44 protein-coding genes, 1 tRNA gene, 6 pseudogenes and 1 riboswitch are annotated in these 57,671 nt (G+C 72.5%); of the genes and pseudogenes, 29 read left to right on the forward strand and 22 right to left on the reverse strand.

The window, feature by feature from the left end; all coding sequences use genetic code 11:
* A pseudogene (locus tag IF37_RS0103415) lies at positions 1–1,497 on the forward strand (response regulator); the annotation flags it as partial.
* 162 nt (positions 1,498–1,659) lie between these two features.
* Here the strand turns inward: IF37_RS0103415 and IF37_RS0103420 are convergent.
* Positions 1,660–2,241, reverse strand: coding sequence for a TetR family transcriptional regulator (locus tag IF37_RS0103420; RefSeq protein ID WP_030735833.1), 582 nt, complete (start codon positions 2,239–2,241; stop codon positions 1,660–1,662).
* Between the two features lie 135 nt (positions 2,242–2,376).
* Between IF37_RS0103420 and IF37_RS0103425 the strand changes: the two genes are divergently transcribed.
* Positions 2,377–3,591 (forward strand): MFS transporter, encoded by a 1,215-nt coding sequence (locus tag IF37_RS0103425; RefSeq protein WP_030735838.1) that lies wholly within the window; start codon positions 2,377–2,379, stop codon positions 3,589–3,591.
* 262 nt (positions 3,592–3,853) lie between these two features.
* On the opposite strand, the pseudogene IF37_RS41475 reads toward IF37_RS0103425, so the two are convergent.
* From IF37_RS41475 to IF37_RS45475, 4 genes and pseudogenes are all read right to left on the reverse strand, one after another.
* Positions 3,854–5,350 (reverse strand): annotated as a pseudogene (locus tag IF37_RS41475) (long-chain fatty acid--CoA ligase); the annotation flags it as partial.
* A gap of 141 nt (positions 5,351–5,491) precedes the next feature.
* Positions 5,492–6,055 carry a SigE family RNA polymerase sigma factor gene (locus tag IF37_RS0103445; protein ID WP_030735850.1) on the reverse strand — a complete coding sequence of 188 codons (564 nt, stop codon included), beginning with the start codon at positions 6,053–6,055 and terminating at the stop codon, positions 5,492–5,494.
* Between the two features lie 146 nt (positions 6,056–6,201).
* Positions 6,202–7,038 (reverse strand): annotated as a pseudogene (locus IF37_RS45470) (lipid-transfer protein); the annotation flags it as partial.
* A gap of 46 nt (positions 7,039–7,084) precedes the next feature.
* Positions 7,085–7,588 (reverse strand): annotated as a pseudogene (locus IF37_RS45475) (MaoC family dehydratase N-terminal domain-containing protein); the annotation flags it as partial.
* Between the two features lie 611 nt (positions 7,589–8,199).
* Between IF37_RS45475 and IF37_RS0103460 the strand changes: the two are divergent.
* The 3 genes from IF37_RS0103460 to IF37_RS0103470 all read left to right on the forward strand — a co-directional run bounded on the left by IF37_RS0103460 (position 8,200) and on the right by IF37_RS0103470 (position 10,364).
* Positions 8,200–9,084, forward strand: coding sequence for a bifunctional DNA primase/polymerase (locus tag IF37_RS0103460; protein ID WP_030735858.1), 885 nt, complete (start codon positions 8,200–8,202; stop codon positions 9,082–9,084).
* Positions 9,085–9,139: 55 nt separating this feature from the next.
* Positions 9,140–9,382 carry a hypothetical protein gene (locus tag IF37_RS0103465; protein ID WP_030735860.1) on the forward strand — a complete coding sequence of 81 codons (243 nt, stop codon included), beginning with the start codon at positions 9,140–9,142 and terminating at the stop codon, positions 9,380–9,382.
* A 136-nt stretch (positions 9,383–9,518) separates the two neighbouring features.
* Positions 9,519–10,364 (forward strand): RNA polymerase sigma factor SigF, encoded by an 846-nt coding sequence (locus tag IF37_RS0103470; protein WP_030735862.1) that lies wholly within the window; start codon positions 9,519–9,521, stop codon positions 10,362–10,364.
* Between the two features lie 202 nt (positions 10,365–10,566).
* Here the strand turns inward: IF37_RS0103470 and IF37_RS0103480 are convergent, their stop codons facing one another.
* The 3 genes from IF37_RS0103480 to IF37_RS0103490 form a co-directional block, all read right to left on the reverse strand.
* Positions 10,567–10,971: a RidA family protein gene (locus IF37_RS0103480; protein WP_030735864.1), complete on the reverse strand. Its 405-nt coding sequence runs from the start codon at positions 10,969–10,971 to the stop codon at positions 10,567–10,569.
* A gap of 405 nt (positions 10,972–11,376) precedes the next feature.
* A tRNA-Ser gene (locus tag IF37_RS0103485) sits at positions 11,377–11,463 on the reverse strand.
* Between the two features lie 69 nt (positions 11,464–11,532).
* The gene (locus tag IF37_RS0103490) at positions 11,533–13,002 is read right to left on the reverse strand and encodes a S1C family serine protease (protein WP_030735867.1); all 1,470 of its coding nucleotides are present in this window, start codon (positions 13,000–13,002) and stop codon (positions 11,533–11,535) included.
* 238 nt (positions 13,003–13,240) lie between these two features.
* Here IF37_RS0103490 and IF37_RS0103495 point away from each other — a divergent pair, with 238 nt between their 5' ends.
* The 4 genes and pseudogenes from IF37_RS0103495 (at position 13,241) to IF37_RS0103505 (ending at position 16,102) form a co-directional block, all read left to right on the forward strand.
* On the forward strand, positions 13,241–14,068 hold the full coding sequence (locus tag IF37_RS0103495; protein WP_030735871.1) for a glycerophosphodiester phosphodiesterase: 828 nt from the start codon (positions 13,241–13,243) through the stop codon (positions 14,066–14,068).
* A 65-nt stretch (positions 14,069–14,133) separates the two neighbouring features.
* A pseudogene (locus tag IF37_RS45480) lies at positions 14,134–14,757 on the forward strand (ATP-binding protein); the annotation flags it as partial.
* Between the two features lie 12 nt (positions 14,758–14,769).
* Positions 14,770–14,994, forward strand: a complete 225-nt coding sequence (locus IF37_RS45485; protein ID WP_253915635.1) for a pentapeptide repeat-containing protein — start codon at positions 14,770–14,772, stop codon at positions 14,992–14,994.
* A gap of 145 nt (positions 14,995–15,139) precedes the next feature.
* The gene (locus tag IF37_RS0103505; protein WP_030735883.1) at positions 15,140–16,102 is read left to right on the forward strand and encodes a DUF5926 family protein; all 963 of its coding nucleotides are present in this window, start codon (positions 15,140–15,142) and stop codon (positions 16,100–16,102) included.
* A 273-nt stretch (positions 16,103–16,375) separates the two neighbouring features.
* Here IF37_RS0103505 and IF37_RS0103510 read toward each other — a convergent pair whose 3' ends face one another.
* Together IF37_RS0103510 and IF37_RS0103515 are read right to left on the reverse strand one after the other, a co-directional pair.
* Complete coding sequence (locus IF37_RS0103510) at positions 16,376–16,951, reverse strand: hypothetical protein (RefSeq protein ID WP_253915632.1); 576 nt, start codon at positions 16,949–16,951, stop codon at positions 16,376–16,378.
* 55 nt (positions 16,952–17,006) lie between these two features.
* Positions 17,007–17,672: a bifunctional DNA primase/polymerase gene (locus tag IF37_RS0103515; RefSeq protein ID WP_030735890.1), complete on the reverse strand. Its 666-nt coding sequence runs from the start codon at positions 17,670–17,672 to the stop codon at positions 17,007–17,009.
* A gap of 494 nt (positions 17,673–18,166) precedes the next feature.
* Here IF37_RS0103515 and IF37_RS0103520 point away from each other — a divergent pair, with 494 nt between their 5' ends.
* The gene (locus tag IF37_RS0103520) at positions 18,167–19,720 is read left to right on the forward strand and encodes a PP2C family protein-serine/threonine phosphatase (protein WP_173456708.1); all 1,554 of its coding nucleotides are present in this window, start codon (positions 18,167–18,169) and stop codon (positions 19,718–19,720) included.
* 150 nt (positions 19,721–19,870) lie between these two features.
* Positions 19,871–21,355, forward strand: a complete 1,485-nt coding sequence (locus IF37_RS0103525) for an aminopeptidase P family protein (protein ID WP_030735896.1) — start codon at positions 19,871–19,873, stop codon at positions 21,353–21,355.
* Between the two features lie 138 nt (positions 21,356–21,493).
* On the opposite strand, the gene IF37_RS0103530 is transcribed toward IF37_RS0103525, so the two are convergent.
* Positions 21,494–21,949: an ATP-binding protein gene (locus IF37_RS0103530; protein WP_030735899.1), complete on the reverse strand. Its 456-nt coding sequence runs from the start codon at positions 21,947–21,949 to the stop codon at positions 21,494–21,496.
* Positions 21,950–22,138: 189 nt separating this feature from the next.
* Here IF37_RS0103530 and IF37_RS0103535 point away from each other — a divergent pair, with 189 nt between their 5' ends.
* The 9 genes from IF37_RS0103535 (at position 22,139) to IF37_RS0103575 (ending at position 31,996) form a co-directional block, all read left to right on the forward strand.
* Positions 22,139–22,987 carry a hypothetical protein gene (locus IF37_RS0103535; protein WP_030735902.1) on the forward strand — a complete coding sequence of 283 codons (849 nt, stop codon included), beginning with the start codon at positions 22,139–22,141 and terminating at the stop codon, positions 22,985–22,987.
* A gap of 175 nt (positions 22,988–23,162) precedes the next feature.
* Positions 23,163–23,894, forward strand: a complete 732-nt coding sequence (locus tag IF37_RS0103540) for a YcnI family protein (protein WP_030735904.1) — start codon at positions 23,163–23,165, stop codon at positions 23,892–23,894.
* Between the two features lie 105 nt (positions 23,895–23,999).
* Complete coding sequence (locus IF37_RS0103545) at positions 24,000–24,653, forward strand: SCO family protein (protein ID WP_030735907.1); 654 nt, start codon at positions 24,000–24,002, stop codon at positions 24,651–24,653.
* Positions 24,650–25,111 carry a copper chaperone PCu(A)C gene (locus IF37_RS0103550; RefSeq protein WP_030735910.1) on the forward strand — a complete coding sequence of 154 codons (462 nt, stop codon included), beginning with the start codon at positions 24,650–24,652 and terminating at the stop codon, positions 25,109–25,111. Before IF37_RS0103545 ends, IF37_RS0103550 begins: the two co-directional genes overlap by 4 nt.
* Before the next feature lie 13 nt (positions 25,112–25,124).
* The gene (locus tag IF37_RS0103555) at positions 25,125–27,080 is read left to right on the forward strand and encodes a copper resistance CopC/CopD family protein (RefSeq protein WP_030735913.1); all 1,956 of its coding nucleotides are present in this window, start codon (positions 25,125–25,127) and stop codon (positions 27,078–27,080) included.
* Positions 27,081–27,088: 8 nt separating this feature from the next.
* Positions 27,089–28,369, forward strand: coding sequence for an iron uptake transporter deferrochelatase/peroxidase subunit (efeB, locus tag IF37_RS0103560; RefSeq protein WP_030735916.1), 1,281 nt, complete (start codon positions 27,089–27,091; stop codon positions 28,367–28,369).
* A gap of 80 nt (positions 28,370–28,449) precedes the next feature.
* Positions 28,450–29,382 (forward strand): prephenate dehydratase, encoded by a 933-nt coding sequence (pheA, locus tag IF37_RS0103565; RefSeq protein WP_030735919.1) that lies wholly within the window; start codon positions 28,450–28,452, stop codon positions 29,380–29,382.
* 539 nt (positions 29,383–29,921) lie between these two features.
* On the forward strand, positions 29,922–31,199 hold the full coding sequence (serS, locus tag IF37_RS0103570) for a serine--tRNA ligase (RefSeq protein ID WP_037855564.1): 1,278 nt from the start codon (positions 29,922–29,924) through the stop codon (positions 31,197–31,199).
* On the forward strand, positions 31,196–31,996 hold the full coding sequence (locus tag IF37_RS0103575) for an HAD family hydrolase (protein WP_030735925.1): 801 nt from the start codon (positions 31,196–31,198) through the stop codon (positions 31,994–31,996). The genes serS and IF37_RS0103575 overlap by 4 nt, the downstream gene beginning before the upstream one ends.
* 98 nt (positions 31,997–32,094) lie before the next feature.
* Here IF37_RS0103575 and IF37_RS0103580 read toward each other — a convergent pair whose 3' ends face one another.
* Genes IF37_RS0103580 through IF37_RS0103595 form a run of 4 tightly spaced genes read right to left on the reverse strand, consistent with a single transcriptional unit; the run spans position 32,095 to position 35,596 of the window.
* On the reverse strand, positions 32,095–32,814 hold the full coding sequence (locus tag IF37_RS0103580; RefSeq protein WP_030735928.1) for an ABC transporter permease: 720 nt from the start codon (positions 32,812–32,814) through the stop codon (positions 32,095–32,097).
* Positions 32,815–32,824: 10 nt separating this feature from the next.
* Positions 32,825–33,736, reverse strand: coding sequence for an ABC transporter ATP-binding protein (locus IF37_RS0103585; protein ID WP_030735931.1), 912 nt, complete (start codon positions 33,734–33,736; stop codon positions 32,825–32,827).
* Positions 33,733–34,641 (reverse strand): ABC transporter permease, encoded by a 909-nt coding sequence (locus tag IF37_RS0103590; protein WP_030735934.1) that lies wholly within the window; start codon positions 34,639–34,641, stop codon positions 33,733–33,735. Before IF37_RS0103590 ends, IF37_RS0103585 begins: the two co-directional genes overlap by 4 nt.
* Positions 34,631–35,596 (reverse strand): ABC transporter ATP-binding protein, encoded by a 966-nt coding sequence (locus IF37_RS0103595; RefSeq protein ID WP_030735937.1) that lies wholly within the window; start codon positions 35,594–35,596, stop codon positions 34,631–34,633. Before IF37_RS0103595 ends, IF37_RS0103590 begins: the two co-directional genes overlap by 11 nt.
* Before the next feature lie 280 nt (positions 35,597–35,876).
* On the opposite strand from IF37_RS0103595, the gene IF37_RS0103600 reads away from it, so the two are divergent.
* The 4 genes from IF37_RS0103600 (at position 35,877) to IF37_RS0103615 (ending at position 40,634) form a co-directional block, all read left to right on the forward strand.
* Positions 35,877–36,722: a M24 family metallopeptidase gene (locus tag IF37_RS0103600; RefSeq protein WP_030735940.1), complete on the forward strand. Its 846-nt coding sequence runs from the start codon at positions 35,877–35,879 to the stop codon at positions 36,720–36,722.
* Positions 36,719–38,473 carry an SDR family oxidoreductase gene (locus IF37_RS0103605; protein ID WP_030735943.1) on the forward strand — a complete coding sequence of 585 codons (1,755 nt, stop codon included), beginning with the start codon at positions 36,719–36,721 and terminating at the stop codon, positions 38,471–38,473. The genes IF37_RS0103600 and IF37_RS0103605 overlap by 4 nt, the downstream gene beginning before the upstream one ends.
* A gap of 179 nt (positions 38,474–38,652) precedes the next feature.
* Positions 38,653–39,555 carry an LLM class flavin-dependent oxidoreductase gene (locus IF37_RS0103610; protein ID WP_030735946.1) on the forward strand — a complete coding sequence of 301 codons (903 nt, stop codon included), beginning with the start codon at positions 38,653–38,655 and terminating at the stop codon, positions 39,553–39,555.
* 206 nt (positions 39,556–39,761) lie between these two features.
* Positions 39,762–40,634, forward strand: a complete 873-nt coding sequence (locus tag IF37_RS0103615) for an HAD-IIB family hydrolase (RefSeq protein ID WP_030735949.1) — start codon at positions 39,762–39,764, stop codon at positions 40,632–40,634.
* A gap of 53 nt (positions 40,635–40,687) precedes the next feature.
* On the opposite strand, the gene cydD is transcribed toward IF37_RS0103615, so the two are convergent.
* Genes cydD through IF37_RS0103630 form a run of 3 tightly spaced genes read right to left on the reverse strand, consistent with a single transcriptional unit; the run spans position 40,688 to position 46,821 of the window.
* Entirely contained in the window at positions 40,688–44,218 is a 3,531-nt protein-coding gene (gene cydD / locus IF37_RS0103620; protein ID WP_030735951.1) for a thiol reductant ABC exporter subunit CydD, read from the reverse strand.
* A gap of 59 nt (positions 44,219–44,277) precedes the next feature.
* Positions 44,278–45,297 carry a cytochrome d ubiquinol oxidase subunit II gene (gene cydB / locus IF37_RS0103625; RefSeq protein WP_030735954.1) on the reverse strand — a complete coding sequence of 340 codons (1,020 nt, stop codon included), beginning with the start codon at positions 45,295–45,297 and terminating at the stop codon, positions 44,278–44,280.
* 15 nt (positions 45,298–45,312) lie between these two features.
* Positions 45,313–46,821 (reverse strand): cytochrome ubiquinol oxidase subunit I, encoded by a 1,509-nt coding sequence (locus IF37_RS0103630; RefSeq protein ID WP_030735956.1) that lies wholly within the window; start codon positions 46,819–46,821, stop codon positions 45,313–45,315.
* Between the two features lie 200 nt (positions 46,822–47,021).
* Between IF37_RS0103630 and IF37_RS41490 the strand changes: the two are divergent.
* Positions 47,022–47,402: pseudogene (locus tag IF37_RS41490) on the forward strand (cyclophilin-like family protein); the annotation flags it as partial.
* A gap of 40 nt (positions 47,403–47,442) precedes the next feature.
* Here the strand turns inward: IF37_RS41490 and hisC are convergent.
* The gene (hisC, locus tag IF37_RS0103635) at positions 47,443–48,522 is read right to left on the reverse strand and encodes a histidinol-phosphate transaminase (protein WP_030735959.1); all 1,080 of its coding nucleotides are present in this window, start codon (positions 48,520–48,522) and stop codon (positions 47,443–47,445) included.
* A gap of 455 nt (positions 48,523–48,977) precedes the next feature.
* Here hisC and IF37_RS0103640 point away from each other — a divergent pair, with 455 nt between their 5' ends.
* The 3 genes from IF37_RS0103640 (at position 48,978) to IF37_RS0103650 (ending at position 52,505) form a co-directional block, all read left to right on the forward strand.
* The gene (locus tag IF37_RS0103640; protein WP_030735963.1) at positions 48,978–50,090 is read left to right on the forward strand and encodes a LacI family DNA-binding transcriptional regulator; all 1,113 of its coding nucleotides are present in this window, start codon (positions 48,978–48,980) and stop codon (positions 50,088–50,090) included.
* A 267-nt stretch (positions 50,091–50,357) separates the two neighbouring features.
* Entirely contained in the window at positions 50,358–51,449 is a 1,092-nt protein-coding gene (locus IF37_RS0103645; protein WP_030735966.1) for a metallophosphoesterase, read from the forward strand.
* 180 nt (positions 51,450–51,629) lie between these two features.
* Complete coding sequence (locus tag IF37_RS0103650) at positions 51,630–52,505, forward strand: hypothetical protein (protein WP_030735969.1); 876 nt, start codon at positions 51,630–51,632, stop codon at positions 52,503–52,505.
* A 41-nt stretch (positions 52,506–52,546) separates the two neighbouring features.
* Here the strand turns inward: IF37_RS0103650 and thiC are convergent, their stop codons facing one another.
* Positions 52,547–54,331, reverse strand: a complete 1,785-nt coding sequence (thiC, locus tag IF37_RS0103655) for a phosphomethylpyrimidine synthase ThiC (RefSeq protein WP_030735972.1) — start codon at positions 54,329–54,331, stop codon at positions 52,547–52,549.
* Positions 54,324–54,501: riboswitch (TPP riboswitch) on the reverse strand. Its footprint overlaps the gene before it by 8 nt.
* A gap of 71 nt (positions 54,502–54,572) precedes the next feature.
* On the opposite strand from thiC, the gene IF37_RS0103660 reads away from it, so the two are divergent.
* The gene (locus IF37_RS0103660; protein WP_030735974.1) at positions 54,573–56,027 is read left to right on the forward strand and encodes a YibE/F family protein; all 1,455 of its coding nucleotides are present in this window, start codon (positions 54,573–54,575) and stop codon (positions 56,025–56,027) included.
* 90 nt (positions 56,028–56,117) lie between these two features.
* On the opposite strand, the gene IF37_RS0103665 is transcribed toward IF37_RS0103660, so the two are convergent.
* Positions 56,118–56,555, reverse strand: coding sequence for an SsgA family sporulation/cell division regulator (locus IF37_RS0103665; protein WP_030735976.1), 438 nt, complete (start codon positions 56,553–56,555; stop codon positions 56,118–56,120).
* Between the two features lie 99 nt (positions 56,556–56,654).
* Positions 56,655–57,389: an IclR family transcriptional regulator gene (locus tag IF37_RS0103670; protein ID WP_301540305.1), complete on the reverse strand. Its 735-nt coding sequence runs from the start codon at positions 57,387–57,389 to the stop codon at positions 56,655–56,657.
* Positions 57,390–57,671 lie beyond the last annotated feature (282 nt).

Genomic DNA, 57,671 nt, shown 5'->3' on the forward strand with positions numbered 1-57,671 from the left:
CCGGTACCACCCGCCCCCGCCATGCCCGCCGCTCCGGCCCAGCAGCCCCCGGCGGGGCCCGGGCAGGCGCAGCCGGGCACCCCGCCCGCCGGTACTCCGGTGACGGGTCCGGGCGCGCTGCCGTTGCCCGCCGAGGCCGGTACCGCGCAGGTGCCGCCCGCCGGCGGTCCCGCAGCCGTGGTCCCGCAGCAGTGGCCGGGCACCGGCGACACCGCCGGGGCGGGCGTCCCGGTCCCCGCCCCCGGCACCCCGGCTCCGGGCGCCCCGCGTCCCGAGGGGGCCCAGCGGGCCGCGCAGCCGTTGCCCGCCGAGGCGGCGGGCGACGGGCCGGTCGATCCGGACTTCACGCAGGGGCGGGCGATCTCCGTCCGTACGCTCGGGCAGGGTGTGCCGTTCGCCCGGCAGGTCGCCCAGGTCCAGCAGCCGACGACGACCCCGCCTCCGCACGCGCCCGGCGGTTCGGGCCGCCGGCGCAAGCTGGGCACGCCTCCGGACCCGGGCGCCCGCCCGCACCCGGCGACCGAGCCCGCGCACCCCTCGCTCGGCGCCCACCCGCCGCTCGGCGCGCAGCCCCCGGTGGCACAGCCCGCGCCGGCCGCCGGTCAGGCACCCGTACCGCAGCCCCGGCCGGTGCCGGGCACCGAGGGCGCCGGGCGGTCGTACGCCATAGGCGCCCCGGGGCCCGACGCCGCCGAGGGTCCGGAGCCGCTGGACGGCCCCGGCGGGGCGGTCGAGGTGGCGGACACCCCGCGCCCGCAGCCGCTGGACGACGAGCTGCCCCCGGAGCCGCTGGACAACCCGCGCCGGCTGCTGGTGTGGCCGGCGCCGGACGTGACGACCCAGCAGGCGCTCAGCGACCGTGGCTACCGGCCGGTCATCGTGCACTCGCGCGAGGAGGTCGACGCGCAGATCGCGGCCTTCCCCGCCGCGCTGTTCGTGGACCCGCTGACCGGTCCGATCACGCGGACGGCGTTGCAGTCGCTGCGCCAGGCCGCCGGGGCCGCCGAGGTCCCGGTGCTGGTCACGGCCGGGCTGGGGCAGGCGACGCGGGAGGCGGCGTACGGCGCCGACCCCGCCGTGCTGCTGAAGGCGCTGGCCCCCCGGGACAGCGAGCAGCACCCGCCGCGGGTGCTGCTCATCGAGGAGCACGCGGAGATCGCGCTGGCGCTGACCTCGACGCTGGAGCGGCGCGGGATGCAGGTGGCACGAGCCGCGAGCGACATCGACGCGGTGACGCTGGCGGCACAGTTCCGGCCGAACCTGGTGGTGATGGACCTGATGCAGGTGCACCGCCGACGGGCCGGGATCGTGGACTGGCTGCGGGCGAACGGGCAGCTCACCCGGACCCCGCTGGTCGTCTACACCGCCGCCGTCGACCAGGCCGACCTGCCCCGGCTGGCCTCGGGCGAGACCGTGCTGTTCCTCGCCGAGCGGTCCACCAGCACCGAGGTGCAGAGCAGGATCGTGGACCTGCTGGCCCGGATCGGCACCAACTAGGCGACCGCCCCGGGTGGCGTCCGGACCGGGGCGGCATCCGGACCGGGGCGGCCCACTCCGGCCCGCCTCGGTCCACCCCCGGCCCGCCTCGGTCCACCCTCGGCCCGCCTCGGCCCACCCCGGTCCACCCCCGGTCCGTTCCGGTCCACCCCGGTCCGGACCCTAGGGCGTGACGATTCTGCGGGCCGCCTCCTTGACGGAGGCCCGCAGGCGGTCGTGACCGGTGTCCTGGGCGCCGGTGATGACGCGCCGCAGCTGCGGGACCACGGCCAGCCAGTTCGTCAGCGCGTTCAGCAGGATCAGCAGGTCGCCGGCCGGGATGACGTCCGTGATGACGCCCCGTTCCTGGCCGTCCCGGATCACCTCGGCCTTACGGGCGTAGTGGTCCCGGCGGGACTCCTCGTCGGGCAGTTCGGCGCTGCCGTACTCCAGGCCCTCCCAGAGCAGCAGGCGCAGCAGTTCGGGGTGGGCGGCGTGGTAGTCGAGGAGGCCGTCCACCCAGCCGTCGATGTCGTCGGGGACGACGGGCACGGTCGAGGCCAGGTCGACCATGCACCGGCCGAGGATCTGCGTGAACAGCTCCGACTTGTTGCCGAAGTAGGCGTAGATGAGCTGCTTGTTGGCCTTGGCCTCGGCGGCGATGCGGTCGATGCGGGCGCCCGCGATGCCGTACCGGGAGAACTCGGCGACCGCCGCCGCGAAGATGCGGGCCTTGGTGGCCTCGGGGTCCCTCACTGCTGCCATGGGGACAGGGTAGGGCCGCGCGAGCCGGACAACCAACCGTTTGGTTGTCGGGAATGCACGGCGGGGCACCGGTGTTGGGAGTTTTCAACCAACCAGTTAGTTGAGTGAGCCGGCTCTAAAGGAGTACTTCCGCTCATGCCGTCAGCCACCACCAGCCGCCAGGCAGCACAGACCGGGACCACCACCCGCGGGCGTTCGTCCTCCGGCACGCTCTTCCTCCTGCTGATCGCCGTCTGCACCGCCGTCACGGCCTCGAACGTCTACCTCCCGGCTCCGCTGCTCCCGCTGATCGCCCACGACTTCGGCACCACGCCCTCGGCTGTGGCCTGGATCGCCTCGGTCGCCCAGCTCGGCTTCGCGGTCGGCCTGCTGTTCTTCGCGCCGCTCGGCGGTCGCGTCGACCGTCGCCGGCTCGTCGCCTGGCTCTCCGTGGCCACCACGGCGGCGATGCTGCTCGCGGCCGTCGCCCCGGGCACCGCGTCCCTCGCCGCCGCCGTGTTCGTCGCCGCCGCGGCGACTGTCATCCCGCAGCTGCTGATCCCGCTGGTGGCCGCGCTCGCCCCGGCCGACCGGCGTGCCCGGCATGTCGCGGTCGTCATCGCCGGGCTGTTCACCGGCATCGTCGCGGCCCGTGTGCTCGGCGGTCTGGCCGGGCAGGCCTTCGGCTGGCGCTGGGTGTTCGGCGGCTCCGCCGTGCTGACCCTCGTCCTGGGGCTGACCACCGCGCTGGCGCTGCCGGCCGAGCAGCGGGTACGGGAGGGCGGGCTGTTCTCCGGCATGGCCGAGCTGCCCGGACTGCTGCGCCGCTCCCCCGACCTGTGGCGGGCGTGCCTCCGGCAGGCGGGGATGTTCGGCGCCTGGAGCGCCCTGTGGACCTCGCTTGCCCTGCTGCTGACCGGCCCGGAGTACGGCCTGTCCACCGCGACCGCCGGGCTCTTCGGCCTCTTCGGCCTGACCGCCACCGCGGTGGGCCCGCTGGCCGGCGGTCTGGTGGACCGGTTCGGTGCCGCGCGCGTCGTCGGCACCGCCTATGTGCTGGCCGCCGTCGCCGTCCCGCTGTTCTGGCTCGGCGGGTATGTGCTGCCGGCGCTGTTCGCCGCCGCGGTCGTCGTCCACGCGGCCCTGGTCGCCTCCCACGTGGCCAACCAGACCCTGGCCCTGACCACGACGTCCTCGCCGGCCACCGCCAACACGGCCTACGTCGTGGCCGCCTTCGCCGGCGGCGCCCTCGCCTCGGCCGCGGCCGGCCCCGCCTTCGGCCACTGGGGCTGGACCGGGGTGTGCGTGGTGGCGGGCGTGTGGCTGCTGCTGGGCTGGGCGTCGACGGCGATCCGCTCCGGCCGCCGCTGACCCCGGGAGCCCGGCCGGCGGTGGCCTCGCGGCCACCGCTGCCCCCGACCCCGACCCGGACCGGGCGGTGGCCCCACGGCCGCCGCCCGGTCCGGCGTACACCTCCCGCAGACGCCACCCGGCCGGGCGTACGCCTCCCACGCCGCCGCCCTGCCCGGCGCACGCCTCCCACGACCGGGCCTCCCCGCTCCCCGCTCCCCGCTCCCCGCTCCCCGCTCCCCGCTCCCCGCTCCCCGCCGAAGGAGGGTGACGCCGGAGGCGGGAGGGTCTCGAAGTCGGCGGTGGCCCCCGGCCGGAGGACCACGGTGGCCAGCGGGCGCTCGCCCCACTTGTCGTCGGGTACGGCGACCACGGCCGCCTCGGCGACGTCCGGGTGGGACATCAGCGCGTTCTCCAGCTCGACCGAGGAGATCCATTCGCCGCCGGACTTGATGACGTCCTTGGCGCGGTCGGTGAGGGTGAGGAAGCCGTCGGGGGAGATCGTGCCGACGTCCCCCGTCTTCAGCCAGCCGTCCTCGCTGAACTTGTCGGCCGGTCGCAGCGGTTCGGCGTCGGGGCCGTTGTAGTAGGCGCCCGCGATCCAGGGTCCGCGCACCTCCAGCTCGCCCGCCGACTCGCCGTCCCAGGGCAGGCGGGCGCCGCCGGGGCCGGTGAGGCGGGCCTCGACGCCGGCCGGGAAGCGGCCCTGGGTGAGGCGGTAGCCGAACTCCTGCCCGGTGCCGACCGCGTGGGCCGGCGGCCGGGCCACCGTGCCGAGGGGGGAGGTCTCCGTCATGCCCCAGGCGTGGCAGACCCGCATGCCGAGGCGGTCGAACGCCTCCATCAGGGAGGGCGGACAGGCCGAGCCGCCGATCGTGACCTGGCCGAGGAAGGACACGTCCCGGGGGCGGGCGGTGAGTTCGCCGAGCAGGCCCTGCCAGATGGTCGGGACGGCCGCCGCGTGGCTGGGCCGCTCGCGCTCGATCATCTCGGCGAGCGGCGCCGGCTGGAGGAAGCGGTCCGGCATCAGCAGGTTGACGCCGGTCATGAAGGTGGCGTGCGGCAGGCCCCAGGCGTTGACGTGGAACTGCGGGACGACGACCAGCGAGGTGTCCTGGTCGGTCAGGCCCATCGACTGGGTCATGTTGACCTGCATGGAGTGCAGGTAGACGGAACGGTGGCTGTAGACCACGCCCTTGGGGTCGCCGGTGGTGCCGGAGGTGTAGCACATGGCGGCGGCCCGGCGTTCGTCCAGCTCGGGCCAGTCGTAGTGGGTGGGCCGGCCGGCGATCAGCTCCTCGTACTCGTGCACCCGGGCGCCGCTGTCCGCGAGCGGGGCGCGGTCGCCGGGGCCGGAGACGACGACGTGCTCGACCGTCGGCAGCTTCGGCAGCAGCGGCGCGAGCAGCGGGATCAGCGAGCCGTTGACGACGACGACCTTGTCGGCCGCGTGGTTGACGATCCACACCAGTTGCTCGGCGGGCAGCCGCAGGTTGAGCGTGTGCAGCACCGCGCCCATGGACGGGATGGCGAAGTACGCCTCGACGTGCTCGGCGTTGTTCCACATGAGCGTGGCCACCCGGTCGTCTCCGGTCACCCCCAGCCCGTCGCGCAGGGCGTGCGCCAGCTGGGCGGCGCGGGCCCCGACCTCGGCGAAGGTGCGCCGGTGCGGCTCGGGCTCGCCGGTCCAGGTGGTCACCCGCGACGATCCGTGGACCGTGGACCCGTGGGTCAGGATCCTGGAGATCAGCAGCGGTACGTCCTGCATGGTGCTCAGCACGGAGTCCTCCCGGGCGACATTGCCTACGCGGTGGTAGAGGTTCCGCTGATTCTGCGCACATACCACGCGGTATGTCACTAGGGGATGGGTCACCGACCTCCGGGAAACCGCGAGTCGGCGGGCCGCGCCGGTCCGCCCGGGTCAGACCTGGCGGACCGGCGCCAGCTCCGGGTCCTCGCGCAGCTTGCCCAGTGCCCGGGAGACCGCCGACTTCACCGTGCCCACCGACACGCCGAGCACCTCGGCGGTCTGCGCCTCGCTGAGGTCCTCGTAGTACCGCAGGACGACCATCGCCCGCTGGCGGGCCGGCAGCCCCAGCACCGCCCGCCACATCGCGTCGCGCAGCGCCTGCCGCTCGGCCGGGTCCCCGGCGCCGGGCACGGGCTCCGGCTCGGGCAGCTCGTCGCAGGCGAACTCGTCCACCCTGCGCTTGCGCCACTGCGAGGTGCGGGTGTTCACCAGCGCCCGGCGCACATAGCCGTCCAGCGCCCGCTTGTCCTCGATCCGCTCCCAGGCGACGTACGTCTTGGCGAGGGCGGTCTGCAAGAGGTCCTCGGCATCGACCGGGTTCGCGGTCAGCGAGCGCGCGGTGCGCAGCAGGAACGGCTGGCGGGCCCGCACGTACGCCGCGAACGAGGAGTGGACTGGGGTCTGCCGCCCGGGTGCGGCGACGGCCGAGGCGCTGGTGCAGACGGGTGTGGTCATGCCTCAACGCTAGGAGCGGCCCCGACGCGGCGGATCGGCCGCAGGTCCCGGAGCGGAGTCCCCCTCAGGTTGTAGGGGTGGGGCTGGCCGCACCTCCTGAAGGTGGACGGCGGGTCCGGGCCGTCTGCGGGTACGACCCCGACGCCTCAGCCGTCCGCCGTCAGGACCAGCCCCGATGTCGGCACCCCGGTCCCGGCCGTGACCAGGGCCCGGGCCGCCCCCGGTATCCGGTTCACGGCCGTGCCCCGCAGCTGGCGGACGGCCTCCGCGATGCCGTTCATCCCGTGCAGGTACGCCTCTCCCAGCTGACCGCCGTGCGTGTTGAGCGGCAGCCGCCGCTCCGCCACGAAGTCCGCCGCCTCCCCCCTGCCGCAGAACCCGAACTCCTCCAGCTGCATCAGCACGAACGGTGTGAAGTGGTCGTACAGGATGCCGACGTCGATGTCGCCGGGGCCGAGCCCGCAGGTGCGCCAGAGCTGGCGGGCCACCGCGCCCATCTCCGGCAGGCCGGTCAGGTCGCCGCGGTGGAAGCCGGTCATCTGTTCCTGCGCCCGGCCGGCGCCCTGGGCCGCCGCCGCGATCACGGCGGGCCGCTGCGGCAGGTCCCGGGCCCGCTCCAGGGAGGTGACGACGAGCGCCTGTCCGCCGTCGGTCTCCTGGCAGCAGTCCAGCAGCCGCAGCGGTTCGGCGATCCAGCGGGAGGCCGCGTGGTCGGCGAGCGTGATCGGCCGGCCGTGGAAGTACGCGGCCGGGTTGGTCGCCGCGTAGCCGCGGTCCACCACGGCCACGTGCCCGAACGCCTGAGGTGTCAGCCCGTACGCGTACAGGTACCGCTGGGCGGCCATCGCCACCCAGGAGGCCGGGGTGAGCAGCCCGAAGGGCAGCGCCCAGCCGAGCGCCGCGCCCTCCGCCGGCGACTCCCGGTGCGCCACCCCCGCGCCGAACCGGCGGCCCGACCGCTCGTTGAACGCGCGGTAGCAGACTCTGGGGCGCCTGGGGTCTCTGGGGCGCCTGGGGTGCTCGCGCGGCGCGGGGCGCGGGGGCGTACTTGAGGATGCGGAAGCGGTGGGTGCCCACCGGCTCGCCGTCCACCCGTACGACCGTGCGGGTGGTGATGAAGTAGCCCGTGCCCAGCCTGGTCGTCTTGCGGCCGGAGACCTCCTCGACGACCGTGTCGAAGGTGATCTCGTCGCCCGGCCTGAGGGGCCGCCGGTACTCCTGCTCGCAGTCGGTGGCCACCACGGCGGTGCAGCCCGCCGCGTCCAGCAGGCCGAGGAGTTGGTCGTACGCCCCGGTGCGGCCCCCGTGCCCGGACAGGCCGCCCATCGTCCAGACCTGGAGCATGGTGGGCGGGGCGATGGCGTCCGGGCCCGTGTAGTCGGGGTGGGTGTCGCCCAGCGCCTCGCACCAGTGCCGGATCATCGGCGCGTTCACCGGGTCCTTGCCGACCCCGGCGACGGCGGCCGGCCGTCCCTCGAACTCCTTGAGCCGCGCGCCCAGCTCGTCGTGCGTGTGCTCCTCGCTCACCGCCACCTCCTGGCCTCGGAAGGTTTCTGACTGCCCGTCAGATAACGTGGGGTGTCAAGGTCGCCGTCGTTCGCGACCGCCTTGGGACACGCCTGCGCGGCAGCACCGAAGGCACCGCCGCGCGGACGTGTCACGACCCCGGAGCACACCTCGCCGAGGCCCTCCCCGCGAGGGACCTCAGCCGGCGCTCACCACCACAGGGGGGTGAAGCCGACGGCCACGTTGCCGTTGCCCTGCTGGAGCGCGGTCGCCGCCGACCCCTCGAGAAATGTCAGCGGCCCCAGGGCCGGAAGTAGCCGAGCCACGGCCCTCACCCGGGCGGCTGGCCGACCGCCCCGGCCGTGGTGAACGACGTCGCGCTTCCAGAGCTGCCCCCAGGAGCGGCGGCGAACCACCCCGAAGCACCGATTCGCCCGCAAGCGTGATGACAAGTCGATAAACCCTCATCGTCACCCTTATTCACTTCTCGCCCCGGCACGCATCAGTACGGAACTTCCACTCCTTAAGCGACGCAAGGGATGAATCGTTCCCGCACGGATCCGGCCGGTCCGCCCCGCACCGGCACGGCTCCGCGACTCACCCTTCCCTTTTTCGAACGTGAGTACGAACATGGAGCCATGGCCACCACCGACCGGCAGGCCACGACGCTGGCCCTCGCGCACGCCCTGTCCGCCGCCGAACGCGGCCTGGCCGTCCTCCCGCTGTCCCGGACGAAGCTCCCGGCCCTGCGCTCCCCCCACCACGACGACCCGGAGCCGGCGGCGCCCTGCCACGGCGAGTGCGGCCGCCCCGGCCACGGCGTGTACGACGCCTCCACCGACCCCGCGCGCATCCGGGAACTGTTCGCCGCCGCCCCCTGGGCCACCGGCTACGGCATCGCCTGCGGGCTGCCGCCGCACCACCTGATCGGCGTCGACCTGGACACCAAGCCCGGTACGGACGCCTCCGCCGCCCTGCGCGAAACCGCCCTGCGCCGGCTGTTCGCGATCCCCGATACGGTCGTCGTGCTCACCCCGAGCGGCGGCCGTCACCTGTGGCTGACCGGCCCGCCGGACACCGTCGTGCCCAACTCCGCCGGCCGGCTCGCCCCCGGCATCGACATCCGCGGCGCCGGCGGCTACCTGGTGGGCCCCGGCTCCCGCACCGGGCACGGCGTCTACATGACCGCGCCCGGCACCGCCCACCTGCCCCCGGCCCCCTGCCCGCCGTCCCTGCTCCGTCTGCTCCTGCTCCCGCCCCCGGCCCGCCACCCGGCGCCGCCCGCCCCCGGCACCCACGGCCGCGGCCTGGTCCGGTTCGTCCGCTCGGCGCACGAGGGCCAGCGCAACACCCGGCTGTTCTGGGCGGCCTGCCGGGCCTACGAGAACGGCATCGGCCCCGCCCTGGCGGCACCCCTGGCCGAGGCGGCCCGGCGGACCGGCCTGTCGGAGCGCGAGGCCCGCGCCACGATCGCGTCGGCGGCACGGATGACCGGGCACCGACCCCCCGGCGCCCGACCGTGACGGCCCGCCGGGCGCTGGACGCGCGAGACGGCCCGATGCCTCTTACGATCCGAACGTGACGGACATACCGGATGAACTGATCAGGCTGGAGCACACCGCCGAGAAGGAGCGCGCCCGGCTGGCGGGCCTCACCGGCACGGCCTACGACGAGCAGCGGCGCCGTTTCTGCGCCGCCTCGGACGCGATCCGGGCGGCGATCACGGCACGCGCCACGGCGACGGGCACCGACCCCCGGGAGGTCGAACAGGCGGTACGGCAGGCCGTACGGCAGGCGCAGGAGGACCCGGCCGTCGAGTAGGCACGGCTCCCCGGCCGGGCCCTCGGACACCTGTGCGCAAAAAACAGGCATGGGCGGGTGACGCGGGGGTAGACGAGCGGCGGTCGGCGGTCATCAGGGGCCGCTCCGGAGGGATCGGTCACGGGAGGGGAAGATCATGGTGCTCATGAGCTCGACGGCGACACACACGCAGGCAAGCGAGCTGCCCGAAGTCGTCGACCCCTCGCGGGTCGCCCCGAAGGACGCCCGGGAGCTGTCGCGGCTCTTCTTCGACCAGCTGGCGGTGCTGGAGGAGGGCACTCCCGAGTACAGCTACGCCCGCAACACGCTGATCGAGATGAACATGTCCCTGGTCCGCTTCGCGGCCGGCCGGTTCCGCAGCCGCGGCCCGGAGGAGATGGAGGACATCGTCCAGGTCGGCATGATCGGCCTGATCAAGGCCATCGACCGGTTCGACCTCTCCCGGGAGGCGGAGTTCACCTCCTTCGCCATCCCCTACATCGTCGGCGAGATCAAGCGCTTCTTCCGCGACACCACCTGGGCCGTCCATGTGCCGCGCCGGTTGCAGGAGGCCCGGGTCCAGCTCGCCCGGGCGACGGAGGAGCTGCGCAGCCGCCTGGGCCGCGCCCCGACGGTCAAGGAGCTGTCGGAGCTGATGAGCCTGCCCGAGGACGAGGTCCGCGAGGCCCGCCTCGCCGCCAACGGGTACAACTCCTCGTCCCTCGACGCCGCGATCGGCACCAGTGAGGACGGCGAGAGCGCCCTCCAGGACTTCATCGGCGCCGAGGACACGGCGCTGGAGCTGGTGGAGGACTTCCACGCACTGGCCCCGCTGATCGCCGAGCTGGACGAGCGCGACCGGCGGATCATCCACATGCGGTTCGTGGAGGAGCTGACCCAGGCCCAGATCGGCGAACACCTGGGCGTCTCCCAGATGCACGTCTCCCGCCTGCTGTCGCGCACCCTCGCCCGGCTGCGCGAGGGCATGCTCAGCACGAGCTGACGACCGGCCGCGTGCTGGTGCTCCTCATCGAGGGGCGCCCTTGAAACACCGTGGACTCGTATGACCGCCGGAAGACGAAGGGGTGCCTCTCCATGAGAGACACCCCTTCTCCTTAACCCACCCCGAAACTAACCCACCCCGAAACTCACGCCGACAGCCCGCGCGTCCCGCCGTCGCCGTGGGGGTTGCCGCCTTCTCCCGCCTATGGCTTCACGTCGAGACGTACGAGCGCGCCGATCTCCACGAGTTGGTCCGGCAATGCCAGGTCGGAAATACCCATGACCGTGCTGGTGGGCCGGTGTTCTCCGAAGTACTCGGCGTGAAGGCGTGCCGTCGTGTCGAAGTTCTCCCGCAGGTTCCTCACCAGCACCGTGGTTTCCACTACCTGGCTGCGCTCGGCCCCGAACTGCTTCAGCACCAGGTCCAGATTGTCCAGTGTGGTCCGCACCTGCGCTTCGTAGTCGCCTACGCCCACGAAATTGCCATCTCGGTCATGGGACAACTGTCCGGACACATAAACCGTGTCACCGACCTGAATGGCCTGGCTGTACCCGTAAGACGACTCCCACGGCATACCGAAACCGAACGCCTTCATTTGAGAACCCATTTCTCACTCCCTTTGAACAGCGCGCGAGACCTTCAATTGAAGACAGGCCCCCTTGACCGAAAATTTACTTGTTCGTTCAACTTCCATGCAAGTAAACGCTTGTTCCACAGCGAAGCAGGACTGTCCTCTGCGCGCACAGATTGGTCGCAATGCGCTTGGCCATCCAGGTAAAGGTGCCCGCCTAGGGTCCGCACGCGGAACGGCGGTCAGTTACAGGGGGGCGCCCGACGCCGCCGCACATCGAGCTGCTGCCGCGGTAAGCCCGCCACACGGCTCGTTTCCCGAGGGGACACCGCGGCTCCTCGGCGCCCTTCGCTCGCCGTCCGCGCTCCCAGCGGCGGGCGTGCCGAAGGGGTGCCCCTCACCGAGGGACACCCCTTCTGACCAGCACGTCTACGACCCTTGCGGAGGCGGTGGGATTTGAACCCACGGTGACATCGCTGCCACGACGGTTTTCAAGACCGTTCCCTTCGGCCGCTCGGGCACGCCTCCCCGCGCCGACGGAGAACGGCGGCGCGCGTACAGATTACCGGGCCGCCGGGGGACGGCGGGGCGACCGGGTCAGCTGTCGCCGTCGCGCGAGCCCAGCGTCAGGTCCACCGTGTGCTCCTGGCCGCCCCGCTTGTAGGTGACCGCGACCTTGTCGCCGGGCTTGTGCGTCCAGATCTCGCCGATCAGGGTGGGGCCGCTGTCGATCACGTGGTCGTCGAGCTTGACGATGACGTCACCGGGCTTGAGGCCGGCCTTGGCCGCCGGTCCGCCCGACTCGACCGCGGCGGCGCCGCCCGTGCCCTGGTCGGTGATCTTGGCGCCGTCGCTGGAGTCCTCCAGCGAGACCGAGGCGCCGATCCTCGCGTACACCGGCTTGCCCGTCTTGATCAGCTGCTGGGCGACGTACTTCGCCTGGTTGATCGGGATGGCGAAGCCCAGGCCGATCGAGCCGGACTGGCCGGAGCCGAAGCCGCCGCTGCCGGTGGACTGGATCGCGGAGTTGATGCCGATGACCGCGCCGGAGGCGTCCAGCAGCGGACCGCCGGAATTGCCCGGGTTGATGGAGGCGTCGGTCTGGAGGGCGCTCATGTACGACGCCTTGCTGGAGGAGCTGCCGTCGCTGGAGGCCACCGGTCGGTTCTTGGCGCTGATGATGCCCGTCGTCACCGTGTTGGACAGGCCGAAGGGGGCGCCGATGGCGATGGTCTCGTCGCCCACGGCCACCTTGTCGGAGTCGCCGAGGGCGAGCGGCTTGAGGTCGGAGGGGGCGTTCTTGAGCTTGATGACCGCCACGTCGTAGCCCTGCGCGTGGCCGACGATCTCGGCGTTGTACTTCCGCCCGTTCGGGAAGGTGGCGGTGAGCCTGCCGCCGTCGACCGCGTCCGCGACCACGTGGTTGTTGGTGACGATGTGGCCCTGGGTGTCGAAGACGAACCCGGTGCCCGTGCCGCCCTCGCCGTTGCCGCTCTCGGCCTCGATCGTCACCGTGCTGGGCAGCGCCCTGGACGCCACGTTGGCGATGGTCCCCGGGGCGCGCTTGACCTGCGTGGCGCCGTCGGAGGCGGAGACCGTGGTGGAGCCGCGGTCGTCCCGGTCCTTGGCCAGGGTGTAGCCGAGGCCGCCGCCCAGGCCGCCCGCGACCAGCGCGGCCACCAGGACCGCCGCGACCAGTCCGCCGCGACCGCCGCGCGGCTTGGGGGCGGGCTGCTGGTACGAGGCCCCCCAGCCGGCGCCCGGGCCGCCGTCGCCGTAGGCCGGGGTGACCGGCGGCGGGGGCGGCCAGGAGCCGTCCGGGGCCGGACCGGCCGGGCCGGGCTGGTGGCGGTAGGGGTCCTGACCGGACGGGTGCTGGTGCTGGTACGGGTCCTGGCCGGGCGCGGTGGCGGCGGCCGGGGCCGCCGGGCTCTCCTGGGGCACCGGCGGGAGCGGGGCGCTTCCCTCGGGCTCGGGGCCTTGCGGCCGAGTGGTCGGAGAGGCGGCCGGCACGGGAGGTACGGACGGCGCCGGGGGTACCGCGTTGCCCTCGTTCTCGGTGCTCAAAGCTCTTCTCCTCGGTCCACGCCTGTTGTCGTCGGTCTCACTGGTACGCAGTCAGCTTTTCCCACGGGCCGTCAGAGCACCATAAGCCGTGGCTGTGGGTCCGGCAGTCCTCTTTATATAGGATCTTTTACGACCACTAACGCAAAAGTTACATAAATGATCAGGGGGTGTGCCCCCGTCCGTCGCAGGACGCGTCCGCGCCGCCCCGTGTACCCGGCGACGGTGGCACCATGACGCGGTGACCCACGCACCACAGCACGCCATCCAGGTCGTCGCCCACCGGGGCGCCTCCGAAGACGCTCCCGAGCACACCCTCGCCGCCTACCGGAAGGCGATCGAGGACGGCGCCGACGGCCTGGAGTGCGACGTACGGCTGACCGCGGACGGCCACCTGGTCTGCGTCCACGACCGGCGGGTGAACCGTACCTCCAACGGCCGCGGCGCGGTCTCCGCGCTGGAGCTGGCCGACCTCGCCGCCCTCGACTTCGGCTCCCGCAGGACGCGCGAGATCTGGCACGGGCGGGACGAGGAGCCCGACTGGGAGCACCGGCCGGAGGACCGCGAGGAGACCTCCGTGCTCACCCTGGAGCGGCTGCTGGAGCTGGTCGCGGACGCCGGGCGGCGGGTGGAGCTGGCCATCGAGACCAAGCACCCCACCCGCTGGGCCGGACAGGTCGAGGAGCGGCTGCTGACGCTGCTGAAGCGGTTCGGCCTGGACGCGCCGCCCGCCGCCGCCGAGTCGCCGGTGCGGGTCATGAGCTTCTCGGCCCGTTCGCTGCACCGCGTGCGTGCCGCGGCGCCCACGCTGCCGACGGTCTACCTGGTGCAGTTCCTCTCGCCCCGGCTGCGCGAGGGGCGGCTGCCCGGGGACGTGCGGATCGCCGGCCCGTCCATCCGCATCGTGCGCAACCACCCCGGCTACGTGGAGCGGCTCAAGCGGGCCGGCCACCAGGTCCACGTGTGGACCGTGAACGAGCCCGAGGACGTCGGCCTCTGCGTCGAGCTGGGCGTCGACGCCATCATCACCAACCGCCCGCGCGCGGTGCTGCGGCAGCTGGGGCGCTGACCTCCCGCGGCCCGGCCGTCCCGGGGAGTGCTCCGGCGCGTTCGCCGTGAAAGGGGCCGCGGCGAATGCGTCCGCGGAAGAGGACTGGCCGGTTTCCGGTACAGGCCAAGGGGGCATCCACTCCGTGGCGTGGGGCGAAGGAGGTCTCGGGGGTGGCGTTGGTGGTGGCACAGGAGGTGCCCACGTCGTCGAGCATGGCCGTACCCCATGGCCCTGCGGGCGTGGGCGAGGCGCGGCACCGGATGAGGGCGCAGCTGCGCGGCGGCGGTGTGGCCGAGTCGGTCATCGACGATGCCGTACTGATCCTTTCCGAACTTTTGAGCAACGCCTGCAAACACGGACGCCCGCTGGGGGACGCGTCGGCCGGGGACGGGGACGTCCGTGCCGCGTGGCGGGTCGACGCGCGCGGGCGGCTCATCGTGGAGGTGACGGACGGCGGCGGCCCGACCCGCCCGGCGCCGGCCACGCCGTCGGTGACCGCGCACGGTGGCCGCGGGCTGAACATCATCACGGCTCTCGCCGACGACTGGGGCGTCCGGGACGACGTCCGGGGCGAGGTGACGGTGTGGGTGCTGGTCCACGAGGACGTGTACGACCCCGACGCCGGGTGCCGCCACGACGCCTTCCCCCCGCGCGCCACCCGCGCCGCGAGCCCGCGGCCGGTCCCGGACCTCGCACGCCCGGGCCTGCCGGCGCCGGACGTGTCGCTGCCCGACCTGTCCCGTCCCGACCTCTCCCGAGCCGACCTGGCCCGCACCGACCTGGCCCGCACCGATCTCTCGCGCACCGACCTGTCCCATCCGGGCGTGCCGCGGCCCGGCGTGTCCCGGCCGGGGGTGTCCCGGCCGGGCGTGTCCCGGCCGGGCGTGTCCCTGCCGGAGCTGTCCGGCCTCGGCTTTTCGGACACCTTCGAGGATCTGGACTGACCGCGCAGGGCCGGCGGGCGCCGTCCCCCGGTTCACACCGCCGGCGTCGAGCACGCGTGCGTTGTCCACAGGTTCCCGTCGGCCATGGCGCGAACGGCTAGGCTCCCGACCGTACGAGAAGAGCCGTAACCGGGAGACACCCATCATGGCCAAGAAACGACCCCAGACGAAGGCCAAGCCGCAGCCGACCGACGGGGAGATCCCGGTCGTCGGCGCTCGCGAACCCTGCCCCTGCGGCAGCGGCCGGCGCTACAAGGCATGTCACGGCCGGGCCGCCGCGCACGCCGCGACCGAACTGGTGCAGCGCCCGTTCGAGGGCCTGTCCGGCGAGTGCGACTGGGTCGCGCTGCGCGAGCTGGTCCCGGCGGCGACGGCCGCGCTGACCCTGAAGGACGGCCTGCCCGAGGGCGTCCCGTCGGTCACCCTGGCCACGGTGCTGCCGATGGCCTGGCCCGCGCTGCGCCGGGACGACGGCTCGGTCCTGTTGGGCCTCCAGAACGACACGGCCTCCGGTGACATCAGCCGCGACCTGGCCGACACGCTGCTGCGCGCGCTGGAGGCCGAGCCGGGCACTCCGGTGCAGGGCCGCCGTGCCCCCGCCGACGCGCCGCGGCTCCAGGACCTGCTCGACGCGGAGGCCGCCTTCGAGCCGGTCGTGCACAGCGGTTTCGAATTCTGGGTGCCGGACGCGGAGAACGCCGCCCCGGAGGTGGCCGCCTCCCTGGAGCGGGCCAACGCCGCCGCCATCCCGACCGTGAAGCTGGCCGGCGTGGACGCCGCCTACTGGTGCGAGACCGCGGAGAAGAACCACCTGCGCTGGGTCATGCCGCATCCGGAGGAGCAGCTTCTGGACGCTCTCGCGCGGCTGCACGCGGTGGGCCGCTCCGGCCTCGGCGAGGGCACCCGGCTCGTGGGCTCCTTCCGTGCTCACGGCCTCACCGTGCCGGTCTGGGACCTGCCGAGCGGGGTCACGGCGGCGGACGTGGAGAAGCCGGCCGCCGAGTTCGCCGAGCGTCTCTCCGCCGCCCTCGCCGTCCGCGAGCCGCTCACGCCGGAGGAGCGCCGGGCCCGCGGCGGACTGACCAACCGGCAGGTCACGCTCAGCTGACGTCCCGCGCGCGGCTGACCGGCCGGTCAGTCGTACCACCGGGCCCCACGGCAGGTGACTCCTGTCACAACTCGCCGTTTTGACAGGGAAATCGGTGTCCGAATCGCCCAGACGGAATTTGCGAACCGCCGATCTCTTGTTACCGTTCCAGTAGCCCGGTTGCTGGTGCATCCCCCGTCGCCAGCAACCGGGTCTTTCCATGTCCGCACCGTGCCGGAGCCGTGTCCACACCGGCGTCCGTCCCGGCACGGAGCGTCAACTCCTCCGCAAAGCTCAGGAGTTGCTGCCCGAGCGGAGCAGCAGTGCCCCGTCCGCGCCGCGCCCGGCGAACTCCGTGACGGCCGTGTAGGCGTCCGGTCCGCCCCGGCTGCGTCCGCGCGGCGTCTCACAGGTGGCGGGCTCGTCGTCGGCCCCGGTGACACAGTGCGTCCGCACGGTCCGCCCGCCCGGCCCCAGCAGACTCAGCAGGGTGTCCAGGGACGTGCCGGTGGCGTTGCGGTAGTAGGTGCGCGCCCAGGTGTCCTCGCCCTGCATCAGCACACACGTCTGGGCCTCGATGCCGTCGGGCGAGGTCAGCTCGGGACCGCAGCGGGCGGCGGTGGCGAGCCCGATGCCGAGCAGGAAGGGCGTGCGGCGAGGGTGTTCCGCGCCGGTCCGGGCGTCGCCCCGGACGGCGGCCGGTACGCCGGCCCGGCCGGCGTCGCCCACCTGTCCCGCGGACGCCACGGTCAGCGGCAGCGCGACCGCGGCCGCCACGACGCCCGCGAGGGCGAACAGACGGAGCCTTCGCGGGTGCCGCCCGCGGCGGCGCGGCTGTGGGGTCCCGGGGCCGCCGGAGTGACGCAGCATGTCCGGACGATAACGAGCGAGCGGCGCCCGTCCGCCCCGGCCGCGCCCGACACCCCTACAACTCGGGGGCGCTCACACCCGTACGAGTGAGGGCGTCGACCACGGCGTCCACCACGGCCTCCACGTCGGGCACCCAGGGCGCGGCCGAGCCGGGCAGCGGGGCACGCTCCCAGCGGACGGCGCCCTGGCCGGTCTCGGAGGGGGGCAGGGCGAGGTAGCCGCCCGTGCCGTGGAAACGCAGGGAGCCGGGGACGAAGTCCTTGGCGTAGAGCAGTTCACCGAGCTGCTCCATGGAGTACGGCTTGACGAGCAGCGCCCAGCGGGTGGGCGAGGCGACCACCGGGCCGAGCCGCATGCCTCGCCGGTCGAGCAGGGCGAGGGCGCGCGAGGCGGCGAGCGCGGGCAGGCTGACCGCGCAGGGCGCCGTGTCGCCGGTCGCCAGGATGATCGGAGCGCTCGGCCGGTTGCTCCACCACCAGCGCACCATGCGCGCGTCGGTGGTGGCGGCGAGCAGCCCGGGGTCGAAGGGGTGCGCACCGGGCACCGTGCACTCCGGGTCGGGGCAGGCGCAGCGGACCCGTCCCTGCGGGTCCGGCGCCACGCCGGGGAGGACCGGCCACTGCCATTCCGCAGCGTAGGTCACGGCCGCGTCGATCAGTTCAGGCCTCCCGCCGTTCCGCCTGGACAGAAGCCTGCGTCGCCTTCCGAGGATCTCGCGCATGAGCGCTCGTTCCTTTCCGTTGCACCGCTGGCAACACCGAGGACCACATCACACCATGTGTCGATCACTTCACTGTGCGTACCTATTGGCGCATCACACCCACGCCCACGGCGTGGGGAACCCCAGGGGGTCGAACTCCGGCCGCGTCCGCGTCCATAGTGCGTCCATCGGGAGCACGGCCGCGGTGCGGGGGTGGCGAAGTCTGGCGTTTTGCCGTCGCGCGTGGATCTCTCCGCCTCCGCCACGGGAGGATGGGGCTCGGCCGTCGGTGGTTATGACGCCCGGGTCCGTCGCCAGGTTCCGGGTGGTTCCCAACCACCCCTGGCCTTCTCCGAGTACGTACCCATCACGACCGCTGTGACGCTCTGTGGAGCAGGGCCAGTCGACCGCAATGGACCGTTACCTAAGGCAGTTTTCAGCCAACTTGGCGGTAAGGCAAGGGGTTCGGGAAAAACCTCGTCCGCCTCATGGACACCAGGAATCCTCGCAGGACAATGCTGGACATCCCCTCTCGAGTGCGTGTACATGTGGAGACACTGCTAGCGGCGCAGAATGACATGGGGGTTCGCGATGCTTTTGAGCACTACGCACCGGTCTGGAAGCCGGACGCCATGAGCGCCCCGCACCCTCCGAAAGTGGCTGGAATCGATCCTACAGTTCCCACGCCCGCACACACTGTCGCGTCCGCCGCACCCCTCTCGGGCGCCCCTGCCGTCCCGGGCGCCGCCGCCGTTCCCGCGCCCCACCCGCCCGGCCCCGGGGCCCTGCTCCAGGACCGGCTGGCCGGCTGGGTCTCCGACCTCACGACCCTGCACGAGCTCACCGAGCGCCTCTCCCGCACCAACGCGCTCGACCCCGCCCTGCACGAACTGCTGCGCGCCGGAGCCGCCCTGGTCGGCGCCCGCCGCGGCCTGGTCGTGCTGGAGCCCGCCGACGGCCTCGGCCCCCGCAGCACCGTCGGCCTCGGGCTCGGCCGCGCCGACCTCGGCCATCTGGAGACCGTGCCGCGCGGCGCGCTGCCCTACGACACCGGCGGCACCGCCGAGGCCGTCCGCCCCGACCTGTTCGCCGAGGACGGCCTCGACCCCCGCCACCGCGAGGTGGCCGCCCGCCTCGGCTACGCCGCCAGCTACGCCCGCCCCCTCGCCACCGACTCCGCCGGCCGCCTCGGCGCCGTCGTCTGGCTCTACGACGAGCCCGCCGAGCCGGACGAGCGCCGCCGACACCTCGCCGGACTGTACGTCCGGCACGCCACCGAACACCTCGCCCGGCTGCTGGAGGTGGAACGCACGCGCGCGTGCGTGGCGACCCTCACCGGGGAACTGCTGCCCTCCCGGCTGCCCCGGGTGGCCGGGGTCCAGCTCGCCGCCCGGCACCGCACGGGCCCGCGCGGCGGCGGCGACTGGTACGACGCCCTGCCGCTGCCGGACGCCGCCCTCGGCCTCTCCGTCGGCTCGGTCACCGGCTCCGGACCGGGCGCGGTCGCCGCCATGGGCCGGCTGCGCGCCTCGCTGCGCGCGTACGCCGTGATGGAGGGCGAGGACCCGGTCGCCGTCCTGTCCGACCTGGAGCTGCTGCTGCGGCTGACCGAGCCCGCCCGTTCGGCGACCGCCCTGTTCGCCTACTGCGAGCCCGCCCTGCGCAAGATCACCCTGGCCGGCGCCGGACACAGCCCGCCGCTGCTGATCGGCGAGCGGCGCACCGAGTTCGCCGAGACCTCGGTCTCCGCGCCGCTCGGCATGCTCGCCTGCTGGGAGGCGCCCAGCGTGGAGATCCAGGCGGAGGGCGGGGAGACGGTGCTGCTCTACACCGACGGGCTGCTGCACCGTACCGGCGACCCGATGGACCGCGCCTTCACCCGGCTGCACGCCGCCGCCGCGAGCGTCCCGCGCGCGGTGCGGCACGACCCGGGGGCCGTCGCCGACCACGTCCTGCGCACGGTCCTGCCGGACGGCCGGGACCCGGGGGTGCCGGCCGGCCGGGCGGGTGCGGGGCCGGGGGACGACAGCGAGGAGGACGTGGTCCTGCTGGCGGTGCGTTTCGACTGAGGCGGCCGGTTGGCATGACCGGGCATAACAGGGCATCCACGCCCGGTCCCGACTCGGTACGACCGTACGATGATGGAGGTTCCCCGCTCGGCCACAAGCAGGAGCGCGCGGGCCCCGGGGGAGATCACAAGGCGTATCGAGGAGGATCACGTGTCCGACGAGCTCAACCCGGCTGTGCCCGACTCCGCTACCGCGGAGGGCCCCGAGACCGAGGCCGAGGAGACGGTCAAGCAGCGGAAGAACGGCCTGTACCCGGGCGTCTCCGACGAGCTGGCCGAGAACATGAAGTCCGGCTGGGCCGACACGGAGCTGCGCGACCTGGAGCCGATCGAGCAGGCCGGGCACACCGCGCGCCGCCGGGCGGCGCTCTCCGCCCGCTTCCCGGGCGAGCGCCTGGTCGTCCCCGCGGGCAACCTGAAGACCCGTTCGAACGACACCGAGTACCCCTTCCGCTCGTCCGTCGAGTACGCGTACCTCACCGGCAACCAGACCGAGGACGGCGTCCTGGTCATGGAGCCCGAGGGCGACGGCCACCGGGCGACGATCTACCTGCTGCCCCGCTCGGACCGCGAGAACGGCGAGTTCTGGCTCTCCGGCCAGGGCGAACTGTGGGTCGGCCGCCGGCACTCCCTCGGCGAGTCCGAGGCGCTGTACGGCATCCCGGCCGCCGACGTGCGCGAGCTGGCCGACCGGCTGCGCGAGGCCACCGGCCCGGTGCGCGTCGTGCGCGGCTACGACGCCGGCATCGAGGCGGCCCTGACCGACAAGGTCACCGCCGAGCGCGACGAGGAGCTGCGCGTCTTCCTCTCCGAGGCCCGCCTGGTCAAGGACGAGTTCGAGATCGGCGAGCTCCAGAAGGCCGTCGACTCCACCGTGCGCGGCTTCGAGGACGTGGTGAAGGTCCTCGACAAGGCCGAGGCGACCAGCGAGCGCTACATCGAGGGCACCTTCTTCCTCCGCGCGCGCGTGGAGGGCAACGACGTCGGCTACGGCTCCATCTGCGCGGCCGGCCCGCACGCCTGCACCCTGCACTGGGTGCGCAACGACGGCCCGGTCCGCTCCGGTGACCTGCTCCTGCTGGACGCGGGCGTGGAGACCCACACCCTGTACACCGCGGACGTCACGCGCACGCTGCCGGTCAACGGCACGTACAGCGAGATCCAGAAGAAGGTCTACGACGCCGTGTACGAGGCCCAGGAGGCCGGTATCGCGGCGGTGCGGCCGGGCGCCAAGTACCGCGACTTCCACGACGCCGCCCAGCACGTGCTGGCCACTCGGCTCGTCGAGTGGGGCCTGGTCGAGGGCCCGGTCGAGCGTGTCCTGGAGCTGGGCCTCCAGCGCCGCTGGACCCTGCACGGCACGGGTCACATGCTCGGCATGGACGTCCACGACTGCGCCGCCGCGCGAACCGAGACGTACGTCGACGGCACCCTGGAGCCGGGCATGGTGCTCACCGTCGAGCCGGGCCTGTACTTCCAGGCCGACGACCTGACCGTGCCGGAGGAGTACCGGGGCATCGGCGTCCGGATCGAGGACGACATCCTCGTGACGGCCGAGGGCAACCGGAACCTCTCCGACGGCCTGCCGCGCCGGTCCGACGAGGTCGAGGCGTGGATGGCCGCGCTGAAGGGCTGACCGGACAACGATCAGCACACACCGATGGCCGGGCGCCGGGGAGGTGCCCGGCCGTCGGCGTGTCCGGACGCGCGCGGGGGCCCCGTGTGCCGGGGGCGGGCGCAGGGAGGACGCGGCGGGCGGGGGCGCGGGGGCGCCTCACGCCGTGAGCAGCGAGGGGTCCGTCCGCCACTTGAGGATCTTGTCGAAGCTGACCACCGTGCCGCCCCGGCCGGGCCTCGCCCCGATGTGGACGTGGTCGGCCAGTTCCCGGATCAGGAAGAGACCGCGCCCGTGCTCGGCGTCCGGACGGGCGGGCCGCGGTGTGCGGACACGGGCGGGGCCGGGGCCCGGGCCGGGTCCGGAGTCGGCCACTTCGATGCGGCACTTCTCACCGTCGAGGTAGGCCGTCACCCGGTACGCCTCCGAGGCGCCGGACGCCGGGCCGCCGCCGTGCTCGACGGCGTTGGCACAGGCCTCGCTCAGGGCCACCGACAGGTCGTACGAGATCTCCGGGTCGACCCCCGCCGTCTCCATCGTGCCGATCAGCAGCCGTCGGGCGAGCGGCACGCTCGCGGCCTCGCGCCGCAGATGGAGTGACCACCAGATGCTCATGCTCCAGCCTCCCCGGCCGCGGCTCGACATACCGTTACCTATTGCCGTCCGCGGGCGGCCGTAAGCACTCCGTGGGCGTGACCGGGCCCCGTGCGGCCGATGCGCCGGGGGCGGAGAACGGTGGACGAGGGGCGGCTCGGGCGACCGGTTGTATGCCTCGGGTGAGGGCAGTGGGATGATGACCCCGCCATGACTGCCCCCCACCCGCGCACGGCGCGTCCCGGAGCCGGGCTCCGGATCCTGCGGGCCGCGGCGTTCGCCGCGGTCTGCGTCGCGCTGGCCGCGTGCGGGCACGCCCTGGCCTCCTGCGCGGGCGTGCCGCTGTGGACGCTCGGCGCGGGCTTCCTCGGCTGCCTGCTGCTCGTGGTCCCGCTCGCCGGGCGGGCCCGCTCGCTGCCGGGCATCGCCGCGCTGCTGGCCCTCGGCCAGACCGTGCTGCACACGCTGTTCGGACTGGGCCAGCACGGGGCCGCGATGGTGTCGGCCGCGATGCCGGCGGGTCCGGCGGCCACCGGGTCCACGGGTGCGGTGCTGAGCGACAGCGCGCTGGTCGAGCGGGCCACCCGGCTGGTGTGCGGTTCGACCCCGGTCTCGCTCACCCCCGGCCACGCCTTCCGGCTGCTGCTCGACGCCCGGCTCATAGACCGTTCCGGCCGCCCGACGGGGGCCCTGGGCACCGTGGAGCACGCGCATGACGCCATGGGCACCACGGCCGGCCTGCTGCCGTCGCTGCCGATGCTGCTCGGGCACGTGCTCGCGGCCGTCGGCGCCGGCTGGCTGCTGCGCCGCGGGGACCTGGCCGTGCTGCGGCTGATCGAACTGTCGGCGCACGGAGTCGCGGAGGGAGCGCGCATGCGGTCCCTCCGCGCCGCCTTCGCGCTGGCGCGCGCCCTGGGTGCCGGGCTGCTGCCCGTCGCCGGGCCCGGCCCGCGCGGCCGGCGCCCCGACCGGGACGACACCCCGGCCCCGCACACCGCCGTCCTCCAGCACACGGTGATCCGGCGCGGGCCGCCCGCCGCGTTCCTCCTCGCCGCCTGACACGACGCGACCACCACTCCAGCCGAACCGGGAACGGAAGAGCCGGACGGGAGGGCCGCCGTCGTGCGGCACGCGCGCGTGCGCACACCGGCCCGGGCCACCACGAGTGACACGGCCCCCCGCACGCGTACTCCCGATCACCCACGGAACCCATCCGGACTGGAGTACTCCCGCCATGAAGGCATCCCGTATCGCCGCCGCGACCGTCGTCGCCGGCTCCGCCGTCCTCGCCCTGTCCGCCCCCGCCTTCGCGCACGTCACCGTGCAGCCCGAGGGCACCGCGGCCAAGGGCGGTTACGCGGTCGTGGACTTCAAGGTCCCCAACGAGCGCGACGACGCCTCGACCACCCGCGTCGAGGTCAACCTGCCGGCCGACCACCCGATCGCCTCGGTGATGGCGCAGCCGGTCCCCGGCTGGAAGGTCGCCGTCACCCGGTCCAAGCTGGCCAAGCCGCTGAGCGCGCACGGCGAGAAGATCGACGAGGCCGTCACCAAGGTCACCTGGACCGCGGACGGCAAGGGCATCGAGCCCGGCTACTTCCAGAAGTTCCCGCTCTCCCTGGGCGCCCTGCCGGACAACGCCGACCAGCTGGTGTTCAAGGCCATCCAGACGTACTCCGACAAGGAGGTCGTGCGCTGGATCGAGGTGCCGCAGGAAGGCCAGGACGAGCCGGAGAACCCCGCCCCGGTCCTGGAGCTGTCCGCCGCCACCGACGACGACCACGACACCGCGAGCGCGGCCGGCACCGCCGAGAAGACCGGCGGGACCGAGAAGACGGCCGCCGCCCAGGACTCCGGCAGCGGCACCGACACCACCGCGCGCGTGCTCGGCGTGGCCGGCATCGTCGTCGGCGTCGCGGGCGTCGCCTACGGCGTCCTCGCGGGCCGCCGCCGCACCACCGCCTGACCCTTTCGTTCCGCAGCGCGCACCGGGCGTCGTACGGCCCCGGCCCTCGATGCCGGGGCCGACCCCCGGTGCGCGCCGGAGTTCACACATCTGGGACATTTTTCTATGCGCAAGAAGACGTTCGCCGCGGCGGCGCTGCTCGCCGCCGCCACCCTGACCCTCTCCGCCTGCGGCACCGGGGACGCCGACAAGTCGCCGGTCGCCGTGGTCTCGGGAGGCTCCGACCAGGCCAGGGCCGCCACCGTCCTCGATCAGCCGTTCGCCAAGCCGGAGCTGACCCTGACGGACACCCACGGCAAGAAGTACGACCTCCGCGAGGAGACCAAGGGCCACCCGACCCTGGTCTACTTCGGCTACACGCACTGCCCGGACATCTGCCCCACGACGATGAGCAACATCGCCGTCGCCAAGAAGGCGCTGCCCAAGGCCGAGCAGGAGAACCTCCGGGTCGTGTTCGTCACCACCGACCCCGGCCGCGACACACCCGCCGAGCTGGGCAGGTGGCTCAAGGGCATAGACCCCTCGTTCATCGGCCTGACCGGTGACTTCGCCAAGGTGCGGACCGGCGCCCGGGCCCTCGGCATCTCCGTGGAGCCGACGACGAAGGACAAGAACGGCAAGCTCGTCTCCGTGCACGGCACCCAGGTCGTCGCCTTCTCGCCGAAGACCGACGCGGGTTACGTCCTCTACGGCGAGGACACCACGGTCGACGACTACACCAAGGACCTGCCCAAGCTCGTCGAGGGAGCCAAGCCGTGAGGCACCGTGCCGTGCTGACCGCGGGCGCGCTCACCGGCGCCCTGGCCCTCGCGGGCTGCTCCGGCTCCGGCGGGGAAGCGGACCGGGCCGAGCTGTCCGTCAGTTCCTCGTACATGCCCCAGCCGGTCTCCGCCGACATGGCCGCCGGCTTCCTGACGATCACCAACGAGGGCAGTGCCCGCGACGAGCTGACCTCGGTCACCAGTGACGCCGCCGGCCAGGTCACCATGCACAGCACGTTCGGCGGGGCCATGGCGGAGAAGTCCTCCTTCGACATACCGGCCCACGGCCGGCTCGTGTTCCGCAGCGGTGGCAACCACCTGATGTTCGAAGGGCTGAAGCGGGCGCCGAAGCAGGGCCAGACGGTCACCGTGAAGCTCACCTTCGCCCAGTCCCGACCGCTCACCGTCGAGATGCCGGTGAAGTCCGCCACGTACAACCCGTCGACCGGCCACTGAGGGAGGGACCACCGTGATCCGGACCATCGCCCCCCGGCTGCGGGTCCTGCTGCTGCTGTGCCTCGCCGTCTTTGGCGCGCTGCTGGCGGGAGCCGGACCGGCCTCCGCCCACGCGGCGCTGACCGGCAGCGACCCCGTGCAGGGGGCGGTGGCCGACAGGGCGCCCACCCAGGTGTCGCTCACCTTCTCCGAGCAGGTGGCGATGAACGACGACTCCGTGCGCGTCCTCGACCCCGGCGGCAGGCCGGTCCAGACCGGCAGTCCCGCCAACGTGAGCGGGACGACATACGCCGTGCAGCTCAAGAGCGGGCTGGCCAAGGGCACCTACACCGTCACCTACCAGGTCGTCTCCGCGGACAGCCACCCCGTCGCCGGCGCCTACACCTTCTCCGTCGGGGCGCCCTCGCAGACGGTCGTCCCCGGTACCGGGCCGGTCGCGGGCGGCGGTGCGGTGGGCGCGCTCTACGCGTTCGGGCGGTACGTGTCGTACGCCGGCTTCACCGTGCTCGTCGGCGGCGCGGCCTTCGTGCTCGCCTGCTGGCGGCGCGGCGCTGGGGTCCGGGCCCTCCAGCGGCTGGTCGTCGGCGGCTGGATCACGCTGACCGCGGCCACCCTGTGGCTGCTGCTCCTGCGCGGCTCGTACACCACCTCCGGCCGGTTCGCCGACGTCTTCGACCTCGGTCTGCTCGGCGAGGTGCTCCAGACCAAGACCGGGGCCGCGCTGGTCTCGCGGCTGCTGCTGCTCGCCGCCGCCGCGCTGTTCGTCGCCGTCCTCTTCGGCACCTACACCCGGCGCGAGGAGGGGACGGAGAAACGCGACCTGGCCTTCGGGCTCGCGGTCGGCGGCGTGGTCGTCGCGGCCGGGCTCGCCACCAGCTGGGCCATGGCCGAACACGCCTCCACCGGGCTCCAGCCGGGCATCGCCATGCCGGTGGACGTCGTCCACCTGCTGGCCGTCGCCGCCTGGCTGGGCGGGCTCACCGCCCTGCTGACCGCCCTGTACCGGGCACCCGCCGAGACCCCGGTCGAATCCGCCGCCGTGCGCCGCTTCTCCCGGCTGGCCTTCGGTTCCGTCCTCGCGCTCGTCGCCACCGGGGTGTACCAGTCCTGGCGGCAGCTCGGCTCCTGGTCGGCCTTCACCGAGACCCGCTACGGGCAGCTGCTGCTGGTCAAGATCGCGCTGGTGGCGGCACTGGTCGCCATCGCGGCGGTGTCCCGGCGGTGGACCGGACGGCTCACGGACCGGGCCGCCGACACCGGCACGGCGAAGAAGGCCCGGACCCGGAAGGAGAAGGTCCAGGCCCGGCGGGAGGAGGTCGCCGCCGCCAAGGCGCCCGCCGGCACCGGTGGCGGCACGGGCGCCGGCCACGGCTCCGACGCGGGGGACTCCCGCCGTGCCGCCCAGCTCGCCCGGCAGCGCGCGGCCGTCGACGCCGCCCGGCAGAAGCGGCTGCGCGACGCCGACCCGCACCGCTTCGGACTGCGCCGCTCGGTGCTCGCCGAGGCCGGTGTCGCCGTCGTACTGCTCGCCGTCACCACCGCGCTGACCCAGACCGAGCCGGGCCGCACCGAGCAGGAGGCCAAGGCGGCCACCGCCGCGCCCGCCGACTCCGGCCGGGCGTCGTCCGGCGCGCTCACCCTGGACATGCCGTTCGACACCGGCGGCACCGACGGCAAGGGCGTCGTCAGCATCGACCTCGACCCCGCGCGCGCGGGGTCCAACGAGATGCACGTGTACGTCCAGCGGCCCAACGGCCGGGCCTTCGACGTCCCGGAGGTGAAGATCTCCTTCACCCTGGAGGCGAAGAAGATCGGCCCGCTGACGATCGACCCCGACCACATCACCACCGGCCACTGGTCGGCGAACGGGGTGCAGCTCCCCATGGCCGGTGACTGGAAGGTCGCCGTCACGGTCCGCACCTCCGACATCGACCAGGTGACCGTCTCCAAGAACGCGCAGATCGGCTGACCCACACCATGCCCGACCAGTCCATCCCGCAAGCCCGCAGGCCCGACACACCGGTGGCCGAGCCCCCGTCCGGCACGAGCGGCATCTCCCGGCGCGCCCTGCTCGGCACCGCCGGCGCCACCGGGCTCGTGCTCGGCGCGGCCGGCGGTGCCGTGGGGTACGCCGCCGCGCCCGCCGCGGCCACCCCGCTGACGACGGTGGGCGCCGGCCGGGCGATGTTTCACGGGAAACATCAGCCCGGCATCACCGAGGGGCTCCAGGCGCGCGGCCATCTCGTCGCCTTCGACCTGGTGGCGGGTGCGGGCCGCAAGGAGGCGGCGGCCCTGCTGCGCCGCTGGTCGGCGACGGCCGCCCGGCTGATGGCGGGCGAGCCCGCGCCGCACGAGGACACCGGCGTGTCCCGGGACGCGGGACCGTCCTCGCTGACCGTGACCTTCGGCTTCGGGCACAGCTTCTTCGGGCGGACCGGTCTGGCCGCGCAACGGCCGAGCGCGCTGGACCCGCTGCCGGACTTCTCCTCCGACCGGCTCGACAAGAACCGCAGCGACGGCGACCTGTGGGTGCAGATCGGGGCGGACGACGCCCTGGTCGCCTTCCACGCCCTTCGCGCGCTCCAGAAGGACGCGGGCTCGGCCGCGCGGGTGCGCTGGCAGATGAACGGCTTCAACCGCACCCCGGGAGCCACCGCCCACCCCATGACCGCCCGCAACCTCATGGGGCAGGTCGACGGCACCCGGAATCCGAAGCCGGCCGAGGCCGACTTCGAGAAACGTATCTTCGTGCCCGCCACGGGCGAGCCCGCGTGGATGGCGAACGGCTCCTACGCCGTCGTCCGCCGCATCCGCATGCTCCTGGACGACTGGGAGAAGCTGACGCCCGCCGCCCAGGAGCAGGTCATCGGGCGGCGCAAGGCGGACGGCGCTCCGCTGTCCGGCGGCGGCGAGACGACCCCGATGGACCTGGAGAAGACCGATGCCAAGGGCGACTACGTCGTCCCGCTCGGCGCGCACGCCCGGATCACCCGGCCCGACCAGAACGGCGGCGCGGCCATGCTGCGGCGCCCCTTCTCCTTCCACGACGGGATCGACGCGGACGGCACGCCGGACGCCGGGCTCCTCTTCATCTGCTGGCAGGCGGATCCGCTGCGCGGTTTCGTGCCGGTGCAGCGCAAGCTCGACCGGGGCGACGCGCTGTCGAAGTACATCCGGCACGAGGCGAGCGGCCTGTTCGCGGTGCCGGGCGGAGCTGCGGAGGGCGAATACGTGGGACAGCGGCTGCTGGAGGGCTGAACCGGGTCCAAACCACCCGGACGAGTGGCATGTGAGCAGCACAGGCGCCGGGCCCGGCCGCGGCCATTAGGGTGAGGACCATGCCAGCGAGCTATGCCTATCTCGGTCCGGAGGGCACCTTCACGGAGGTCGCTCTGCGCACGCTCCCGGAGGCGGCCACCCGGGAGCTGATCCCGTACGTGTCGGTGCAGTCCGCGCTGGACGCGGTCCGGGCGGGCGAGGCCGAGGCCGCGTTCGTGCCGATCGAGAACTCCGTCGAGGGCGGCATCACCACCACCCTGGACGAGCTGGTCGCGGGGGCGCCGCTGTCGATCTACCGCGAGGTGCTGCTGTCCATCACCTTCGCGCTGCTGGTCCGGCCCGGCACGCGGCTCACCGACATCAAGACGGTCTCCGCCCATCCCGCGGCCCAGCCGCAGGTGCGCAACTGGCTGCGCGCGCACCTCCCGGACGCCGTGTGGGAGTCCGCCGCCTCGAACGCGGACGCCGCCCGCCTGGTCCAGGAGGGGCGCTACGACGCCGCCTTCGCGGGGGAGTTCGCCGCCGCCCGGTACGGCCTCGAGGCGCTGGAGACCGGCATCCACGACGCGGAGAACGCGCAGACCCGGTTCGTGCTGGTCGGCCGCCCGGCCCGGCCGGCCGCGCCCACCGGTGCCGACAAGACCTCGGTGGTGCTGTGGCAGCGGGACGACCACCCCGGCGGTCTGCGCGATCTGCTCGGCGAGTTCGCCTCGCGCGGCATCAACCTCATGCTGCTCCAGTCCCGGCCGACCGGCGCCGGCATCGGCAACTACTGCTTCTGCGTCGACGCCGAGGGCCACATCGCCGACCGGCGGATGGCGGAGGCCCTGATGGGGCTGCGGCGGGTCTGTCTCCAGGTGCGCTTCCTGGGTTCCTATCCGCGGGCGGACCTCACCCCGGGCGAGGCCCGGCCGACACTGCCGGGGACGTCGGACGAGGAGTTCGCGGTGGCGGCGGACTGGGTGGCGCGCTGCCAGGACGGCCGCTTCTAACAGTCGTACCTGCAGACGAACGTTATCCACAGGAGTTATCCACAGGTGCCCTTCTCGACCTGGGGACAAGTCGACAGCGTGGAGGCATCAGGTCGACAAATCGCCCTCCACCCCCCGGCCCGGAGCACCCTCCCGTGGGTTACCCGTAGTCCATCCGCCCCCTTCGGTTCATCTTCCAGGGGGCCGATTTCCACCCGAAAGTGGATGCCGGTGGGGTTTGCCCCGGGAATTGGCCGCCCTGATCACGGTGTGCGGAGTGATCAATTCCCGAATCCACAGCCCTTCCGCACAGCCTGTGGATAACTCTGCGGAAGCCGCACTTCTCTGTGGACAACGAAGCCGCCAAATCCCGTTCTCCACAAGGAAGTCCGGTCAACCGGCCGCCGGGCGCCTGCTCCGTCCCAGGGAGTGGGACACTTTTCCCTTGACGCACCGCGCCACGCTCGGCAATTACCGCACAACGGTACGTAAGCAGCGAATCCGAACTCACCGGAATAGTGATTCGTGAGCGCCCACCCCGCACCGGTAGCCTTGCCCTCGTGATTGACCTTCGCCTGCTCCGTGAGGACCCCGACCGTGTGCGCGCTTCCCAGCGCGCCCGTGGAGAGGACGTCGCGCTCGTCGACTCCCTCCTCTCCGCCGACGAGCGGCGCAGGTCCTCCGGCGTCCGCTTCGACGAGCTGCGCGCCGAACAGAAGCAGCTCGGCAAGCTGATCCCCAAGGCCACCGGTGACGAGAAGGCCGAACTGCTCAAGCGCGCCGAGCAGCTGAAGGCGGACGTCAAGGCCGCCGACGCCGAGCGCGACACGGCCGACGCCGAGACCCACGAGCTGCTGCTCCGGCTCGGCAACCTCGTCCACCCCGACGTCCCCGTCGGCGGCGAGGAGGACTTCGCCACGCTGGAGACGCACGGCACGATCCGCGACTTCGGCGCCGAGGGCTTCGAGCCCAAGGACCACCTGGAGCTGGGCCAGCTGCTCGGCGCCATCGACGTCGAGCGCGGCGCCAAGGTCTCCGGTTCCCGTTTCTACTTCCTCACCGGCGTCGGCGCCCTGCTGGAGCTGGCCCTGGTGAACGCGGCGATCTCCCAGGCCACCGCGGCCGGCTTCACGCCGATGCTGACCCCGGCGCTGGTCCGCCCGCAGTCCATGGCCGGCACCGGCTTCCTCGGCCAGGCGGCCCAGGACGTCTACCACCTCGACAAGGACGACCTGTACCTGGTCGGCACCTCCGAGGTCCCGCTGGCGGCCTACCACATGGACGAGATCATCGACGCCGACAAGCTGCCGCTGCGGTACGCGGGCTTCTCCCCGTGCTTCCGCCGCGAGGCCGGCTCGCACGGCAAGGACACCCGGGGCATCTTCCGCGTCCACCAGTTCGACAAGGTCGAGATGTTCTCGTACGTCGCTCCCGAGGACTCGCAGGCCGAGCACCAGCGCCTGCTGGAGTGGGAGAAGCAGTGGCTGACCTCGCTGGAGCTGCCGTTCCGCGTCATCGACGTCGCCTCCGGTGACCTCGGCGCCTCGGCCGCCCGCAAGTACGACTGCGAGGCGTGGATCCCGACCCAGGGCAAGTACCGCGAGCTGACCTCGACCTCGGACTGCACCGAGTTCCAGTCCCGCCGGCTGTCCATCCGGGTCCGCGACGGCAAGCAGGTCAAGCCGCTGGCCACGCTCAACGGCACGCTCTGCGCCGTACCGCGCACGATCGTGGCGATCCTGGAGAACCACCAGCGGGCCGACGGTTCCGTCCACGTCCCCGAGGTCCTCCGTCCGTACCTGGGCGGCCGTGAGGTGCTGGAGCCGGTCGCCAGGTGACCGGCTTCCCCTACCGGCTCGTCGCCACCGATCTCGACGGGACGCTGCTGCGCTCCGACGAGTCGATCTCGCGGCGCACCCGTGACGCGCTCGCCGCGGCCACCGCGGCGGGCGCCGCGCACATCGTCGTCACCGGCCGCGCCGTCCCCTGGACCCGGCACATCCTGGACGACCTCGGCTACGACGGCCTCGCCGTCTGCGGCCAGGGCGCCCAGGTGTACGACGCCGGCGCCCACCGCCTGCTGACCTCGGTCACCCTGGACCGGCAGCTCGCGGGCGTGGCCCTGGCCAAGATCGAGGCCGAGACGGGCCCGCTGTACCTGGCGGCCAGCCGCGACGGACTCGACGGCGAGGTGCTGGTCGGCCCGGGCTACGCGGTCACCGGCACGCTGCCCGCGACGCCGTTCACGGACGCCTCGGACCTGTGGACGGCCCCGCTCAACAAGATCTACATACAGCACCCGACGCTCGGCGACGACGAGCTGGCGGAGGTGGCCCGGCGGACGGCCGGCGGCTTCGTCACGGTGGCCATGGCGGGCGAGGGCATCGTGGAGCTGCTCCCGCTCGGCCTGTCCAAGGCCACCGGGCTGTCCCTGGCGGCCCGCCGGCTGGGTCTGAAGGCCGCCGACACGATCGCCTTCGGCGACATGCCCAACGACATCCCGATGTTCGCCTGGGCGGCCCGGGGCGTGGCCATGGCCAACGCCCACGCGGAACTGCGCGCGGTGGCCGACGAGGTGACGGCCTCCAACGAGGAGGACGGCATCGCCGTGGTGCTGGAGCGGTTGCTGCCGTAGCCCACGGGCCGGACGGACGGGACGGGACGGGACCGCTGTGGCCCGCCCGGACAGGACGGAACCGCTGTGCCCGTCCGGGCCGGCCCGCTCCGGGCCGGTTACTCCTCGCCCGCCAGCGTCAGCGACCGCAGCTTCCGGCCGGCGTACCAGGTGGCCAGGACGGTCACCGCCACCAGCAGCACGGTGGCCGTCACCAGGCTCACCTCGGAGGTCACCAGGTCCCCGCCGGCGACCTTGTGGGCGACGGCCAGCGACCACTGCTGGACGCTCAGCGTGCGCGCGCCCGGCACCAGGGAGCCGAACAGCGCCTCCCAGACCAGGGCGTAGACCAGCCCGAAGACCACCGCGTGCCGGGAGACCGTGCCCAGCAGCAGGAACAGCGCCGAGTAGGCGATGGAGGAGACGAGCGCGGCGACCGTGTAGGCGACGGCGATCTGCTGGCCGTTGCCGTTCAGGATCAGACCCGCGATCAGGGTCGGCACCGCGGAGAAGACCATGGTCACGGCGATCGCGACGATGAGCTTGGTGAAGATGATCGTGGGCCGCTTGAGCGGCTTGGACAGCAGATAGACGACGGAGCCGTCGTCGATCTCCGGGCCGATCGCGCCCGTGCCCGCGATGACACCGATGATCGGCACCATGGTGGCGAGCGCGAAACCGCCGAGCACGTCGGACGCGGTCTGGTCGTCGGCGCCGGTCAGGGCGCGCACGGCCACGGAGATCACGAGCAGCAGCAGCGGCAGCGCGCCGAGGATGAGGGCCCGGCGACGGCCGAGCAGGGCCCGGTAGGTGAGCCGGGCGACGGTGGGGTCGTACATCTTCGGCCTCCTACGCCGCGACCAGGTACGAGAAGACGGACTCCAGGGACTCGTCGGACGGCGAGACCGTGAACAGCCGGATGCCGTGGTCCCTGGCGACCTTCGGCAGCAGGGCGGTGAAGCGGCCGAAGTCCACGGCCTGGACCCGCAGGGCGCCCTCGGCCACGTCGACCTCGATGCCGGCCGTGGACGGGTCGGCGATCAGCGCCGCGGCGAGGGCGCGGTCGTCGCTGGAGCGCACCAGGTAGCGGTGCGGGCGGTCGGTCATCAGACGGCGGATCTTGCGGAAGTCGCCGCTGGCCGCGTGCCGTCCGGCGACGACCACCTCGATGTGCCGGGCGAGCTGCTCGACCTCTTCGAGGATGTGCGAGGAGAACAGCACGGTGCGGCCCTCGTCGCCCATCTTCCGCAGCAGGTCCATCAGCTGCATGCGCTGGCGCGGGTCCATGCCGTTGAACGGTTCGTCCAGCAGGAGCAGCGACGGGTCGTGCACGAGGGCGCTCGCCATCTTCACGCGCTGGCGCATGCCCTTGGAGTAGGTGGCGATCCTCCGGTCCTGCGCGTACTCCATCTCGACCGTGGCGAGGGCGCGCCGGGCGGCCTGGTCGCCGAGGCCGTGCAGCTCGGCGTTGGCGACGACGAACTCGCGTCCGGTGAGGAAGTCGTACATCGCCTCCCGCTCCGGGACGATGCCGATGGTCCGGTAGATCGCCTCGTTGCGCCACACCGGCTCTCCGTCGAGGGTGACGGTGCCGGTGGAGGGGGCGAGGAAGCCGCCCATCATGTTGATCAGGGTGGACTTGCCCGCGCCGTTCGGGCCGAGCAGGCCGGTGACGCCGGGGCCGATGGTCATGGTGATGTCGTTGACGGCGACCACGTTGCCGAACCAGCGGGAGACGTGGTCGAGGGAGAGCGTCGTCACAGTCCCACCTTCCGGTAGCGGCGGATCAGGAGGCCGTAGCTGGCGGCGATCAGGCCCAGGACGGCCAGGACGAAGACCACGCCCTCGCCGGTGGACGGGCCGGACCCGCCGGGGAAGGCGGAGCTGCCGCCGAGGAAGGCGGACTGCACGCCGTCGATCAGGGTGATCGGCGAGAACAGGCCGATCCACGGCACGGCGCCGGTGCTGCCCCGGGTGTCGGCGATGGCCTGGAGGGTGGAGACGGCGCCGTAGGAGATGGTCAGTACGGCGATCACGGCGGCGATGCCGAACCCGCGGCGCGGGGTGAAGGCGGCGATCACCAGGCCGATGCCGGCGAAGAGGGTCGAGAGGAGGGCCACGGCGACCAGTCCCTGTGCGCATTCCTTCGTCTGGTGGGCGAAGTCCATCTTGGCCAGCAGCGCGCCCACGTACATCACGAGCAGGGGCGCCGCGGTGAGGACGAACAGCGCCGAGGCGAGCGCCGCGAACTTGGCGCGGACGTAGTCGGCGGTCTCGATGGGCCGCGAGAAGTACAGCGGCACGGTCTTGAAGCGCAGGTCGCGGGAGACGGCCTGGGGCGCCTGGGAGGCGACGTACAGGCTGATCACGGCCTGCATGACGATGGCGTACCGGGTGTAGGACAGCGGCAGTTCGTGCGCCTTGGTGGTCACGGCGACGGCCACCATGATGGCGGCGGGCACGCACATCACCGCGAACAGCAGCATCGGCAGCACCTTGGACTTCACCGAGCGGCCGAGGCCGTAGGCGCCGCGCAGGGACTGCGAGTACAGCGAGCGGCGGGCGTAGGAGCGGCCGAGGCGGGGGCCGTCGTAGCCGCGGTAGCCGATGTCGTGGATGCGGGACCGGTCGCCGGCGGGCGTCGCCGGGGGATGCTCAACCGCCATGGCCGACGGCCTCCTTCCGCTCTTCGTCGCCGCCGGTGAACACCTCGGAGATGTGGTGCCGGCGCTGCTCCATGCGGACCAGGCCGAGGCCGAGGTCGGCGACCACGTCCCGGACCAGGTCGTACGTCTCCTCGCCCGTGGCGGTCAGCAGCAGGATGTGACCGGCGCCGGGCAGGCCGCCGGCCTCCGTGTGGGTGTCGGCCCCGCGCGCGTGCAGCGCGTCGCGGACCGCGCGGGTGCCGTCGGGGTGGGTGTCGCTGTCGGTGACCTCGATCGCGAGGGTGGTCGTGGTCTGGGTGAAGTCGGTGGTGGAGCTGGAGCGCAGCAGCTTGCCGCCGTCGATGACGACGACGTGGTCGCAGGTGCGTTCCAGCTCGCCCAGCAGGTGCGAGGTGACCAGGACCGAGATGCCGAAGTCGCTGTGGATGCGGCGGATCAGGCCGAGCATCTCGTCGCGGCCGACCGGGTCGAGTCCGTTGGTCGGCTCGTCCAGGAAGACCAGCTGCGGGTCGTGCACCAGGGCCTGGGCGAGTTTGACCCGCTGCTTCATGCCGGTCGAGTAGCCGCCGATGGGTCGGTAGCGCTCCTCGTACAGCCCCACGTGGCGCAGGGTGTCGGCGGTGCGCTCGCGCGCGGCGGCCGGCGGCAGGCCGGACATGCGGGCCATGTGCACGACGAACTCGGTGGCCGAGACGTCCGGCGGCAGGCAGTCGTGCTCCGGCATGTACCCGACCCGCTCACGGATGGCGGCGCCCTTGGTGGCGACGTCGAGGCCGAGCACCGCGGCCCGGCCCTCCGTGGCGGGGGACAGCCCCAGCAGGATCTTGATCAGGGTGGACTTGCCGGCGCCGTTGGCCCCGACGAGTCCGGTCACACCGGGCCCGATGTCCATGGACAGCCGGTCGAGCGCGGTCACCCGGGGGAACCGCTTGCTCAGGCTTTCGGTCGCGATCACAGTCACATCGACGACGGTAGTGATGCCGGCCACGTCCGTCGTCAGACCTCAGAGCCGTTTCCTCGTCCGACCCAGGTAGTACGGAGCCCTAGGGGGAGTCGTTTGGCTCAGCACGGGTCCGCCCTGATCCAAACAAAACCCTGGGGGACCCCCTGCCCGGGGCTCATCGCGCGTCGCCCACAGCGTGCGCCCGCCCTATTGACGCGGCCTCTAACAACTGCCAGGGTCACCGGAGGCAGAAGTTACTGACACGTACCGGGGACGACGGGACGGGACGGGCATGACGACGGCAGTGAGCAGGGCACCCTCCTCCGTGGACCTGAGCGGGTTCCGGCGGGTCCAGCGCCTCGCCTACGAATGCGCGGAGGCGGTCGCGGCCCGCCTGGAGCCGGGCGTGACCGAGCGCGAGGCGGCCCGGATGCAGCGGGAATGGCTGCGCGAGCGCGGTGTGCGCGACTGGTTCCACCTCCCCTTCGCCTGGTTCGGGGACCGCACGGCGTTCGTGGACTTCCGCATCCCGCTCCAGTTCTTCCCGACCGACCGCGCCCTGGAGCCGGGCATGCCGTTCATCCTGGACATGGCGCCCGTGTACGAGGGACACACGGCGGACATCGGCTACTCGGGCTCGCTGGGCGTGAACCCGGTGCAGGACCGGCTGATGGCCGACCTGGAGGCGCACCGGGAACTGATCCTGCGCGAGGTGCGCGAGCGGCGCCCGCTGCGGGAGATCTACCAGGACGTGGACCGGCTCATGGTCCGCCAGGGGTACGCCAACCGGCACCGCGCCTACCCCTTCGGGGTGATCGCCCACAAGGTGGACCGGGTACGGCAGCGCCGCTGGTCGCCGAGGCTGTTCGGGTTCGGCACGCAGTCCCTGAAGGGCCTGGCCGCCGACGCGCTGCACGGCCACCGCGAGGGCTGGTCGCCGCTGTGGTCGCCGTACCGCTTCTCGGACCATCCGCCGCGGCCGGGCCTGTGGGCGGTCGAACCGCACCTCGGATTCCGCGGCACCGGAGCGAAGTTCGAGGAGATCCTGGTGGTCACCGACTCCCGGAACGCCGAGGAGAGCGCGTTCTGGCTGGACGACGATCTGCCGCACGTGCGGCGCTGGGCGGAGGAGAAGTGACACTGCGAGGCGCGCGTGAGCGCTGGGTGCGGACCGGCGGGGTCGAGCTGTGCGTGGCCGAGCTGGGCGACCCGAAGCAGCCGACGGTCGTCCTGGTGCACGGCTACCCGGACAGCAAGGAGGTCTGGTCGGAGGTCGCGGCCCGTCTCGCCGACCGCTTCCACGTGGTCCTGTACGACGTCCGGGGCCATGGCCGCTCCACGGCACCGCGGCCGCTGCGCGGCGGCTTCACGCTCGCCAAGCTCACGGACGACTTCCTGGCCGTCGCGGACGCGGTCAGCCCGGACCGGCCGGTGCACCTCGTCGGGCACGACTGGGGCTCGGTGCAGTCCTGGGAGTTCGTCACCGTCGGCCGCACCGAGGGCCGGATCGCCTCGTTCACCTCGATCTCCGGGCCGTCCCTCGACCACTTCGGGCACTGGATCAACGCGCGCGTGAAGCGTCCGACGCCCCGACGGGCGGGCCAGCTCCTCGGCCAGGGCGCCAAGTCCTGGTACGTCTACCTGCTGCACACCCCGGCCCTGCCGGAGCTGGCCTGGCGCGGACCGCTCGGCAGGCGCTGGCCGGAGATCCTGCGCCGGATCGAGCGGGTGCCCGGCGGCGACTACCCGACCTCCTCCCTGCCCGCCGACGCGGCCCACGGCGCCTGGCTCTACCGGGACAACGTCCGCCCCCGGCTGCGCAGGCCGCGCCCGGACGCCTACGCGCACGCGCCCGTGCAGCTCATCACGCCCCAGGGGGACGCGTTCCTCTCGGAGCGGCTCTACGACGACCTGGAGCGGTGGGTGCCGCGACTGACCCGCCGCACGCTGCCGGCCCGGCACTGGGTCCCGCGCACCCGCCCCGACCAGGTGGCCTCGTGGATCGCGGAGTTCGCCGGGTCCGTGGAGGGCGGCCGGCCCGCCGAGCGGCCCACCGGCCGGCACGCCGACCGGTTCGCCGGGCAGCTGGTACTGGTCACCGGCGCGGGCAGCGGCATCGGCCGGGCGACCGCCTTCGCCTTCGCGGAGGCCGGCGCACGGGTGATCGCCGTCGACCGCGACGCCGAGGCCGCGACCCGCACCGCCGAGCTGTCCCGGCTCGTCGGCGCCGCCGAGGCATGGGCCGAGACGGCCGACGTCTCCGACGAGCAGGCCATGGAGAAGCTGGCGGAGAAGGTCCACCGCGCGTACGGCGTGCTGGACGTGCTGGTCAACAACGCGGGCATCGGCCTGTCGGGCTCCTTCTTCGCCACGACGACCGACGACTGGCGCAGGGTGCTGGACGTGAACCTGTGGGGCGTGATCCACGGCTGCCGGCTGTTCGGGGCCCGCATGGCCGAGCGCGGCCAGGGCGGCCACATCGTGAACACCGCCTCGGCCGCGGCGTACCAGCCGTCCCGTGCCCTGCCGGCCTACAGCACCTCCAAGGCGGCGGTGCTGATGCTCTCCGAGTGCCTGCGCGCCGAGCTGGCGTCCCAGGGCATCGGCGTCACGGCGGTCTGCCCGGGCATCGTCAACACCGGCATCACCTCAACGGCCCGCTTCGCCGGCGTCGACGAGGCGGAGCAGCGACGCCGTCAGCAGCGGTCCGCCCGGCTGTACGGGCTGCGCAACTACCCGCCGGAGAAGGTGGCCGACGCCATCCTGGACGCGGTGGTCCAAAACAAGGCGGTGGTCCCGGTCACCCCGGAAGCCCGGGGCGCGCATCTGCTCGCCCGGTTCGCGCCGGGGCTGCTGCGGAGGGTGGCGCGGGTGGAGCCGAGGTTGTGAAACCCACGCCCGTTGTCCACAACTTCGCCAAAAATCCTGTGGATAACCGCACTTGGCTGTGGATCAAACCTCCGTCCGGGAAAACCCGCGTGATCTGCGTCTCCCACCCGGTACGGCCGCGTGCGTGCGCACCGTGACCGCCTCCCCCGCCGCCGGCGGCGCCGCTTACGCTCGGGGACATGAGTCTGCGTCTGAGCACCGTGATCCTCCCGTACCGCCGCTGGCACGAGGGCGCCCGTTCGGCGTGGGTGCGCGCCGAGCAGCTCGGCTTCCACACGGCGTACACCTACGACCACCTGTCCTGGCGCAGCTTCCGCGACGGCCCCTGGTTCGGTGCCGTGCCGACCCTCACGGCCGCCGCGGCGGTCACCGACCGGCTGCGCCTCGGCACGCTGGTCACCTCGCCCAACTTCCGCCACCCGGTGACCCTCGCCAAGGAACTGATCTCCCTGGACGACATCTCGGGCGGCCGGGTCACCCTCGGCATCGGCGCGGGCGGCACCGGGTTCGACGCGACCGCCCTCGGCCAGGAGCCGTGGACGCCGCGTGAGCGCGCGGACCGGTTCGCCGAGTTCGTGCCGCTCCTCGACCGGCTGCTCACCGAGGACGCGGTGTCGTACGAGGGCCGGTTCTACTCGGCCCACGAGGCCCGGAACATCCCCGGCTGTGTGCAGCGCCCCCGGCTGCCGTTCGCCGTGGCGGCCACCGGACCGCGCGGTCTCGCGCTGGCCGCGCGGTACGGCCAGGCGTGGGTGACGACCGGTGACCCGAAGCTCTACGAGTCCGGTACGCCGGAGCAGTCCGTCGAAGCCCTGCGCGGCCAGCTCGGCAAGCTGTCCGAGGCGTGCGGGGCCGCCGGGCGGGACGCGGCCGAGCTGGACAAGGTCCTGCTCACGGGCTTCACCCCGGACCGCGGCCGGCCGCTGGAGTCCCTGGACGCCTTCGTGGACTTCGCCGGCCGCCACCGGGAGCTGGGCTTCACCGAGATCGTGATCCACTGGCCCATCCCGGACTCCGACTTCGCCGCGGACGAGAAGGTCTTCGAGCGGATCGCCGTGGAGGCCCTGGCGCAGCTGGACTGACGGCCGCACCCAGCCGGGGGCCGGGGCCTCCGGCGCCGCCTTCATGTCCGCGGGGGGCGCCGGCCCGGGCGCCGGGGGTCCGTAGGGTTGTGACGGCCCTGGGCTCCGTGGGATGACGCGTCGGGCGACTGTCCCGGGACGTCGGATGTGTCTCATCTGTGCGCTCTCGTGCACGGCCGTGCGGAGGGCTGCGCGAGAATGGCCGGGTGACCTCAGCGACCAGACAGCCCGGGACCCCTGCCGCCGCCCTGCCGGCGCGGCTGATCGCCACCGACCTCGACGGCACTCTGCTGCGCGACGACAAGTCCGTCTCGGCACGGACCGTCGCCGCGCTGGCCGCCGCCGAGGAGGCCGGGATCGAGGTCTTCTTCGTCACCGGCCGGCCGGCCCGCTGGATGGACGTGGTCAGCGACCACGTCCACGGTCACGGCCTGGCGATCTGCGGCAACGGCGCCGCCGTGGTCGACCTGCACGGCGACCCCGGAACCCACCGGTTCGTGATGGTCCGCGAGCTGGCCCGGGAGAACGCCCTGAACTCCGTACGGCTGCTGCGCGAGGCGGCGCCCGGCACGGTGTTCGCGGTCGAGCAGACCTACGGCTTCCACCAGGAGCCGGGCTATCCCAAGCTGCACATGGAGATACCCGACAACCTCATGGACGCCGGGGAACTCCTCGCGCCCGACGGCCCGTGCGCGGCCCAGTCCGTGCTGAAGATCCTCGCCTACCACCCGACCCTCGACCCCGACGCCTTCCTCACGCTGGCCCGCCTGGCGGTCGGCGCCCACGCCAACGTCACCCGCTCCAGCCCCAGCGCCCTGCTGGAACTCAGCGGCCCCGGCGTCTCCAAGGCCAGCACCCTCGCGCTGTGCTGCGCCGAGCGCGGTATCTCGCACGAGGAGGTCGTGGCCTTCGGGGACATGCCGAACGACGTCGAGATGCTGACCTGGGCCGGCCAGTCCTACGCGATGGGCAACGCCCACCCGGACGTCGTCGCCGCCGCGTCGGGCCGTACCGTCGCCAACAACGACGACGGGGTGGCGGTGGTGATCGAGCGGATCCTCGCCGACCGCATGCGGTAGACACCCGCGCCGTCCCTGAGGCACCCGGTCCCGGCGGGCCGTACGGGCACCGCTCACCGCACTCCGGCCGGTGCCTCCGCCTCGGCCTCCCGCGCCGCCATCTCCCGCAGGGGACCGTCCTCGGCCCGCAGCCGCTCGTACGGCCCTCGCTGCACCACCCGGCCCGCGTCGAGCACGATCACCTCGTCCACCGCGTCCAGCCCGGCCAGCCGGTGGGTGATCAGCAGCGTGGTACGGCCCTCCGTCGCGGCCAGCAGATCGGCGGTCAGGGCGTCCGCCGTCGCCAGGTCCAGGTGCTCGGCGGGCTCGTCCAGGACCAGCACGGGGAACCCGGCCAGCAGCGCGCGGGCCAGCGCCAGCCGCTGCCGCTGTCCGCCGGACAGCCGTGCCCCGTGCTCGCCGACGAGCGTGTCCAGGCCGTCCGGCAGCGAGTCCACCCAGTCCAGCAGCCGGGCCCGGGCCAGCGCCGCGCGCAGGTCGGCCTCGGTCGCGTCCTTCCGGGCCAGCAGCAGGTTCTCCCGCACCGAGCTGTCGAAGAGGTGCGCGTCCTGCGCGCACAGTCCGACGAGCCGCCGTACGTCGTCCCCCGCTAGGGCGCACGCGTCCACCCCGGCCAGGGTGTACGAGCCCGCCGCCGGGTCCAGGAACCTCAGCAGCACCTGCGCGAGGGTCGTCTTGCCGGCCCCGGACGGCCCCACCACCGCGATCCGGCGCCCCCGCTCCAGTGTCAGGTCCAGCCCGGCGAGCGCCTCCTGCCGCTGCCCGGCGTACCGCGCGACCACACCCTTGACGACCACCGGGAACGGCGAGACCGGCGCCTGCCGGGGCGACTCGGGCTCGTGTACGGGCTCGGCGGCGTCCAGGATCTCGTACACACGCTCCGCGCTGCGCCGCACCCGCTGCCGGTACCGCACGGCGAGCGGCAGCCCCAGGACGGCCTCGAAGGCGGCCAGCGGGGTGAGTACCACCACCGCCATCGCCACGCCGTCCAGCCGGCCGTCCGCCACCGCCCGGACGCCCAACACCGCGGTGGCCGCGACGGTCAGCCCGGAGATCAGCGCGGTGAGCCCGTCCCCGAGCCCGGTGACGGCGGCGGCGCGCGCGGCGATCCGGGTGAGGGTGCCGTCGGCCCGCCGGGCCGCGGCCGCGCGGGCCGGCAGCGCGCCGGCGACGGTCAGCTCGGCGGTGCCGGTGAGCAGGTCCGTCACGCGGGTCGCCAGTACTCCCCGGGCGGGCGCCAGCCGCCGCTCGGTCCGCCGGGCCGCGGTCGCGGTCAGCAGGGGGACGCCGGCACCCGCCGTCAGCAGGCCCGCCGCCAGGGCGGCACCGGCCTCGGGCAGCAGCCAGGCCGTGAAGCCGACGGACACGGCGGAGACGGTGAGGGCGGCTCCGGCGGGCAGCAGCCAGCGCAGCCAGTAGTCCTGGAAGGCGTCCACGTCCGCGACCAGCCGGGTGAGCAGATCGCCGCGCCGGGCGCCGCGCAGTCCGGCGGGGGCCAGGCGCTCCAGACGCCGGTAGACCGCGACCCGGGTGTCGGCCAGCATCCGCAGGACGGCATCGTGCGACAGCAGCCGTTCGGCGTAGCGGAAGACGGCCCGCCCTATCCCGAAGGCGCGGGTCGCGGTCACGGCGACCATCAGATACAGCACCGGCGGCTGCTGCGAGGCCCGCGAGATGAGCCAGCCGGAGGTGGCCATCAGCCCCACGGCGCTGCCCAGCGCCAGACCGCCCAGTGCCAGGGCACCCACGAGCCGGCCGCGCGATCCCCGGCCGAGCCCGCGGACCCGGGCCAGGACACCGCGCCCGCCCCGGGGCGCCCGTCCCGCCGGAACGCCGGCCGGTTCGGCTTCCGGCCCGCCGGACCCGGTCCCCGCCGGGTCGCTTCCCGGCCGCGCGGACCGGGTATCGGGAACTCCACCGGGGGCACCGCCGGGCTCCGGCTCCCCTGTCGGCTCGGTGCCGGTCAGCCGCACCACCCTGTCGGCCACCGTCAGCAACGCGGGCCGGTGGACGACGAGCAGGACCGTGCGCCCGGCCGCGAGCCTGCGCACCGCCGCCACGACATCCGCTTCCGTCGCCCCGTCCAACGCGGCCGTCGGCTCGTCCAGCAACAGCACCGGCCGGTCCGCGAGGAACGCCCGGGCCAGCGCGAGCCGCTGCCGCTGCCCCGCCGAGAGCCCCGCCCCGTCCTCCCCGAGCAGGGTGTCGACGCCCTCCGGCAGCGCCGCCACGAAGTCCCAGGCGCCCGCGTCCCGCAGCGCCCGCCGCACCGCGCCGTCGTCGGCCCCGGGCCGGGCCAGCCGCACGTTCTCCGCGACGGTCCCGGCATACAGGTGCGGTCGCTGCGGCACCCACGCGATCCGGGACCGCCACTCCTCCAGGTCGAGCCCGGCGAGATCGGCGCCCCCGATCAGCACCCGCCCCTCGGCTGGCCGTACGAACCCCAGCAGGGCGCTCAGCAGCGTCGACTTGCCCGCCCCGCTCGGTCCGACCAGCGCGACGGTCTCCCCGGGGCCGACGCTGAACGACACCCCGGTCACCGCGTCCGACGAACGCCCCGGATACCGGACGGTCACGCCCTCGAAGGCCACGGAGCCCGCGGGCACCGCAGCGGTGCCCGACCCCGGCACCGGCGTCTCCAGCACGGTGAAGATCTCCTCCGCCGAGGCGAGCCCCTCCGCCGCCGCGTGGTATTGCGCCCCCACCTGCCGCAGGGACAGATAGGCCTCCGGCGCCAGCACCAGGATCATCAGCCCGACGTACAGGTCCATCTCGCCGTGCACGAGCCGCATCCCGATCGTCACGGCGACCAGCGCGACGGACAGCGTGGCCAGCAGCTCCAGCGCGAAGGAGGAGAGGAAGGCGATCCGCAGCGTGCGCAGGGTGGCCTGCCGGTACTCACCGGTGATCCGGCGGATGGACTCGGCCTGCGCCTTGGCCCGGCCGAACACCTTGAGCGTCGGCAGTCCCGCGACCACGTCCAGGAAGTGGCCGGACAGCCGGGACAGCAACCGCCACTGACGGTCCATCCGGGACTGCGTCGCCCAGCCGATCAGCACCATGAAGACCGGGATCAGCGGCAGGGTGCCGACGATGATCGCCGCCGACACCCAGTCCTCGGTGACGATCCGCGCCAGCACCGCCACCGGCACGACCACGGCGAGTCCCAGCTGCGGGAGGTAGCGCGAGAAGTAGTCGTCCAGGGCGTCGACCCCGCGCGTGCCGAGGGTGACGAGCGAGCCGGTGTGCTGACCGCTGAGCCATCCCGGACCGAGTGCCGCCGCCCGGTCCAGAAGCCGTCCGCGCAGCTCCGACTTCACCGCCGCGCTCGCGCGGTGGGCGGCGAGTTCGGTGAGCCACGCGACCAGCGATCGCCCCACGGCCACGGCGGCCAGCAGCACCAGCGGAGTCCGCAGGTCGGTGACCGACTGCCCGCGCTGGAACGCGCCGACGACGATCTCGGCGACGAGCATCGCCTGAGCGATGACCAGCCCGGCACCCACGGCCCCCAGACCGACGACGGCCGCGAGGAAGAGACGGGTGGCGCGGGCGTACCGCAGAAGCCGTGGATCGATTGGTTTCACGTGAAACATGCCCTTCGGTCCAGAGGGTGCGTTTCACGTGAAACACACCCTCGGCGGACTCAGTGCGCGGCGCCCGCAGCAGCGTCGGGAGCGATGTGCTGCGTGCCGATCCGCTTGCGGAACACCCAGTAGGTCCAGCCCTGGTACAGCACGACGAGCGGAGTGGCGATCGCCGCCAGCCACGTCATGATCTTGAGGGTGTAGGGGCTCGACGAGGCGTTGCCGACCGTCAGGCTCCAGTCCCCGTTCAGGGTGGACGGCATGACGTTGGGGAAGAGCGACAGGAAGAGCATCGCCACGGCGGCCACGATGGTGACGCCGGAGAGCGCGAACGCCCATCCCTCGCGCCCTGCCTGGTTGGCCACCAGGGCGGTGATCAGGGCGACGACGGCCACGACCACGGCAACCAGGCTCTTGCCGTCACCGCTGTCGGCCTGCGTCCACAGCAGGAACGCGAGCGCCACGACGGCCGTGACCAGGCCGACCCATCGGGCCAGCTTCCGTGCCCGTGCCCTGATCCCCCCCACGGTCTTGAGCGCGGTGAAGACCGCTCCGTGGAAGGTGAACAGCGTGAGCGTCACCAGCCCGCCGAGCAGGGCGTAGGGGTTGAGCAGGTCCCAGACACTGCCGACGTACTCGAAGTGCTGGTCGATCTTCACGCCCCGCACGATGTTCGCGAAGGCCACGCCCCACAGGAACGCTGGGATCAGCGAGGTCCAGAAGATCGCCGTCTCCCAGTTGCGCTGCCAGTTCTCCTCCGGCCTCTTGGCCCGGTACTCGAAGGCCACGCCCCGGACGATCAGGCAGACCAGGATGAGCAGCAGGGGCAGGTAGAAGCCGGAGAAGAGGGTGGCGTACCACTCCGGGAAGGCGGCGAAGGTCGCGCCGCCCGCGGTGAGCAGCCACACCTCGTTGCCGTCCCAGACCGGACCGATGGTGTTGATCAGCACCCGGCGTTCGGGCCGGTCGCGGGCGAGCAGCCTGGTGAGGATGCCGACTCCGAAGTCGAAGCCCTCCAGGAAGAAGTAGCCGGTCCACAGGACGGCGATCAGGACGAACCAGACGTCGTGAAGTTGCATGACTGTTCCCCCGGCCTAGTACGAGAAGGCCATCGGCTTGTCGGCGTCACGGGTGTCGCCGCCGATCTTCGTGGGCGGGTTGAGGTCGGCCTCGGTCAGTTCGGGCGGGCCGGCCTTGACGTACTTCGCGAGCAGCTTGACCTCGACCACGGCGAGGATCGCGTACAGCGCGGTGAAGACGGTCATCGAGGTGATGACCTCGCCCTGGGAGACACCGGGGGAGACCGCGTCCCGGGTCTGGAGGACGCCGTAGACGACCCACGGCTGGCGGCCCATCTCGGTGAAGATCCAGCCCCAGGAGTTGGCGATCAGCGGGAAGGCCATGGTCCAGGTCGCGACGCGCCAGTACCAGGGGGTGAGCTTCGGGCTGAGCGCCTTGTTCCTGAACAGCACCAGGTGCGGCACCTCGTCGTCGCCTACCCGCAGGTGCTGCGGCAGCAGGAACTTCTTGCGGGTCAGCCAGAGACCGGCCAGCCCGATGGCGAAGGAGGCCATGCCGAAGCCGATCATCCAGCGGAAGCCCCAGAAGGCGACGGGGATGTTGGGCCGGTAGTCGCCGGGACCGAACTTCTGCTGCTCGGCCTTGTTGACGTCGTTGATGCCGGGGACGTACGAGGTGAAGTCGTCGTCGGCGAGGAAGGACAACAGGCCCGGTATCTCGATGGCCACGCTGTTGTGGCCCTTGTCCACGTCGCCGTAGGCGAAGATCGAGAAGGGTGCCGGCTTCTGGCCGTCCCACAGCGCCTCGGCGGCGGCCATCTTCATCGGCTGCTGCTTGAACATCACCTTGCCGAGGGTGTCGCCGCTGATCGCGGTGAGCAGGCCGGCGATGACCACGGTGATCAGACCGAGCCGCAGCGTGGTCTTCATCTCGCGGATGTGCTTCTTGCGGGCCAGGTGGTAGGCGGATATGCCCACCATGAAGGCGCCACCGGTCAGGAAGGCCGCCGAGAGGGTGTGGAAGGCCTGGCTCAGGGCGGTGTTCTGGGTCAGCACGGCCCAGAAGTCGGTCAGCTCGGCACGCCCCCGAGCCTTGTCGATCTTGTAGCCGACCGGGTGCTGCATCCAGGAGTTGGCCGCCAGGATGAAGTACGCCGACAGGATCGTGCCGATCGAGACCATCCAGATGCAGGCCAGGTGGATCTTCTGGGGCAGCCTGTCCCAGCCGAAGATCCACAGGCCGATGAACGTGGACTCGAAGAAGAAGGCGATCAGCGCCTCGAAGGCGAGCGGGGCGCCGAAGATGTCACCGACGAAGCGCGAGTAGTCCGACCAGTTCATACCGAACTGGAACTCCTGCACGATGCCGGTGACCACGCCCATCGCGATGTTGATCAGGAAGAGCTTGCCCCAGAACTTCGTCGCCCTGAGGTACTTCTCCTTCTCCGTGCGCACCCAAGCCGTCTGGAGCCCGGCCGTGAGCGCGGCCAGGGAGATCGTCAGCGGAACGAACAGGAAGTGGTAGACGGTGGTGATGCCGAACTGCCAGCGCGCCAGTGTCTCCGGCGCCAAAGCCAGGTCCACGTCGTCACTCTCCTTACTACGGCGTGGTGCAGCGGCGGTTTGCCCCTCTTGCCACTCACATACAGGAGCAAACCAGACGCGCTTGTGAACGCGTTCACATTCACAAGCCATTATGACGCACTGATTTTCAGCCGTGGCACGGGGGTCTCCCCTTCGCCGGCACGTCAGGCCCTCGACGGCGACTTCAACATCTCGTTGAATTGCGCGCCCCGCAGATACGCATCTCTTGGCCCGCGGGCAACATCACCGCGACCCTCGACGCGCACGCACCGACGGTGCGGGCCCTCGCCGAGGCGCTGCCCCTCGCCTCGACGGCGCGCACCCGGGGTGAGGAGGGGTATTCCGACACAGGCGTCTCCGTTTCCCGTGAAACGGACGCCCGGCAGGTCGTGGAACCGGGCACAGTGGCCTTCCGGACGGACGGCGACGCGCTCGCCCTGCCCTACGGGCCCACGCCGATCTCGCGAGGGGCGGAACGCCGCCTCGCGAGCCCGTGCGACGTCCTCGGCGGTCTCGACGGGGACGCCGGTCTCCTGGCGACCGTACGGGACGGCGACCCCATCCGGGTCGGACTGATCGAGGACGGGCGCTCCAGCCGAGCCGCAGCGCCCTCCGACCGGGCTACCGCTCCTTGTGGAACGCTTCCGCCACCTTCAGGAAGATGTCGTTCGCCTCGGTCTCCCCGATCGTCACCCGCACACCCTCGCCCGGGAACGGCCGGACGACCACACCGTGCTCCTCGCACGCCTGCGCGAACGCGACCGTCCGCTCCCCCAGCCGCAGCCAGACGAAGTTCGCCTGGGTCTCCGGCACCGTCCAGCCATGGCCCCGCAGCCCGTCGACCACGCGCGTGCGCTCGCACACCAGCGAGCCGACCCGGCCCAGCAGCTCGTCCTCGGCCCGCAGCGAGGCGACCGCCGCCGTCTGCGCGAGCTGGCTCACGCCGAACGGCACCGCCGTCTTGCGCAGCGCCGCCGCCACCGGCTCATGGGCGATCGCGAAACCGACGCGCAGCCCGGCCAGCCCGTACGCCTTGGAGAAGGTCCGCAGCACACAGACGTTGGGCCGCTCCCGGTACAGCTCGACCCCGTCGGGCACCTCGGTGTCGCGGTTGAACTCCCGGTAGGCCTCGTCGAGCACCACCAGCACATCGCCGGGCACCCGGTCGAGGAATCGTTCCAGCTCGGCCCGCCGCACCACCGTGCCGGTCGGGTTGTTGGGGTTGCACACGAAGATCAGCCGCGTGCGGTCGGTGATCGCGTCCGCCATCGCGTCCAGATCGTGCACATCGCCCGGCGTCAGCGGGACCTGCACCGACCGGGCACCGCTGATCTGCGTGACGATCGGGTACGCCTCGAACGAGCGCCAGGCGTAGAGCACCTCGTCACCAGGGCCGCTGGTGGCCTGCACCAGCTGCTGGGCGATGCCCACCGAACCGGTCCCCGTGGCCAGATGCGAGTGCGGCACACCGAAGCGCTCGGAGAGCTCGTCCATCAGCTCGGCGCAGGCCATGTCCGGGTAGCGGTTGAGGTCGCAGGCCGCCGTGGTCACCCTCTCCAGCACGCTCGGCAGCGGCGGGTAGGGGTTCTCGTTGGAGGAGAGCTTGTAGGCGACCGGCCCGCCGGCAGCGGCCGGCTTGCCCGGCTTGTAGGTGGGAATGCCTTCCAGCTCGGCGCGCAGCTTGGGGCTCGTCTCGCTCACCGCAGTCCTCCTCGCGACCACCGGCGGACCGTCGACACCGCCGGCTTCCAATACTTCTCACCTTATGAGGATTCGGCGCCGCTGAGTACAGGCCCGGGAGCCTCGGACACACGGCTACCGGCCCCGGGGAAGAGGTGGATCTCACGGCTCCCGGGGGCATCAGGGGCATCCCTGTACGAAGGCGCATGTTTCGGGGGGCGCGTCGTACATATATCTACGCGCCGGTGGCTTGCGCCCTGGCGCGCGTCGCCCGTGCAGGTGAGTTGAGACCTCTTCGAGACATCGGGCACTTGGCAGGCTCACACGCGTCGACACGCCACGTCTTACTATGGAACCGGGCAACTACCTTTCATTCCAGGTAAGTTGGCCTCTCTTGACCATGCAGAAACGTGCCTGTCGAGGCGTGCATATGCGTCCGCACTACCCCACCGCATGAGCCCTACTATCGGCTCGCCATGACAGCAGCAGGGAAGCACCAGGTGAGCCGCGCGGAAACCTCACGTCGAGGCAGCCGGCCGGGTCGGGCGGGCATCAGGGACGTCGCCGCCGCCGCCGGGGTCTCCATCACGACCGTGTCCGACGCCCTCAACGGCAAGGGCCGGCTCCCGGATGCCACCCGGCGCCATGTCCGCGAGGTCGCCGACCGCCTCGGGTACCGCCCCTCGGCAGCCGCCCGCACCCTCCGTACCGGCAAGTCGGGACTGATCGGCCTGACCGTGACGACGTACGGGGATGAACCTTTCACCTTCACCGAGTTCGCCTACTTCGCCGAGATGGCACGGGCCGCCACCTCGGCCGCGCTCGCCCGCGGCTACGCCCTGGTCATCCTGCCCGCGACCTCCCGCCACGACGTCTGGTCCAACGTCGCCCTGGACGGCACGGTCGTGATCGACCCCTCCGACCAGGACCCGGTCGTCAGCGAACTGGTCCGGCAGGGGCTGCCGGTCGTCTCCGACGGCCGCCCGGCCGGCTCCCTCCCCGTCACCGCCTGGGTCGACAACGACCACGAGGCCGCCGTCCTCGGCATCCTCGACCACCTCGCCGCCGCCGGCGCCCGCCGCATCGGTCTGCTCACGGGCACGTCGACGGACACCTACACCCATCTGTCGACCAGCGCCTACCTGCGGTGGTGCGAACGGGTCGGCCAGGACCCGGTCTACGAGGCATACCCGGCACACGACCCGTGCGCCGGTGCCGTCGCCGCCGACCGTCTGCTCGCCCGCCCCGACCGGCCGGACGCGGTCTACGGACTGTTCGACCCCAACGGCACCGACCTGCTCGCCGCCGCCCGCCGCTACGGCCTGCGCGTCCCCGACGACCTGCTGCTGGTGTGCTGTAGCGAGTCCACCAAGTACGCCAGCACCGAGCCGCCGATCACCACGCTCTCGCTGAAGCCGCGCCGCATCGGCACGGCCGTCGTCCAGCTCCTCATCGACGCCATCGAGGGCGTCGATGCCGACCAACCGGTCGAGCAGGTGATACCGACCGAACTCATGGTCCGCACCTCCTCGCAGCGCCGGCCGCCGCGCACGACGGTCAGCCCGCCGCGGACCCCGGACGAGCGGTGAGGGGGCCGGGCCCCGCACCGGCCGGCGCGGGGCCCGGCCGGTGCGGCACATGGACTACCGGCCGAGGCACCGGCCGGCCGACAACCGACCGAACATCTGCCCAAACAGGGCGAAAGCCGCGGCGAACCGGCGTCTTGTTCCGATTCACCACCCCTGGGTCATCACACGGCGCGACGCGCGTTCCTATGATGGGCGCACGACACCGCGGACCGCTGCGACCAGGCAGTCCGAAGCGGTGCAGATGCGGCGCGATGGTGGAGGGGTCTGATGACTCAGGGGGCCGGTCAGGGACCCGAGGCGGAGCGGACGGCGACGCTGCGCGACTTCCGGGTACCCGCGTACGTCCACGAGACCGGTCCGTACGTCCACAGCACCCACCCCGGCAACGCCGTACCGGCGACCGACGAGGCGTATCCCGAGGGCTACCCCGAGGGATACACGCCCACCCAGCGCGACCTGCCGGTCATCAACCGCGGCGACACCCTCCAAGTCCCCGTGGAACCGGCCCCCGCCGCCCCGGCCCCGCAGGCCGCGACCGGCCCGGGACCGCTCTACGTCGTCGGCGACGTCCACGGCTACCTGGACGAGCTGGTGCTCGCCCTCCAGGAGCAGGGCCTGATCGACGCCTCGGGCCAGTGGTGCGCCGGCACCGCCCGGCTGTGGTTCCTCGGCGACTTCACCGACCGCGGTCCGGACGGCATCGGCGTCATCGACCTGGTGATGCGGCTCTCCGCCGAGGCGGCCGCGGCGGGCGGCTACTGCAAGGCCCTCATGGGCAACCACGAGCTGCTGCTGCTCGGCGCCAAGCGGTTCGGCGACACCCCCGTCAACTCCGGCGCGGGCACCGCCACCTTCCAGGCGGCCTGGCTGCTCAACGGCGGGCAGAAGACCGACATGGACCGCCTCCAGGACCACCACCTCCAGTGGATGGCCCGCCTGGACGCCGTCGAGATGGTCGACGGCTATCTGCTCGTCCACTCGGACACCACCGCCTACCTCGACTACGGCGACTCCATCGAGGCGGTCAACGACACCGTCCGCGAGGCCCTGACCCGTAACGACGCCGACGAGGTCTGGGACCTGTTCCGCAAGTTCACCAAGCGTTTCTCCTTCCGCGACGAGGGCGGCGCCGATGCCGTGCGTTCCCTCCTCGATACGTACGGCGGCACCCGGATCGTTCACGGGCACAGCCCGATCCCCTACCTCCTCGGCCAAGTCGGCTCCGAGGACGACGAGGAGGGCACCGGCCCGGTCGTCGAGGGACCGCACGTCTACGCCGGCGGGCTCGCCATCGCCATGGACGGCGGAGTGACCATGGCCGGAAAGCTGCTGGTACGCGAACTTCCGCTGGATGTCTGACCGTTCCCCCGGCCGACCTCACCCGGCCGCGTAAGCGCAGGCCGGACGGCAATTTCCGGCAATTACTGTCACCACGCGCCGTGCCGGCTCTACCATCTGCTTGTCCGTAGCAGGCTCCCCTCCGTTTCTGCCCGACGGCTCGCCGGCGTGCGAGCACCAAGCCCTACGGAGCATCGGGGGATGCACATGAACAGCGTTCCGCAGCACTTGCAGAGCGAGGACCGGCAGGACTTCGAGCGGCTCCTCGATGAGGTGCTGCGCTCCGCACCACACCGACCGGATCTGGCCGCCGTCGGAGAACGGCTCACCACCGCACAACTGCGCGCCATGGCACTCGACGCCTCCGCACTGATCACGGCGGCAGCGGCGGCCGAGTACGAGCACTACGTCGGGGTCCGCGACGCACTGCGCCACCCGGCACTGTCCGCCCCGCCCGCCGCCGGCGAGACCACCACCGCGCTCCCGGATCCGAGCGCCCCGGACTCCGGCAGCGGCCGCCGCGAGGAGGCCGACGACCCCGGCGCGGGCGCCCTCGCGGTGATCGCCGTCCTGGCACCCGTCCTGTCCGGGACCGCGGCGGTGATCTTCCTGCTCGTCGGCTACGTCCTGAAGGTGCTGAACCCGGGACACACCCTGGCCCGGACCCTGCTCACCACCGGCTGGGTGTTCGGCGCCATCACCGCGGCGGCGATCGTCGTCGCCGCCGTCGCGCTGCTGCTCACCGCCCTGCGCAACGGCACCCCGGCGGACGCCCGGGCCCGGGCCACGGCGGACGAGGAACTGGCCAGGGCCAGGGAGGACTGGCGGGACGCCCTGCGGGAGCGCGGCATCCTGCCCTTCCTCCGGACGGCACTGGCCGAACCCGGCCGGGCCACGCGCCCCACGGCCCCACCCGCGCCGACCGGCCGCATACCGCGCCTGGGCTACGACCGGCCCGGTTTCAGCAGCCCCGACGACGGCGCCACGACCGACCGTCCGAGCTACACCGGTCCCGACTACTCCAGCCCGGGCTTCAGCGGCCCGGACTTCGGCGGCCCGGAGCATCCACCGGAGTAGTCCCGCCGCCGGACCGGCCAGCGGCGGGCTCACCGCGCGGTTCAGTCGGCGATCGGCAGATACACCCGGTTGCCGGCGGCCGCGAACTCCTTCGACTTCTGGGCCATGCCCTCCTCGATCTCGGCCCGGCCGCTCCCGTGCTCCCGCCGGATGTCCTGCGAGATCTTCATACTGCAGAACTTCGGGCCGCACATGGAGCAGAAGTGGGCCGTCTTGGCGGGCTCGGCCGGCAGGGTCTCGTCGTGGAACTCCCGTGCCGTGTCCGGGTCCAGGGCCAGGTTGAACTGGTCCTCCCACCGGAACTCGAAGCGGGCGTCCGACAGCGCGTCGTCCCACTCCTGGGCGCCTGGGTGGCCCTTGGCGAGGTCGGCCGCGTGGGCTGCGATCTTGTAGGTGATGACGCCGGTCTTGACGTCGTCCCGGTTGGGCAGGCCCAGGTGCTCCTTGGGCGTGACGTAGCAGAGCATCGCGGTGCCCCACCAGGCGATCATCGCGGCACCGATGCCGGAGGTGATGTGGTCGTACGCCGGCGCGACGTCCGTGGTCAGCGGGCCGAGCGTATAGAACGGAGCTTCATCGCAGATCTCCTGCTGAAGGTCGATGTTCTCCTTGATCTTGTGCATCGGGACGTGCCCGGGGCCCTCGATCATCGTCTGTACGTCAAAACGCCTGGCGATCCGGTTGAGTTCCCCGAGTGTCCGCAACTCCGCGAACTGAGCCTCGTCGTTGGCGTCCGCGATCGAGCCCGGCCGCAGGCCGTCGCCCAGCGAGTAGGTGACGTCGTAGGCGGCGAGGATCTCGCACAGTTCCTCGAAGTTCTCGTAGAGGAACGATTCCTTGTGGTGCGCCAGGCACCACGCGGCCATGATCGAGCCGCCGCGCGAGACGATGCCGGTCTTGCGGTTCGCGGTGAGCGGGACGTACGGCAGCCGGACGCCCGCGTGGACGGTCATGTAGTCCACACCCTGCTCGGCCTGCTCGATGACGGTGTCCTTGTAGATCTCCCAGGTGAGTTCCTCGGCCCGGCCGTCGACCTTCTCCAGTGCCTGGTAGAGCGGCACCGTGCCGATGGGGACGGGGGAGTTGCGCAGCACCCACTCGCGGGTGGTGTGGATGTTGCGGCCGGTGGACAGGTCCATGACCGTGTCGGCGCCCCAGCGGGTCGCCCAGGTCATCTTCTCGACCTCCTCCTCGATGGAGGACGTCACCGCGGAGTTGCCGATGTTGGCGTTCACCTTCACCAGGAACCGCTTGCCGATGATCATCGGCTCGATCTCCGGGTGGTTGACGTTGGCCGGCAACACCGCCCGGCCGGCCGCGATCTCCTCGCGGACCACCTCGGGCGAGACGTTCTCCCGGAGAGCCACGAACTCCATCTCCGGTGTGATCTCGCCCCGACGGGCGTACGCGAGCTGCGTCACCGCCTGGCCCCCGCGACCCCGCCGCGGCTGACGCGGGCGGCCGGGGAAGACCGCGTCCAGGTTGCGCAGTCCGCCGCGCGGAGAGGTGTGCTTGATTCCGTCGTCCTCGGGACGGACCGGACGGCCCGCGTACTCCTCGGTGTCGCCGCGGGCGATGACCCAGTTCTCCCGCAGGGGCGGCAACCCCCTGCGGACATCCGTGTCGGCGAGTGGATCGGTGTACGGGCCCGACGTGTCGTACAGCGTGACCGACTGCCCGTTGGTGAGGTGCACCTGACGGACCGGCACCCGCAGGTCGGGGCGTGAGCCCTCGACGTACGCCTTGTGCCAGCCGATGGACTTCCCGGCCTCCGGGGACGTGTCGTCCTGGGCGGAGGCAGGCGTGCGTGTGTCCTTGTTGGTCATGAGACCTACTCCCTACGCCGGCATTACCCGGTAACAGGTTCGGCGGTCGACGCAGCGGTTTCCGTCTGACGACCTTTCCCGCGGAACATCGCTCGTTCCACGTGAAACATCGCGTCTACGGAGGTCAGCGCCCTCTCAGCCCGGTGCTCCGAGCTCCCGCGTGTGCAAAGGTGCCTCCACGCTAGCGCCATGTGTGGCGCGGTGAACAGTGGGCCCCCGACGTTCTTGGGATGATCGGGCGGTGACCAGGATGGAGCAGTACCCCTACCAGCCGCCCGAACCGCGCCCGCGAGACGGCTCGGAAGAGGACACCGGGCACGGCCACTCCGCGCCCGGGAGCGGCCGTGAGACCCGCCCTGGGCACGACCACCAACACGGCTCCGGTTCCGGTCACACGCACGGTCACAGCCACAGCCACGGCCCCGCCGCCCCCGTCTCCCAGCATCTGCGCAAGGTGATCGCGGCGATCCTGATCCCCTTCACCGCCGCGGTTCTGGTCGGCCTCGTGGTGCTCTGGCCCGGGGACGCCCCGTCCCACAAGCGCACGGGCGTCGGTTTCGACCGGCAGACCCAGCAGGCGACGGTCACCCGGGTCGTCGGCATCAGCTGCAAGTCGGCGAGCGCCTCCGGTGTCCCCCCGACCGGCGACACCTCCACCGCAGAGGGCAGCTCGGCTCAGCAACAGGCCGACGGGGACTGCAAGAAGGCGACCATCCGGGTCGACACCGGCAAGGACGAAGGTCGTACCTTCACCGAGATCGTGCAGCCGGACCAGTCGCGGCAGCTCCACCAGGGCGAGAAGGTCGTGGTCGCCTACGAGCCCTCGGCGCCGAAGGACCTCCAGTACGCGGTGACCGACGTGAACCGGACGTTCCCCATGACGCTGCTCGCGGGGATCTTCGCGGTGGCCGTCGTGGTGGTGGGCCGGCTGCGGGGTCTCATGGCGCTGGTAGCGCTGGCCGTCAGCTTCCTGGTGCTGACGCTGTTCATCCTGCCGGCCATCCTCCAGGGGTCGAACCCGCTGGTGGTGGCCGTGGTCGGGTCGAGCGCCATCATGCTGATCGCCCTGTACATGTGCCATGGACTGTCGGCCCGTACCTCGGTGGCGGTGCTCGGCACACTGATCTCGCTGGTGCTGATCGGGGCGCTCGGCTCGCTGTTCATCGGCTGGGCCGCGCTGACCGGCAACACCGACGACAACACCGGCCTGATCCACGGGCTGTATCCGTCGATCGACATGAGCGGCCTGCTGCTGGCCGGAGTCATCATCGGTTCGCTCGGTGTCCTGGACGACGTGACGGTGACACAGACCTCGGCAGTCTGGGAGCTGCACGAGGCCAACCCGTCGATGGGCTGGCGCGGGCTGTACCGGGCGGGCATCCGGATCGGCCGCGACCACATCGCGTCCGTGGTCAACACCCTGGTGCTCGCCTACGCCGGTGCAGCGCTCCCGTTGCTGCTGCTGTTCTCCATCGCGCAGAGCAGCGTCGGGACGGTGGCCAACAGCGAGCTGGTGGCCGAGGAGATCGTGCGCACGCTGGTGGGCTCGATCGGTCTCGTCGCCTCGGTCCCGGTCACCACGGCGCTGGCCGCGCTGGTGGTGTCGGCCGACCGGGTCCGACCGGCTGCCGAGCCCTCCGCCGGAACCCCGGCCGGTCCGGCCCGTGGCGGTCGGGGCCGACGGCGCAAGCGGTGAGCGGGGCGACCCCGCCGCCCCCATGCAGAAGCGTTCCTGCACAACTCCGCGCGGAACAGCGGAGCGTGCCGTGCTCCGTGTCGCGATGCCTCAGCCGGCGCTCTGTTCCTCGGCCAGGATGCGGTCCAGCGCCTCGTCGAGGTGCGCGTCGAAATCGGCCAGCGCGCCTTCCTGTCCGAGCGGCACGAGTTTGTCCGTGCGGTCGAGGAAGGCCACGAGCGGGGGCGCCGACGAGCGGAACAGGGCGTGGTCGCCTCCCACCTGAAGCCGGATCAGCACCTCGCCCAGCACCTCGGAGTCGGCGGGGTAGATCCGCACGTCCCCCTCGCCGCAGGGACGGCCGACCCCGTCGATCAGCAGCTCCCGCCCGAAGGCCCAGGTCACCGGGGCGTCACCGGGCAGATGGAAGGTGAGCCGCACGGCATAGGGATCACTGGTCTCGTAGCGCAACTCCACCGGGATGCGGAAGGAGAGCTCCTCCGACACGAGAAAGCTCATCATGACTTCTGCCTGTACGGACTCGCGCATTGCCTATCCCGTCATATGACATCGACTGGCCGGGATTGATCCCTCTGACCGTGGTCAAATCTTGCTGAAAGTACACAAGAGATCACAAGGAGTAAGTTTTCAGATACTGATAGCGAGGGTGAGTGATCCCAGATGCCGCCCGATCTCCGTCTGGAGCCGACAGGCCGCCGGCAGCAGCCGATCGGCCTGGTGGGCGGGGAGGGAGAGGGCCACAGTGGCCGCGGTGGTGCCCACCGTGATCGGAAGCGCGGCGCACACCGTGCCGACCGCGTACTCCTGCCGCTCCACCACCGGCTCCATCCGCCGGGTGCGGGCCAGCCGGCGCAGCAGCGCGTCGTCGTCGCGGACCGTGTACGGGGTGAGGGGCCGGACGGGATAGCGGGCGAGGTGGTCCCGCCGCGCGTCCTCGTCCAGCTGGGAGAGCAGACACTGGCCGATCGCGTGCGCGTGGCCGGTCTCGCGGAAATCCGCCCACTCCTGGACCGCCGGGGCCTGACGGGAGTCGGAGACGCAGAGCACCTGGATCTCACCGTCCCGGTACATCGCGTAGTACACCGGCACTCCGATGGAATCGCGCCAGTGCGCGAGCGTCTCCGCCACCGTGGTGCGACGTTTCTGCCGGGCTCCGTCGCGGCTCAGCCGCTCGGCGGCGTCACCGAGGAAGAACAGCCCCTTCTCCCGGCGCAGATAACCCTCGTGCACCAGGGTGCGCAGCAGGTGGTACGTCGTGGGCAGTGCGAGACCGGTCTCACGGGCGAGTTGCTTGGCGGGCGTGCCGTAGGCGTGTCCGGCGACGGACTCCAGCAGGCGCATGGCGCGCTGGACGGACCCGATGAGCGTCGCGGCGGGCGGGACAGGGGATGCGGGGCCGGCCGTCCGCGGTTCCGGCCGGGTGGTGCGGGGCGGTGGTCCGCCGGCCTCCGGGGCGGGCGGGGGGCCGGAGCGGTCCGCCGTGTGTACGCGGACGTGTGCGGGGGCGGTGAGGGGTGCCGATCGCTGGAGGGGGGGTGCGCAGGAGCGCGGTGCGACGGCGGGTGCGTGGGGTTCTGCCGGTGCGGTGTCAACCGTGGCCAAGGGTTACTCCCGAAGCGCGAGGGGGGAGCCCGTGCGGGGGTG

Source organism: Streptomyces sp. NRRL S-31, from assembly GCF_000718775.1.
In the GTDB taxonomy this organism is placed as follows: domain Bacteria; phylum Actinomycetota; class Actinomycetes; order Streptomycetales; family Streptomycetaceae; genus Streptomyces.

What these genes read in the sequence shown, in the direction of transcription:
- pheA (WP_030735919.1), top strand. Translation starts at nt 28,450, where the DNA reads ATGCCAGCGAGCTATGCCTATCTCGGTCCGGAGGGCACCTTCACGGAG.
- cydB (WP_030735954.1), bottom strand. Translation starts at nt 45,297, where the DNA reads ATGCAACTTCACGACGTCTGGTTCGTCCTGATCGCCGTCCTGTGGACC.
- IF37_RS0103530 (WP_030735899.1), bottom strand. Translation starts at nt 21,949, where the DNA reads ATGAGCATCTGGTGGTCACTCCATCTGCGGCGCGAGGCCGCGAGCGTG.
- IF37_RS0103600 (WP_030735940.1), top strand. Translation starts at nt 35,877, where the DNA reads ATGACGACGGCAGTGAGCAGGGCACCCTCCTCCGTGGACCTGAGCGGG.
- IF37_RS0103645 (WP_030735966.1), top strand. Translation starts at nt 50,358, where the DNA reads ATGACTCAGGGGGCCGGTCAGGGACCCGAGGCGGAGCGGACGGCGACG.
- IF37_RS0103480 (WP_030735864.1), bottom strand. Translation starts at nt 10,971, where the DNA reads ATGGGTTCTCAAATGAAGGCGTTCGGTTTCGGTATGCCGTGGGAGTCG.
- IF37_RS0103470 (WP_030735862.1), top strand. Translation starts at nt 9,519, where the DNA reads ATGGTGCTCATGAGCTCGACGGCGACACACACGCAGGCAAGCGAGCTG.
- IF37_RS0103540 (WP_030735904.1), top strand. Translation starts at nt 23,163, where the DNA reads ATGAAGGCATCCCGTATCGCCGCCGCGACCGTCGTCGCCGGCTCCGCC.
- IF37_RS0103420 (WP_030735833.1), bottom strand. Translation starts at nt 2,241, where the DNA reads ATGGCAGCAGTGAGGGACCCCGAGGCCACCAAGGCCCGCATCTTCGCG.
- IF37_RS0103665 (WP_030735976.1), bottom strand. Translation starts at nt 56,555, where the DNA reads ATGCGCGAGTCCGTACAGGCAGAAGTCATGATGAGCTTTCTCGTGTCG.
- IF37_RS0103580 (WP_030735928.1), bottom strand. Translation starts at nt 32,814, where the DNA reads ATGTACGACCCCACCGTCGCCCGGCTCACCTACCGGGCCCTGCTCGGC.
- IF37_RS0103650 (WP_030735969.1), top strand. Translation starts at nt 51,630, where the DNA reads ATGCACATGAACAGCGTTCCGCAGCACTTGCAGAGCGAGGACCGGCAG.
- IF37_RS0103610 (WP_030735946.1), top strand. Translation starts at nt 38,653, where the DNA reads ATGAGTCTGCGTCTGAGCACCGTGATCCTCCCGTACCGCCGCTGGCAC.
- IF37_RS0103510 (WP_253915632.1), bottom strand. Translation starts at nt 16,951, where the DNA reads ATGCTGCGTCACTCCGGCGGCCCCGGGACCCCACAGCCGCGCCGCCGC.
- IF37_RS0103425 (WP_030735838.1), top strand. Translation starts at nt 2,377, where the DNA reads ATGCCGTCAGCCACCACCAGCCGCCAGGCAGCACAGACCGGGACCACC.
- IF37_RS0103640 (WP_030735963.1), top strand. Translation starts at nt 48,978, where the DNA reads ATGACAGCAGCAGGGAAGCACCAGGTGAGCCGCGCGGAAACCTCACGT.
- IF37_RS0103515 (WP_030735890.1), bottom strand. Translation starts at nt 17,672, where the DNA reads ATGCGCGAGATCCTCGGAAGGCGACGCAGGCTTCTGTCCAGGCGGAAC.
- IF37_RS0103520 (WP_173456708.1), top strand. Translation starts at nt 18,167, where the DNA reads ATGCTGGACATCCCCTCTCGAGTGCGTGTACATGTGGAGACACTGCTA.
- efeB (WP_030735916.1), top strand. Translation starts at nt 27,089, where the DNA reads ATGCCCGACCAGTCCATCCCGCAAGCCCGCAGGCCCGACACACCGGTG.
- IF37_RS0103590 (WP_030735934.1), bottom strand. Translation starts at nt 34,641, where the DNA reads ATGGCGGTTGAGCATCCCCCGGCGACGCCCGCCGGCGACCGGTCCCGC.
- thiC (WP_030735972.1), bottom strand. Translation starts at nt 54,331, where the DNA reads ATGACCAACAAGGACACACGCACGCCTGCCTCCGCCCAGGACGACACG.
- IF37_RS0103445 (WP_030735850.1), bottom strand. Translation starts at nt 6,055, where the DNA reads ATGACCACACCCGTCTGCACCAGCGCCTCGGCCGTCGCCGCACCCGGG.
- IF37_RS0103505 (WP_030735883.1), top strand. Translation starts at nt 15,140, where the DNA reads ATGGCCAAGAAACGACCCCAGACGAAGGCCAAGCCGCAGCCGACCGAC.
- IF37_RS0103545 (WP_030735907.1), top strand. Translation starts at nt 24,000, where the DNA reads ATGCGCAAGAAGACGTTCGCCGCGGCGGCGCTGCTCGCCGCCGCCACC.
- IF37_RS0103535 (WP_030735902.1), top strand. Translation starts at nt 22,139, where the DNA reads ATGACTGCCCCCCACCCGCGCACGGCGCGTCCCGGAGCCGGGCTCCGG.
- IF37_RS0103460 (WP_030735858.1), top strand. Translation starts at nt 8,200, where the DNA reads ATGGCCACCACCGACCGGCAGGCCACGACGCTGGCCCTCGCGCACGCC.